The sequence below is a fragment of the Embleya sp. NPDC005575 genome (assembly GCF_040605455.1).
In the GTDB taxonomy this organism is placed as follows: domain Bacteria; phylum Actinomycetota; class Actinomycetes; order Streptomycetales; family Streptomycetaceae; genus Embleya.
In genome coordinates this window covers 1-56,461 of record NZ_JBEXCV010000011.1, presented here as the reverse complement: position 1 = coordinate 56,461, position 56,461 = coordinate 1, and the positions used below count along the sequence as shown (strand labels likewise).

The 56,461-nt window shown below is 70.6% G+C and carries 53 protein-coding genes and 4 pseudogenes (1 of these 57 cut by a window edge); 25 read left to right on the top strand and 32 right to left on the bottom strand.

The genetic code is table 11. From position 1 onward, the window contains the following. On the bottom strand, nt 1-417 hold the start of the coding sequence (locus tag ABZS54_RS06040) for a gamma-aminobutyraldehyde dehydrogenase (RefSeq protein ID WP_355531528.1). Its footprint begins 1,014 nt before the window's first position; 417 of the gene's 1,431 nt are visible here — the first part of the coding sequence; the start codon lies at nt 415-417; the stop codon falls past the left edge of the window. A 186-nt stretch (nt 418-603) separates the two neighbouring features. Here ABZS54_RS06040 and ABZS54_RS06035 point away from each other — a divergent pair, with 186 nt between their 5' ends. The 4 genes from ABZS54_RS06035 (at nt 604) to ABZS54_RS06020 (ending at nt 4,701) form a co-directional block, all read left to right on the top strand. Next, nucleotides 604-1,095 (top strand): Lrp/AsnC family transcriptional regulator, encoded by a 492-nt coding sequence (locus ABZS54_RS06035; RefSeq protein ID WP_355531526.1) that lies wholly within the window; start codon nt 604-606, stop codon nt 1,093-1,095. Beyond that, entirely contained in the window at nt 1,092-2,477 is a 1,386-nt protein-coding gene (locus ABZS54_RS06030) for an aspartate aminotransferase family protein (protein ID WP_355531524.1), read from the top strand. The genes ABZS54_RS06035 and ABZS54_RS06030 overlap by 4 nt, the downstream gene beginning before the upstream one ends. A 191-nt stretch (nt 2,478-2,668) precedes the next feature. Next, a complete protein-coding gene (locus ABZS54_RS06025) occupies nt 2,669-3,325 on the top strand; it encodes a pyridoxamine 5'-phosphate oxidase family protein (RefSeq protein ID WP_355531522.1) in 657 nt (218 codons plus the stop codon). Continuing rightward, nucleotides 3,322-4,701, top strand: coding sequence for an FAD-dependent oxidoreductase (locus ABZS54_RS06020; RefSeq protein ID WP_355531520.1), 1,380 nt, complete (start codon nt 3,322-3,324; stop codon nt 4,699-4,701). Before ABZS54_RS06025 ends, ABZS54_RS06020 begins: the two co-directional genes overlap by 4 nt. Before the next feature lie 98 nt (nt 4,702-4,799). On the opposite strand, the gene ABZS54_RS06015 is transcribed toward ABZS54_RS06020, so the two are convergent. Further along, a complete protein-coding gene (locus ABZS54_RS06015; RefSeq protein WP_355531518.1) occupies nt 4,800-5,600 on the bottom strand; it encodes a tyrosine-protein phosphatase in 801 nt (266 codons plus the stop codon). 180 nt (nt 5,601-5,780) lie between these two features. Here ABZS54_RS06015 and ABZS54_RS06010 point away from each other — a divergent pair, with 180 nt between their 5' ends. After that, nucleotides 5,781-6,533, top strand: coding sequence for an ATP-binding cassette domain-containing protein (locus tag ABZS54_RS06010; RefSeq protein ID WP_355531517.1), 753 nt, complete (start codon nt 5,781-5,783; stop codon nt 6,531-6,533). A 4-nt stretch (nt 6,534-6,537) separates the two neighbouring features. After that, nucleotides 6,538-7,800: a hypothetical protein gene (locus tag ABZS54_RS06005; protein ID WP_355531515.1), complete on the top strand. Its 1,263-nt coding sequence runs from the start codon at nt 6,538-6,540 to the stop codon at nt 7,798-7,800. A gap of 419 nt (nt 7,801-8,219) precedes the next feature. Here the strand turns inward: ABZS54_RS06005 and rlmN are convergent, their stop codons facing one another. From rlmN to rpsB, 6 genes are all read right to left on the bottom strand, one after another. Continuing rightward, nucleotides 8,220-9,326, bottom strand: a complete 1,107-nt coding sequence (gene rlmN / locus ABZS54_RS06000) for a 23S rRNA (adenine(2503)-C(2))-methyltransferase RlmN (protein WP_355531513.1) — start codon at nt 9,324-9,326, stop codon at nt 8,220-8,222. Between the two features lie 149 nt (nt 9,327-9,475). Further along, on the bottom strand, nt 9,476-10,738 hold the full coding sequence (locus tag ABZS54_RS05995) for a phosphatidate cytidylyltransferase (protein ID WP_355531511.1): 1,263 nt from the start codon (nt 10,736-10,738) through the stop codon (nt 9,476-9,478). Then, the gene (frr, locus tag ABZS54_RS05990; RefSeq protein ID WP_020553146.1) at nt 10,738-11,295 is read right to left on the bottom strand and encodes a ribosome recycling factor; all 558 of its coding nucleotides are present in this window, start codon (nt 11,293-11,295) and stop codon (nt 10,738-10,740) included. The genes ABZS54_RS05995 and frr overlap by 1 nt, the downstream gene beginning before the upstream one ends. A gap of 32 nt (nt 11,296-11,327) precedes the next feature. Then, nucleotides 11,328-12,116 carry a UMP kinase gene (gene pyrH / locus ABZS54_RS05985; protein ID WP_355531509.1) on the bottom strand — a complete coding sequence of 263 codons (789 nt, stop codon included), beginning with the start codon at nt 12,114-12,116 and terminating at the stop codon, nt 11,328-11,330. A gap of 102 nt (nt 12,117-12,218) precedes the next feature. Then, nucleotides 12,219-13,052: a translation elongation factor Ts gene (gene tsf / locus ABZS54_RS05980; protein ID WP_355531507.1), complete on the bottom strand. Its 834-nt coding sequence runs from the start codon at nt 13,050-13,052 to the stop codon at nt 12,219-12,221. A 205-nt stretch (nt 13,053-13,257) separates the two neighbouring features. Next, on the bottom strand, nt 13,258-14,229 hold the full coding sequence (gene rpsB / locus ABZS54_RS05975) for a 30S ribosomal protein S2 (RefSeq protein ID WP_355531505.1): 972 nt from the start codon (nt 14,227-14,229) through the stop codon (nt 13,258-13,260). Between rpsB and ABZS54_RS05970 the strand changes: the two are divergent. Next, nucleotides 14,228-15,082 (top strand): annotated as a pseudogene (locus ABZS54_RS05970) (M23 family metallopeptidase); the annotation flags it as partial. The gene rpsB and the pseudogene ABZS54_RS05970 sit on opposite strands and share 2 nt — an antisense overlap. 83 nt (nt 15,083-15,165) lie before the next feature. Here ABZS54_RS05970 and ABZS54_RS05965 read toward each other — a convergent pair. Both ABZS54_RS05965 and dusB read right to left on the bottom strand, forming a co-directional pair. Then, nucleotides 15,166-15,747 (bottom strand): helix-turn-helix domain-containing protein, encoded by a 582-nt coding sequence (locus ABZS54_RS05965; protein WP_355531504.1) that lies wholly within the window; start codon nt 15,745-15,747, stop codon nt 15,166-15,168. Nucleotides 15,748-15,854: 107 nt separating this feature from the next. Beyond that, the gene (gene dusB, locus ABZS54_RS05960; RefSeq protein ID WP_355531502.1) at nt 15,855-17,051 is read right to left on the bottom strand and encodes a tRNA dihydrouridine synthase DusB; all 1,197 of its coding nucleotides are present in this window, start codon (nt 17,049-17,051) and stop codon (nt 15,855-15,857) included. Nucleotides 17,052-17,168: 117 nt separating this feature from the next. Between dusB and ABZS54_RS05955 the strand changes: the two genes are divergently transcribed. Next, nucleotides 17,169-17,831, top strand: a complete 663-nt coding sequence (locus ABZS54_RS05955) for an NADAR family protein (RefSeq protein ID WP_355531500.1) — start codon at nt 17,169-17,171, stop codon at nt 17,829-17,831. A gap of 15 nt (nt 17,832-17,846) precedes the next feature. Next, nucleotides 17,847-18,845 carry a hypothetical protein gene (locus ABZS54_RS05950; RefSeq protein WP_355531498.1) on the top strand — a complete coding sequence of 333 codons (999 nt, stop codon included), beginning with the start codon at nt 17,847-17,849 and terminating at the stop codon, nt 18,843-18,845. Between the two features lie 97 nt (nt 18,846-18,942). On the opposite strand, the gene ABZS54_RS05945 is transcribed toward ABZS54_RS05950, so the two are convergent. Beyond that, nucleotides 18,943-20,325, bottom strand: a complete 1,383-nt coding sequence (locus ABZS54_RS05945) for a glycine--tRNA ligase (RefSeq protein ID WP_020553155.1) — start codon at nt 20,323-20,325, stop codon at nt 18,943-18,945. 163 nt (nt 20,326-20,488) lie between these two features. Between ABZS54_RS05945 and ABZS54_RS05940 the strand changes: the two genes are divergently transcribed. From ABZS54_RS05940 to ABZS54_RS05925, 4 genes are all read left to right on the top strand, one after another. Continuing rightward, the gene (locus ABZS54_RS05940; protein ID WP_355531496.1) at nt 20,489-21,451 is read left to right on the top strand and encodes a metal ABC transporter substrate-binding protein; all 963 of its coding nucleotides are present in this window, start codon (nt 20,489-20,491) and stop codon (nt 21,449-21,451) included. Beyond that, nucleotides 21,448-22,224, top strand: coding sequence for an ATP-binding cassette domain-containing protein (locus ABZS54_RS05935; RefSeq protein ID WP_355531494.1), 777 nt, complete (start codon nt 21,448-21,450; stop codon nt 22,222-22,224). Before ABZS54_RS05940 ends, ABZS54_RS05935 begins: the two co-directional genes overlap by 4 nt. Then, nucleotides 22,221-23,132 (top strand): metal ABC transporter permease, encoded by a 912-nt coding sequence (locus ABZS54_RS05930; protein WP_355531492.1) that lies wholly within the window; start codon nt 22,221-22,223, stop codon nt 23,130-23,132. The genes ABZS54_RS05935 and ABZS54_RS05930 overlap by 4 nt, the downstream gene beginning before the upstream one ends. A 69-nt stretch (nt 23,133-23,201) precedes the next feature. Further along, nucleotides 23,202-23,621, top strand: a complete 420-nt coding sequence (locus ABZS54_RS05925; protein WP_020553159.1) for a Fur family transcriptional regulator — start codon at nt 23,202-23,204, stop codon at nt 23,619-23,621. Nucleotides 23,622-23,636: 15 nt separating this feature from the next. On the opposite strand, the gene ABZS54_RS05920 is transcribed toward ABZS54_RS05925, so the two are convergent. From ABZS54_RS05920 to leuA, 8 genes and pseudogenes are all read right to left on the bottom strand, one after another. After that, nucleotides 23,637-24,125 (bottom strand): hypothetical protein, encoded by a 489-nt coding sequence (locus ABZS54_RS05920; RefSeq protein WP_355531490.1) that lies wholly within the window; start codon nt 24,123-24,125, stop codon nt 23,637-23,639. Between the two features lie 209 nt (nt 24,126-24,334). Next, nucleotides 24,335-25,123 carry a TIGR03943 family protein gene (locus ABZS54_RS05915; RefSeq protein WP_355531488.1) on the bottom strand — a complete coding sequence of 263 codons (789 nt, stop codon included), beginning with the start codon at nt 25,121-25,123 and terminating at the stop codon, nt 24,335-24,337. Beyond that, the gene (locus tag ABZS54_RS05910; RefSeq protein WP_355531486.1) at nt 25,120-26,205 is read right to left on the bottom strand and encodes a permease; all 1,086 of its coding nucleotides are present in this window, start codon (nt 26,203-26,205) and stop codon (nt 25,120-25,122) included. The genes ABZS54_RS05915 and ABZS54_RS05910 overlap by 4 nt, the downstream gene beginning before the upstream one ends. A 154-nt stretch (nt 26,206-26,359) precedes the next feature. After that, nucleotides 26,360-27,271, bottom strand: coding sequence for an isoprenyl transferase (locus ABZS54_RS05905; protein ID WP_355531484.1), 912 nt, complete (start codon nt 27,269-27,271; stop codon nt 26,360-26,362). After that, nucleotides 27,268-28,020 (bottom strand): DNA repair protein RecO, encoded by a 753-nt coding sequence (recO, locus tag ABZS54_RS05900; protein WP_355531482.1) that lies wholly within the window; start codon nt 28,018-28,020, stop codon nt 27,268-27,270. Before recO ends, ABZS54_RS05905 begins: the two co-directional genes overlap by 4 nt. 100 nt (nt 28,021-28,120) lie before the next feature. After that, entirely contained in the window at nt 28,121-28,729 is a 609-nt protein-coding gene (locus ABZS54_RS05895) for a TerB family tellurite resistance protein (protein ID WP_355531480.1), read from the bottom strand. Between the two features lie 159 nt (nt 28,730-28,888). Beyond that, nucleotides 28,889-28,993: pseudogene (locus ABZS54_RS05890) on the bottom strand (taurine dioxygenase); the annotation flags it as partial. Nucleotides 28,994-29,231: 238 nt separating this feature from the next. After that, nucleotides 29,232-30,989, bottom strand: a complete 1,758-nt coding sequence (gene leuA, locus ABZS54_RS05885) for a 2-isopropylmalate synthase (protein ID WP_355531478.1) — start codon at nt 30,987-30,989, stop codon at nt 29,232-29,234. A gap of 310 nt (nt 30,990-31,299) precedes the next feature. Here leuA and ABZS54_RS05880 point away from each other — a divergent pair, with 310 nt between their 5' ends. Next, on the top strand, nt 31,300-32,055 hold the full coding sequence (locus ABZS54_RS05880; protein ID WP_355531476.1) for a hypothetical protein: 756 nt from the start codon (nt 31,300-31,302) through the stop codon (nt 32,053-32,055). A gap of 15 nt (nt 32,056-32,070) precedes the next feature. On the opposite strand, the gene era is transcribed toward ABZS54_RS05880, so the two are convergent. The 11 genes from era to hrcA all read right to left on the bottom strand — a co-directional run bounded on the left by era (nt 32,071) and on the right by hrcA (nt 42,203). Further along, nucleotides 32,071-33,021 carry a GTPase Era gene (era, locus tag ABZS54_RS05875; protein ID WP_079026692.1) on the bottom strand — a complete coding sequence of 317 codons (951 nt, stop codon included), beginning with the start codon at nt 33,019-33,021 and terminating at the stop codon, nt 32,071-32,073. Nucleotides 33,022-33,102: 81 nt separating this feature from the next. After that, entirely contained in the window at nt 33,103-33,477 is a 375-nt protein-coding gene (locus ABZS54_RS05870; RefSeq protein ID WP_355531473.1) for a cytidine deaminase, read from the bottom strand. A gap of 98 nt (nt 33,478-33,575) precedes the next feature. After that, nucleotides 33,576-34,904 (bottom strand): hemolysin family protein, encoded by a 1,329-nt coding sequence (locus ABZS54_RS05865; RefSeq protein WP_355531471.1) that lies wholly within the window; start codon nt 34,902-34,904, stop codon nt 33,576-33,578. 51 nt (nt 34,905-34,955) lie between these two features. Then, nucleotides 34,956-35,429, bottom strand: coding sequence for an rRNA maturation RNase YbeY (gene ybeY / locus ABZS54_RS05860; RefSeq protein WP_355531469.1), 474 nt, complete (start codon nt 35,427-35,429; stop codon nt 34,956-34,958). Between the two features lie 5 nt (nt 35,430-35,434). Beyond that, a complete protein-coding gene (locus ABZS54_RS05855; RefSeq protein WP_355531591.1) occupies nt 35,435-36,484 on the bottom strand; it encodes a PhoH family protein in 1,050 nt (349 codons plus the stop codon). Between the two features lie 214 nt (nt 36,485-36,698). Next, the gene (locus tag ABZS54_RS05850) at nt 36,699-37,610 is read right to left on the bottom strand and encodes a ribonuclease Z (RefSeq protein WP_355531467.1); all 912 of its coding nucleotides are present in this window, start codon (nt 37,608-37,610) and stop codon (nt 36,699-36,701) included. Between the two features lie 7 nt (nt 37,611-37,617). Then, nucleotides 37,618-37,980, bottom strand: coding sequence for a histidine triad nucleotide-binding protein (locus ABZS54_RS05845; RefSeq protein WP_355531465.1), 363 nt, complete (start codon nt 37,978-37,980; stop codon nt 37,618-37,620). 73 nt (nt 37,981-38,053) lie between these two features. Beyond that, nucleotides 38,054-38,794: a 16S rRNA (uracil(1498)-N(3))-methyltransferase gene (locus tag ABZS54_RS05840; RefSeq protein WP_355531463.1), complete on the bottom strand. Its 741-nt coding sequence runs from the start codon at nt 38,792-38,794 to the stop codon at nt 38,054-38,056. After that, the gene (locus tag ABZS54_RS05835; RefSeq protein ID WP_355531461.1) at nt 38,791-39,858 is read right to left on the bottom strand and encodes a nitronate monooxygenase; all 1,068 of its coding nucleotides are present in this window, start codon (nt 39,856-39,858) and stop codon (nt 38,791-38,793) included. Before ABZS54_RS05835 ends, ABZS54_RS05840 begins: the two co-directional genes overlap by 4 nt. A 195-nt stretch (nt 39,859-40,053) precedes the next feature. After that, a complete protein-coding gene (dnaJ, locus tag ABZS54_RS05830) occupies nt 40,054-41,184 on the bottom strand; it encodes a molecular chaperone DnaJ (RefSeq protein WP_355531459.1) in 1,131 nt (376 codons plus the stop codon). 2 nt (nt 41,185-41,186) lie between these two features. Then, nucleotides 41,187-42,203, bottom strand: coding sequence for a heat-inducible transcriptional repressor HrcA (gene hrcA / locus ABZS54_RS05825; RefSeq protein WP_026218791.1), 1,017 nt, complete (start codon nt 42,201-42,203; stop codon nt 41,187-41,189). Between the two features lie 150 nt (nt 42,204-42,353). Here hrcA and ABZS54_RS05820 point away from each other — a divergent pair, with 150 nt between their 5' ends. From ABZS54_RS05820 to ABZS54_RS05785, 8 genes are all read left to right on the top strand, one after another. Then, nucleotides 42,354-43,109 (top strand): MBL fold metallo-hydrolase, encoded by a 756-nt coding sequence (locus ABZS54_RS05820; protein WP_355531457.1) that lies wholly within the window; start codon nt 42,354-42,356, stop codon nt 43,107-43,109. Nucleotides 43,110-43,138: 29 nt separating this feature from the next. After that, complete coding sequence (locus ABZS54_RS05815; RefSeq protein ID WP_355531455.1) at nt 43,139-43,969, top strand: DUF3097 domain-containing protein; 831 nt, start codon at nt 43,139-43,141, stop codon at nt 43,967-43,969. Nucleotides 43,970-44,025: 56 nt separating this feature from the next. Further along, on the top strand, nt 44,026-44,118 hold the full coding sequence (locus ABZS54_RS05810) for a putative leader peptide (RefSeq protein ID WP_355531453.1): 93 nt from the start codon (nt 44,026-44,028) through the stop codon (nt 44,116-44,118). A 248-nt stretch (nt 44,119-44,366) separates the two neighbouring features. Continuing rightward, nucleotides 44,367-45,953 (top strand): ABC transporter substrate-binding protein, encoded by a 1,587-nt coding sequence (locus ABZS54_RS05805; RefSeq protein WP_355531451.1) that lies wholly within the window; start codon nt 44,367-44,369, stop codon nt 45,951-45,953. A 3-nt stretch (nt 45,954-45,956) separates the two neighbouring features. Continuing rightward, on the top strand, nt 45,957-46,901 hold the full coding sequence (locus ABZS54_RS05800; protein ID WP_355531449.1) for an ABC transporter permease: 945 nt from the start codon (nt 45,957-45,959) through the stop codon (nt 46,899-46,901). After that, nucleotides 46,898-47,770 carry an ABC transporter permease gene (locus tag ABZS54_RS05795; protein ID WP_355531447.1) on the top strand — a complete coding sequence of 291 codons (873 nt, stop codon included), beginning with the start codon at nt 46,898-46,900 and terminating at the stop codon, nt 47,768-47,770. Before ABZS54_RS05800 ends, ABZS54_RS05795 begins: the two co-directional genes overlap by 4 nt. After that, nucleotides 47,767-49,590: an ABC transporter ATP-binding protein gene (locus ABZS54_RS05790; RefSeq protein ID WP_355531445.1), complete on the top strand. Its 1,824-nt coding sequence runs from the start codon at nt 47,767-47,769 to the stop codon at nt 49,588-49,590. The genes ABZS54_RS05795 and ABZS54_RS05790 overlap by 4 nt, the downstream gene beginning before the upstream one ends. Before the next feature lie 132 nt (nt 49,591-49,722). Further along, nucleotides 49,723-50,928, top strand: coding sequence for a WD40 repeat domain-containing protein (locus tag ABZS54_RS05785; RefSeq protein WP_355531443.1), 1,206 nt, complete (start codon nt 49,723-49,725; stop codon nt 50,926-50,928). Between the two features lie 63 nt (nt 50,929-50,991). Here the strand turns inward: ABZS54_RS05785 and ABZS54_RS05780 are convergent. After that, nucleotides 50,992-51,156 (bottom strand): annotated as a pseudogene (locus ABZS54_RS05780) (Uma2 family endonuclease); the annotation flags it as partial. Nucleotides 51,157-51,276: 120 nt separating this feature from the next. Further along, nucleotides 51,277-52,170, bottom strand: a complete 894-nt coding sequence (locus ABZS54_RS05775) for a phenylalanine 4-monooxygenase (protein ID WP_355531441.1) — start codon at nt 52,168-52,170, stop codon at nt 51,277-51,279. A 315-nt stretch (nt 52,171-52,485) separates the two neighbouring features. Between ABZS54_RS05775 and ABZS54_RS05770 the strand changes: the two genes are divergently transcribed. The 3 genes and pseudogenes from ABZS54_RS05770 to ABZS54_RS05760 all read left to right on the top strand — a co-directional run. Next, the gene (locus tag ABZS54_RS05770) at nt 52,486-54,513 is read left to right on the top strand and encodes a dynamin family protein (protein ID WP_355531439.1); all 2,028 of its coding nucleotides are present in this window, start codon (nt 52,486-52,488) and stop codon (nt 54,511-54,513) included. Continuing rightward, entirely contained in the window at nt 54,510-55,628 is a 1,119-nt protein-coding gene (locus ABZS54_RS05765; RefSeq protein WP_355531437.1) for a hypothetical protein, read from the top strand. The genes ABZS54_RS05770 and ABZS54_RS05765 overlap by 4 nt, the downstream gene beginning before the upstream one ends. Before the next feature lie 43 nt (nt 55,629-55,671). After that, nucleotides 55,672-56,461: pseudogene (locus tag ABZS54_RS05760) on the top strand (hypothetical protein); the annotation flags it as partial.

The window sequence follows — 56,461 nt, the reverse complement described above, 5'->3', positions numbered from 1 at the left end:
CACCATGGAGGTGTGCCCCGCCATGTACTCGCCGGCCGACTTGCCTTCGAGCATGCGCGCGGCGCCCGCGAAGAAGCGGATCTGGTCCACCATCGGCGGGATTTCCTCGGACGCGGTGAGCGCGCGGGGCTTGCCGGTATTGAGACACTCGGCGTCGATCAGCTCGTCGGCGCGCTTCTCCACCGCGTCGGCGATCCGCAGCAGCGCGAGCTGCCGCTCCGCGGGCGTCGTCTCGCTCCAGGTCTCGAACGCCGTGGCCGCCGCACGCATCGCCGCGTCGACGTCCCGCTCGCGGGAGAGCGGGGACGTCGCATAGACCTCGCCCGTGGCGGGGTCGACGATGTCGAGCGTGCCGCCGTCCGCGGCGTCGGTGAACGTGCCGTCGATGTAGTTGCGCAGAGTACGCAGGTCGCTCATGTCCCAAGTCTCCTTCGAAAACGGGGCGGCGTCGGCAGGACGGCGAGGGGGTCGATCCCGGCCTGGGCCGCGGTTCCCAGCCTAGCCGGATTGCTGTCGGTATCCGCATCCCCATCACACACCAACAACTGAATCAGTTGTCTCGTTGAGCAAAGTCAACGGATTCCCTTGCGAAAGGCCCATCTGATGAGGCAGAGTGACTACGTGGCCGGTCGAGACAGAAACCCGAACGCTTCGGCCGACGCCGTGTCGAAGGCGATCATCGAGCAGCTCCAAGAGGACGGACGCCGCTCGTACGCCGCGATCGGCAAGGCGGTCGGTCTCTCGGAGGCCGCCGTACGTCAACGCGTACAGCGCCTGCTCGACCAAGGCGTGATGCAGATCGTCGCGGTGACCGATCCGCTGACGGTCGGCTTCCATCGCCAGGCCATGGTCGGGGTTCGTGTCGAAGGAGACATCGATCCCGTAGCGGACATACTGGCCACAATGAAGGAAGTGGACTACGTCGTCATCACGGCCGGCTCCTTCGATCTCATCGTGGAACTCGTATGCGAGAACGACGACCACTTGCTCGACATCATCAACAAGAGGATTCGAGCGATTCCGGGCGTACGGAGCACCGAGAGCTTCGTCTACCTGAAGCTTCGGAAGCAGACCTACCAGTGGGGTACTCGATGACACAGCAGTACGACAACGCGGCCCTCTCCAAGAGCGCCTACGACCACCTGTGGATGCACTTCACCCGCATGTCGTCGTACGAGAACGCTCCCGTGCCGACCATCGTGCGCGGTGAAGGCAGCTACATCTGGGACACCAACGGGCGCAAGTACATCGACGGCCTCGCCGGCCTGTTCGTCGTACAGGCCGGTCACGGCCGCACCGAGCTGGCCGAGGTGGCCCGCAAGCAGGCCGAGCAGCTCGCCTTCTTCCCGGTGTGGAGTTACGCCCACCCCAAGGCCATCGAGCTGGCCGAGCGCCTGGCGAACTACGCCCCGGGCGACCTGAACAAGGTCTTCTTCACCACCGGTGGCGGCGAGGCCGTCGAGTCCGCGTGGAAGCTGGCGAAGCACTACTTCAAGCTGACCGGCAAGCCGACCAAGCACAAGGTCATCTCCCGGGCCATCGCCTACCACGGCACCCCGCAGGGCGCGCTGTCGATCACCGGTCTGCCGGACTACAAGGCGCCGTACGAGCCGCTGGTGCCGAGCACCTTCCGGGTGCCGAACACCAACCAGTACCGCAAGCCGGAGTTCCTGGCCGACTCCTCGCCCGAGGGCTTCGGCCGCTGGGCCGCCGACCAGATCGAGGTGGCGATCCTCAACGAGGGCCCCGACACCGTCGCGGCGGTCTTCCTGGAGCCGGTGCAAAACGCCGGCGGCTGCTTCCCGCCGCCGCCCGGGTACTTCCAGCGCGTGCGCGAGATCTGTGACCAGTACGACGTGCTGCTCGTCTCGGACGAGGTCATCTGCGCGTTCGGCCGGCTCGGCACGATGTTCGCGTGCGACAAGTTCGACTACGTGCCGGACATCATCACCTGCGCCAAGGGCATGACCTCGGGCTACTCGCCGATCGGCGCGATGCTCGTCTCGGACCGCATCGCCGAGCCGTTCTACAACGGCAGCGACAACGTCTTCATGCACGGCTACACCTTCGGCGGGCACCCGGTGTCCTCCGCCGTGGCGCTGGCCAACCTCGACATCTTCGAGCGCGAGGGCCTGAACCAGCACGTACTGGACAACGAGTCCAAGTTCCTGGCCACGCTGCAGAAGCTCCAGGACCTGCCGATCGTCGGCGACGTGCGCGGCAACGGGTACTTCTACGGCATCGAGATGGTCAAGGACAAGAGCACCAAGGAGACGTTCAACGAGGACGAGGCCGAGCGCCTGCTCCGCGGCTTCCTCTCCACCGCGCTCTACGACAACGGTCTGTACTGCCGCGCCGACGACCGCGGCGACCCGGTCATCCAGCTCTCCCCGCCGCTGGTCGCGGACCAGGGTGTATTCGACGAGATCGAGCAGATCCTGCGCGGAGTGCTGACCGAGGCTTGGACCAAGCTGTAGATCGAGCAGTGAACACCGGCTATTCGACGAACCCTCAGTGAGTCTGCCGCCGTCGCGCACACGCCAGTGCGCGACGGCGGCAGACTCATATCCGGGGCGAAATCCCCCGAAGAGCCGAGAAATACCGACATCACGACATCGACGAGCCCGCGCCACCATCCACGCCGCGCTCGGATCACCGAAGAGGCCCGATGAGCCACCCCACGCCAGGCTCCACTCCCCGCACCCGGATACGCCGCCTGCCCGACCACGCCGTGCCGGACCGAACCGCGTTGCACGCCGTGCTCGACGCCGGTCTGGTCGGACACCTCGCGATCACCGACGAGGACGGCCGGCCGTTCGTCCTCCCGGTCGCCTACGCCCGGGACGGCGAACGGGTGTTGATCCACGGCTCGACCGGCAGCCGGCTCTTCCGCGGCCTGGCCGCGGGCGCGCCGACCTGCCTGACCGTGACCCTGCTCGACGGCCTGGTGCTGGCCCGCTCGGCGTTCGAATCGTCCATGCACTACCGCAGCGCGATGGTGCTCGGCTCGTGCGTCGTGTTGCCCGAGGACGAGAAGGTCGCCGCGCTGGACCTGCTCACCGACCGGCTGCTGCCCGGCCGTCGGGACGAGTTGCGCCCGCACCGGGCCAAGGAACTCGCCGCGACGCTGGTGCTCGCACTGCCCCTGGACGAGACGTCGGTGAAGATCTCGGCGGGCCCGCCCGACGACGAGGACGAGGACCTGGACACCCCGATCTGGGCCGGCGTGGTGCCCATCACCGAGCACTTCGGCGAGCCCGTGACCGCCCCCGACCTGCGCTTCGATCTGCCCGCGCCCGACTACCTGAGGAAGTGGCGACGATGACCGCCGACTACCGCGACCTGTCGCTGTGGTTCGACACCCTCGGCGAGGACATCACGCCACGACCGGCGCCGGCGGGCGACCTGGACGTGGACGTGGCCATCGTCGGCGCCGGATACACCGGCCTGTGGACCGCCTACTACCTGGCCAAGGCGGACCCGTCGTTGCGGATCGTGGTCCTGGAGCGGGAGATCGCCGGATTCGGCGCCTCCGGCCGCAACGGCGGCTGGTGCTCGGCGCTGTTCCCCGCGTCGATCGCCAAGGTGGCCCGAAGCAGCACCCGCGAGCGGGCGATCGCCCAGCAGCGGGTGATGAACGCGACTGTGGACGAGGTCGGCCGGGTGGTCGCCGAGGAGGGCATCGACTGCGACTTCGCCAAGGGTGGCACCGTGGTCCTGGCCCGCACCCCGGTCCAGTTGACCCGGGCGCGCCAACTGGTCGCGGACGAACACGCGTGGGGCTTCGACGAATCCGACGCCCGGCTGCTGAACGCCGCCGAGGCGAGCGCGATGGTCGGCGCCACCGACGTGCTCGGCGGCACCTACACCCCGCACTGCGCGGTCATCCACCCCGCCAAGCTGGCCCGGGGCTTGGCCGCCGCGGTGACCCGCCTGGGCGTGACCATCCACGAGCACACCCCCGTCACCGCGATCCGGGACGGCGTCGCGATCACCCCGCACGGCCGGGTCCGGGCCGACGTGGTGGTTCGGGCCACCGAGGGTTACACCCCCGAGCTGGCCGGCTTCCATCGCGAACTGGCCCCGGTGTACTCGCTGATGATCGCCACCGAGCCGCTGCCGGAGTCGTTCTGGGCCGAGGTCGGCCTGGCCCGCCGGGAGAGCTTCAGCGACATGCGGCACCTGATCATCTACGGCCAGCGCACCGCCGACGACCGGCTGGCCTTCGGCGGGCGCGGTGCGCCGTACCACTTCGGCTCCAGGGTGCGGCCCGCGTTCGACAGGGACGAGAACGTCTTCGCCGAACTGCGCCGGGTGGTCGCCGAACTCTTCCCGGCGGTCGCCGACGCCACGATCACCCACACGTGGGGCGGACCGCTGGGCGTGGCCCGCGACTGGTACGCGAGCTGCGGCCTGGACCGTGCCCGCAGGCTCGCCTGGGCCGGCGGCTACGTCGGCGACGGCGTGGGCACCGCGAACCTCGCGGGCCGCACCCTCGCCGACCTGATCCGCGACGAGTACACCGAGCTGACCCGGCTGCCGTGGGTCCGACACCGCTCGCCCAAGTGGGAGCCGGAGCCGTTCCGCTGGATCGGCACCAACGTCGGCCTGCGGGTGATGGCCGGCGCGGACGCCGAGGAGCAGCGCACCGGGAAGGAGTCCCGACTCGCGCAGGCGTTCGGCCGATTCCTGGGCCACTGAGCCCGGGCCGCTCGGTCCCGGCCACCCGGCCGGGACGCTCGGTACCGGCCCCTCGGCCCGGGTCACCGAGCCGCCCGGTGACCCGGTGACCGACCGGGTCACCGCCCCCGGATGGTGCGGCGCCACGTCTCCAGGTGCTCCGGCGCCGCACCCGCCTTGAGCAGGAAGTCCGCCGCCGAGCCGTGCCGCTCGGCGAGCACGCGCAGGAACGTGTCGATGGAGGCGCGGGCCGCACCGCGCATCGCCGGGGCGACCGGATGGGCCGGATCGATCCGCGGCTGCCTGGGCAACCGGTCGATCCGCTCGAACATCTCCACCATGTGCACCTCGGTCTCGGTGTAGTCGGCGATGATCGCCTCCCGCTCCACCCCCGCGACCGACAACAGCAGCGCGACCAGGATGCCGGTGCGATCCTTGCCCGCCGTACAGTGCACCAGCGCCGGCACCCCGCCGTCACCGGCCAAGATCTCCAGCGAGCGTACGTACGACTCGCCGCCGCGCTCGGCCATCCGCATGTACAGCAGGCCCGCGCCGTACTCGTCCACACTGCCCAGATCGATGTCGTCGTCCAACCCCAGGCCCTGGGTCTGTCCCACCGAGATGTCGCCGACCGCGGCCCGGTCGGCAGCCAGCGCCGAGCGTCGGCCCAGCAGCGGCAGTCGGTGGCGGGTCACGCCGGGCCACTGCTCGAGCTGCAGTCCCTCGCCCTCGGAACGCAGGTCCAGCACGTGGCGTACGCGATAGACATGGGTCAGCCGGGCGACCCCCTCGGAGGTCAGCAGGTCCGGGGTCTCACAGCGCATGAGTACGCCCGTTCGAGTGACTCCCCCGTCGATCAGCGGTAGGTCGCCGACGTCGCGGGCATTGAGGAGATCCGGAAGATCGAGTCGGCGGTTCATGTGCACCCCGTTCGGAACGCGTTCGATACACCTGTTCGCCTCATCATGGTGCGCGCGAACTCCGGCCGCCGGCAGGGCTCCCCGAGTGAGGGGGTTTGTCATCCCTGCCGCAACCAGGCGCCACGATGCTCGTTTGAGGAGACGGGTGGCAAACGAACGTTTCTCTGCGGGAGGTGTGCCATGTCCCTGTCGTCCCGCGCGGCGAGACCCCATGAGCGGCGCGCCGTCGCCGCAGACGTACCGATCGCCCCGCCCGACAACGACATCCTGCGCGGTCGCGGGCTGACCCTGACCCAGGGTCGGGTCACCCTGCTGCGGGACGTCTCCGCGGCGGTCCGAGCCGAAGAGACCTTCGCGATCACCGGTCCCCCCGGCGCCGGCAAGTCGGCGCTGCTCGGGTGCCTGTCCGGTGTGGTCGCCCCCGACTGTGGCGAGGTGTGGTTCAACAGCGGCCCGATGCACGTGCTCGACGAGAAGGGCCGGACCGCGCTGCGGCGTCGGCACTTCGGACTCGTCGACGGCCGTACCCGGCTGCTGCCGGAGTTGACCGTCGCGGAGAACGTCGCACTGCCGCTGCTGCTCGACCGGGTCCGCCGGGCCGAGGCGTTCGCGATCGCCCGGCACTGGATGGAGCGGCTGGAGGTGAACGAGCACGCCGAATCCCGGCCGACCGACCTGGGCCCCGCGCTGCTGCGCCGGGCGGCGGTCGCCCGAGCGCTGGTCACCCGCCCGGCGGTGGTGTTCGCGGACGAACCGACGCATGGTCTGCCGACCGCCGACCTCGACCACCTGATGCGAATCCTGGTCTCCGCCGTGCGCTCGCACGGGATGACCCTGGTGCTGGCCACCGCCGTCCGGCGGGTGGCCGCGCACGCGGACCGCCGTCTGGCCCTGCGCGACGGTCGCCCCGACCCGCATGCGGACGGGTGGTAGGCCGGTGTCCCCGGCCGGCCGGAGCCTGTTGCGCGACGCGTGGCACGGCGCTTCCCGGGTCGACGCCGTGCGCGTGCTGGCCGGCGCGACGGTCGCGAGTACCGCCACGATCGTGCTGCTGTGCCTGCTGGCCTGGGCATTCCCGATCGAACATCGCGGGCCGGCACTGATCGGACCGGTGCTCGCGGCGCTGCCGGTGCTGGGCGCTGTGGCCGTGTTGGTCGCGATCGGCATCCGCCTGACGATCCCTGGCGGGGGCGACCGGCCGGGCGCCCCGTTCCCGGCCGACGAGGCGAACCGCCGGAGTCGGGACGTTGTCGTGTCCGAGGCCGCCGTCACGGCTCTGGCCGGCACTTTCGCCGGTGTGCAGGCGCATCTCGCGCTGCGCTCGCTCCCCGCTTCGCCGCCCCCCGCGGTCCGGCACCTGCTCGCGATCGGGGCCTCGGCACCTTGGCCGGCCGTGGTCGCGGTGCTCGCCGCGCTGCCCTCGGTGGCGGCGCTCGCCGCCTTCTACGCAACGGGTCGACCGTCGCCTCGGCTGCGACCGCGCATCCCGCCGTACCTCGGACCGCTGGTGATACTCGCCGGACTTCTCGGCCAGTACCTGATCGCCGACCCGGGACATACGGAGCGGTTGTCTCACGGTGCGGTGCCGGCGGCAGTGGTCGGCTACGGCGCGGTGCTGACGGGCGCGGCCCTCACCGTGCCGTGGCTGTTGACCTGGCTGGGCTCGGGCTGGGCCTCCCGGGCGGGTCGGGTATGGACACTGTGCGCGGCGCGCCGGATCGAGGCGAGCGCACGTGGCTTGGCGCTGCCGCTGGGCCTGGCCACGATCGCGCTGGCGGTGGTCACGACCAGCGTGCTCGCGGGTGACCGCACGCCGCCCGGGATGGCCGACGCTCCGCTGTTCCTCACCATGACGACGATGTCCTCGTGTGCGGCGGCGATGCTGTTCACGGCGGTCGTGGAACACGGCCCCGCGCGCCGCGAGACCTCGCACGCGTTGCACTCGATCGGCGCCGGTGAGCGACTGGATCGCCGAGCGGCCCTGGCAGTCCTGGTGGTGCCGGTGCTGGTGTGCGTGGCGATCTCGGTGGGGGTCGGCGCGCTGACGGCGTGGCCGGCACGCGGCGACGGGGATTCGTTTCCCACGGTGCCCGCGCACGCGGCCCTGTTGGGCTCGATGTGGACCCTCGGTCTGCTGGCGATCGCACTGATCGCGGCGGCCGTGGTGACCCTACGGGACGAACGGCCGCGCCGGGTCTGAAGCCGCGGCCGGCTCGATATTCGCGCCCGGGCCACGGTCCGGGCGCGATGCCCGACGGACACGGGGAACGCCCGATGCCCGTGCGATATGGGAAAACACTTCGAGCCCGGCGCGGCGTCCCCTTCCGCGACGGGCTCGAAGTGCTTATCGTCTCGGGGGCCACGCGACCCCGAGCCGTGCGCCGGATCGTGTCCCTTCGACCGGCGGCTTGGGCGTGCCACCGCCGGATCATTCGAACGGGGGGATCAAAGGATCCGACGGCTTGGCACTGAGATCAGTCTGCCCCGGGGCGCCTAAGGATCCGATAAGGATTCGTTACCCGTTCTATATCGCCGCGCCGCGCACCCGTGACCTGCCCGGGATGTCCCACTTGCGGCGGAGCCGGACCGGGGGACCGGGCCCGGTCCGGCAAACCGGCCCTAGACCTCCGCGGCGGCCAGCTGACCGCACGCGCCGTCGATGTCCCGGCCCCGGGTGTCCCGGACGGTGACCGGCACGCCGTGCTTGGTCAGCAGGCGGACGAACTCCTCCTGGCGTTCGGCCGTCGACGCGGTCCACTTCGACCCCGGGGTGGGGTTGAGCGGGATCAGGTTGACGTGCGCGTTGTGGTTCTTGAGCCGGCGTCCGAGCAGGTCGGCCCGCCAGCCGTGGTCGTTGATGTCCTTGATCAGCGCGTACTCGATGGACACCCGTCGGCCGGTGACACCCTCGTAGTGCCACGCGGCGTCCAGCACCTCGCGCACGTCCCAGCGCGTGTTGACCGGCACGAGCGTGTTGCGCAGGTCGTCGTCCGGCGCGTGCAGGGACAGCGCCAGGGTGACCGGGACGCGTTCGTCGGCGAGCTTGTACATCGCCGGGACCAGGCCGACCGTCGACATGGTCACCGAGCGGGCGGAGATGCCCAGCCCGTCCGGACCCGCGTCGGTCAGCCGACGCACGGCGCCGACCACCGCCTTGTAGTTGGCGAGCGGCTCGCCCATGCCCATGAAGACGATGTTGCTGACCCGGCCGGGGCCGCCGGGCACCTCGCCGCGGGCGAGCGCCCGCGCGCCGGCGAGCACCTGCTCGACGATCTCGCCGGTGGACAGGTTGCGGGTCAGGCCCGCCTGGCCGGTGGCGCAGAACGGGCAGTTCATTCCGCAGCCCGCCTGTGAGGACACGCACATGGTGACCCGGTCGGGGTAGCGCATCAGCACAGCTTCGACGAGGGTGCCGTCGAAGAGCTTCCACAACGACTTGCGGGTCGCACCGTCGTCGCACGAGATGTCCCGCACGGACGTCATCAGTGCGGGCAGTAGCGCCTCGGCGAGTTTGGCCCGCGACGCGGCGGGCATGTCGGTCCACTGCTCGGGATCGTTCGAGAGGTGACCGAAGTAGTGCTTGGACAGTTGGGCCGCACGAAACGGCTTCTCGCCCAACTCGGCCACGGCCTCGCGGCGCTCGGCGGGGGTGAGGTCGGCAAGGTGGCGCGGCGGCTTCGAACGACGCGGCGGCGCGGTGAAGGTGAGTTCTCCTGGTTTGGGCATGGCTCGTCCAGTGTCGCAGGTGTACGGGCGGGGCCGGACGGGGGCGTGTGCTCGGGCCTCGCGGACCCGACGGGGTCTGAAAACACGCCCCCGGCCCCGCTCTCGTACACACGTGGCCTGTCCGGTTGCTTTGCCGGATCAGGTCCGGGTCATACGAATGCGGCGAGCAGCAGCCACACCACGGGAGCGGCGGCCAGCAGCGAGTCGAGTCGGTCCATCAGGCCGCCGTGACCGGGCAGCAGGCTGCCCATGTCCTTGACCTTGAGGTCCCGCTTGATCATCGATTCGGCCAGGTCCCCGAGCGCGGACACCGCCGCGGCGGCGACGCCCACCAAGGCGCCCTGCCACCATGTGCCGTCGAGCATGGTCGTCACGCAGACCGCGCCCGCGACGGCGGCCAGGAACACACCACCGGCGAAGCCTTCCCAGCTCTTGCCGGGGCTGATCTTCGGCGCCATCTTGTGCGGACCGCCGGAGGTGACCCCGGCCGCGTAGGCACCCGTGTCCGCACAGACCACCAGGATGATGAAGGTCAACACCCGCTGCGGGCCGTCGTCGTCGGCGAGCATGAGGACCGCGAACCCGGCCAGGAACGGCAGGTAGAAGACGGTGAACACGCCTGCCGTCATGTCCCGCAGGAAGTCCTCGGGACCCTCGGTCATCCGCCAGATCATCACCGCGATCGCAGTGAGCGCGGTCGCGATCGCCAGCCCCTGCGCACCGCGCGCGTAGCCGGCGACGAGCATCGCCACCGAGCCGACCGCGAGCGGTACCAGCGGAATTCGGATGCCGCGCCCGACGGTGGCGCCCTGTGCGGTCCGACCGGACGCGTCGGCGACCGCCTCGGCCCGACCGAACGCACCGGCCAGCTCCCACAGTCCGACCAGGACCGCGAGCAGCACGACGCCGACGAACAGCACCGGCAGGGTCAGCAACGAGGCGACGATGACCCCGCCGAGCCCGGCCCCGACGCCGATCGCCTGTGGCAGGTTGCGGCCGGCCTTGCCGACCGGTTTGGCAGGCGGCTCCTCGGTCATCACGAGCCCCTCACGCCGGGGCTCGGGGAGAGCCACGTCCACACGAGCGGCCTCCTCGCGCGACGGACCCGAGCGGGGTTCCGGTTCGTCGCCCGAGTCGTGACCCGCAATCGGTGACAGCACCTGCGTGTGGTCATCCTGTGTCTGTACCCCGACGCCGGCGGGAAATCGCTGCTGCGCACGAGTGGCGCCGTCTCCATGGCCGCCGGACCGGGCCGCGTCGTAGTGGGCCTGATCGTGAGCCGTCGGTGCGCCCGAGACCTGCTCCGGCCACGCGCCGTACGACCCGTACGGGTCGTGGCCAGGCGGCAGATCGGGGTGCGCTCCCGCGGGCGGATCGGCCGGCGGCGTACCGCCCCAGGTCGAGTCGTCCATCAGACTTCGAGCAGCTCGGCTTCCTTGTGCTTCAGCAACTCGTCGATCTGCGCGACATACTTGTGGGTCGTGTCGTCGAGTTCCTTCTCGGCGCGACGCACCTCGTCCTCGCCGGTCTCGCCGTCCTTGACCAGCTTGTCGAGCGCTTCCTTCGCCTTGCGGCGGATCGCCCGCAACGAGATCTTCGCGTCCTCGCCCTTGCTCCGCGCCAGCTTGATGAACTCCTTGCGGCGTTCCTCGGTCAGCTGCGGGAAGACCACGCGGATGAGCTTGCCGTCGTCGGTGGGATTGACCCCGAGGTCCGAGTCGCGAATCGCCTTGACGATCGCGTTCGTCGAGCCGCGGTCGAACGGGGTCACGATGACCATGCGCGGCTCGGGCGTGGTGAACGACGCGAGCTGGTTCACCGGAGTGGGCGAGCCGTAGTAGTCCACGAGGATCTTGTTGAACATGGCCGGGGTGGCCCGGCCCGTGCGGATCGCCGCGAAGTCTTCCTTGGCGACCACGACGGCCTTCTCCATCTTTTCCTCGGCCTCGAGGAGAATCTCGTCGATCATGTCGGCTCCTGTCCCGGTCCTGTCGCCGTCGATCAGCCGTCGGTACGGCTGACCAGGGTGCCGATCTTCTCACCCCGCACGGCGCGGGCGATGTTGCCCTCGACGAGCAGGTTGAAGACGACGATCGGCAGTTCGTTGTCCATGCACAGGCTGATCGCGGTGGCGTCCGCGACCTTGAGCCCGCGGGCGAGCACCTCGGCGTGATCCAGACGATCGAACATGACTGCGTCCGGGTTGGACTTCGGGTCGCAGTCGTACACGCCGTCGACACCCTTGGCCATGAGCAACGCGACCGCGTCGATCTCGAGGGCACGCTGGGCGGCCGTGGTGTCGGTGGAGAAGTAGGGCATGCCCATGCCCGCCCCGAAGATGACCACGCGACCCTTTTCCAGGTGTCGCACGGCGCGGCGCGGGATGTACGGCTCGGCGACCTGGCCCATCGTGATGGCGGTCTGCACGCGGGTGTCGATGCCCTGCTTCTCCAGGAAGTCCTGGAGCGCGAGGCAGTTCATCACGGTGCCGAGCATGCCCATGTAGTCCGAGCGCGCGCGGTCCATGCCACGGATCTGCAACTCGGCGCCGCGGAAGAAGTTGCCGCCGCCGATGACGATGGCGACCTGCGTGCCGCGGCGGACCACGTCGGCGATCTGGAGCGCGATGGTCTGCACGGTGTCGGGGTCGACGCCCAGGGCCCCGCCGCCCGCGAACGCCTCGCCGGAGAGTTTGAGCAACACCCGGCGCGCGTAGGGGTTCGGCTCGTCGCCCCCGGCGGACGACGAGGAGGCCGCCTTCGTTTCGGTTTCCTGCACGGTTCCCTCCACGCCTTGCGGCCTCCTCGCCATACTGCTGTTCACTTCGTTCATGCCTACTGCATGCCCCGACTGCGTTCGTGTCTAAATCAGGGCGGTGGTGCGACGGGCGGATCAGACGCCGACGCGGAAGCGGGTGAAGCGCTTGACCTTGACGCCGGCCTCGCCCAGGACCTTGCCCACGGACTTCTTGCTGTCCTTGGCGAACGCCTGGTCGAGCAGCACGTTCTCCTTGAAGAAGCCGGTCACCCGGCCCTCGACGATCTTGGCGAGGGCAGCCTCGGGCTTGCCCTCCTCGCGCGCGGTGGCCTCGGCCACGCGACGCTCGTTCTCGACCGTCTCGGCCGGCACGTCCTCGCGGTTCAGCACGGTCGGCGAGAACGCGGCGATGTGCTGGGCGACGTCCTTGGCGACCTCGGCGTTGGCGCCGTCCAGCTCGATCAGCACGCCGATCTGCGCGGGCAGGTCGGGGCTGGTCTTGTGCAGGTACGCGGCGACGAAGCCGTCGGCGTACTGCGCGAAGCGGTCCAGCACGATCTTCTCGCCGAGCGTGACGTTGGCGTCGTCCACGTACTGCTGGACGGTCTTGCCGGCCTCGATCTCGCTCGCGAGCAGCGCGGCGATGTCGGCGGGCGCGGTCTTGGCGACGTGGGCGGCGATCGCCTCGGCGGCCTCGATGAACTTCGGGCTCTTTGCCACGAAGTCGGTTTCGCACTTGAGCTCGACCAGGACGCCGGACGCGTTGCCGTCGAGCAGCGCGACGACCGCACCATTGGAGGCCGAGCGGCCCTCGCGCTTGGTGACGCCCTTCTGGCCCTTGACGCGAAGGATCTCGACAGCCTTGTCGACGTCACCTTCGGCCTCTTCGAGGGCCTTCTTGCAGTCCATCATGCCTGCGGCGGTGAGCTCGCGGAGCTTCTTCACGTCCGCGGCGGAGAAGTTCGCCATGTCCTGATTCTCTCGTCTCTCGGGTCAGCGGCCCGGTTGCGCCGAGCGACTGCGGGTGAGGCTGTCGTCCCACCCGATGAAGGTCAAGGGGCTGTGCGGTATTCCGACACATACGGGGACGTACGCGGTACGCACGCACCGTGATCGGGTCCCGGCACAGGGCGAGGGGTACGCCGGCTGGGCCGTCGTACCCCTCGATCCAGGGTCAGACCTGCGGGTCGGCCTCGGCGGCAGGGGCCTCGGCGGCCGGCGCCTCGGTGGCCTCGGTGGCCTCGGTGGCCTCGGTGGCCTCGGTGGCCGGAGCAGCCTCGGTGGCCTCGGCCTCGACATCGGCCTCGGTGACCGAGCCGGACTCGACGACCTCTTCGGCGGCGGGGGCGGCCTCGGCCGGAGCGGCCTCTTCCTTCTTGCCGGCCTCGAGCAGCTCGCGCTCCCAGTCGGCGAGGGGCTCGCCGGCGGTGGCCTTGGTGTCGGCGGCGGCGCCACCGGCACGCGACATGAGACCGTCGGCGACCGCGTCGGCGATCACGCGGGTGAGCAGCGTGACCGAGCGGATCGCGTCGTCGTTGCCCGGGATCTTGTAGTCGACCTCGTCGGGGTCACAGTTGGTGTCGAGGATCGCGACGACCGGGATGTGCAGCTTCCGGGCCTCGCCGACGCCGATGTGCTCCTTCTTGGTGTCCACGATCCACACGGCCGAAGGCACGCGCTGCATGTCGCGGATGCCGCCGAGGGTCTTCGCCAGCTTGTCCTTCTCGCGCTTGAGGACGAGCAGTTCCTTCTTCGTCATGCCCGAGCCGGCCACGTCGTCGAAGTCGAGCTGCTCAAGCTCCTTCAGGCGCTGGAGGCGCTTGTAGACCGTCGAGAAGTTGGTCAGCATGCCGCCGAGCCAGCGCTGGTTGACGTAGGGCATGCCCACGCGCGTCGCCTGCTCGGCGATCGCTTCCTGCGCCTGCTTCTTGGTGCCGACGAAGAGGATCGTGCCACCGTGGGCGACGGTCTCCTTGACGAACTCGTAGGCGCGGTCGATGTACGACAGCGACTGGAGCAGGTCGATGATGTAGATGCCGTTGCGCTCCGTGAAGATGAAGCGCTTCATCTTCGGGTTCCAGCGGCGGGTCTGGTGACCGAAGTGGACGCCGCTTTCCAGCAGCTCCCGCATCGTGACGACGGCCATGGCCGTACGCTCCTTGGGTTCTCGTCCCGGCGATCGTGCCCGGGACTCTCGGTTGTGTCGTGACGACGGGTCGCCGCCACGCCTGACGCCCGCGACACCACGCCGAGGTCCTTGCGGATTCCCGGACCGAGAGGTGTCCCATCGAGTCCCGCTCTGTGGCGTCTCGCCATGCGGGACGTCAGCGGCTCGAAGGTGGGCGCGCGAAGTCGACCCGGAAGGCCGGGCCGCTCCGGGAAGTGTACGGGAACCGCGCACGGCCGAGCGACTCGCCTTCCGGCCGGCATTTTTTGGCCCTTGGCGTGGAAAAAGTCGTCCACACGCGATAGATGGCCATTTATCCACAACGGGGCCTGTGTCCACAGCCGGGCTCACGCCGGCCCGCGCCACGGTCGTGGGTGGTCAACCTGAGTGCATGAACGTATCGAAGCGGGGCCGACGGCCGATCGTGCCGGTTCTGTTGTTGCTCGCGGCCGCGTTGTCGATGGCCGGGCCGTCGGCCGCGCCCGGTGCGGTGCGCGCCGCCGCGCAGCCCCGACGATGGGTGTGGCCGCTGGACCCGCGCCCCGCGGTGCTGCGCGGGTTCGAGGCGCCGAAGACGGCGTGGTCACCGGGGCATCGCGGGGTGGATCTCGCGGCACGGGTGGGACAACCGGTGCGGGCGGCGGGCGCGGGAGTGGTGGTGTTCGCCGGGTCGGTGGCCGGACGGGGAGTGGTCAGCGTGCGGCACGGCGTCGTGCGCACGACGTATGAGCCGGTGCTCGCGTCGGTGTCGGCCGGGCGCGTGGTCGCGGCGGGCGAGCCGCTCGGGGAGCTGGCTGCGGGGCCGTTCCATCTGAGCGAGCCGTGCCTGCACTGGGGGTTGTTGGTGCCTGGGTATCGGAATCCGCTCACGTTGTTGCGCCGCGTGCGGGTGCGGTTGTACCCGAACGATCCCGGCTATCCGACCCGGGCGACGCCACCCAGTACCAGGGCCGGCGTGGCCGCCTCGACCGCGCCGGGGTCGGCGCCGCACTCGATCCGGCGGACCGCCGCGTCGACCATGCCCTGGACCAGCGTCGCCACCAGCATCGGGTCCCGGTGGCCCAGCGCGGCCAGTGCGTCCACCACCAGTTCGACGATGCGCCCGTGGGCGGCCCGGATGCGTTCGCGGGCGTTCGCGTCCAGTTCGCCGGTGGAGATCGCGACCACCACACGATGACGGCGATCACCGACCAGTTCCAACTGTCGGGCCACGTAGGCCGCGATCTTCTGCGCCGGATCCTCGGTCGCGCCCATCGCGTCCTCGACCTCGGCCACCCACGCGGGCAGGTCCACCGCACACAGTTCCTCGACCACGGCCGCGCGCGAGGCGAAGTACTCGTAGAGCGAGGAGCGGGCCAGCCCGGTGCGTTCGGCGAGCGCTGGGAAGGTCAGCGCGGCGAAACCGCCCTCGTCGAGCAGGCTCCGCGCGGCGTCGAGCAGCGCGGCGTGCTGCATCGCGCGGTGTTCGGCGACGGAGGACGCTCGAATCTTGGGCATCCCCTCACTGTACGACGTCACTGTGGGCGACATCGGGATGCTTGTGCGATTCGCCGCCGTGCGCCCGTCGCCATCCGCCCGACCGGTCGGGACCGCCCGGGTCGGGGTCAGCCGCCGGAGTGGTCCAGCTCCGCGTCGACCGGGGGCAGCGCACACTCGGGGTCGTCCAGCCAACCTTCGGGCAGGACCACCCGCTTGCCGCCGGCGGTGCGACCGCGCGGGCCGTCGGCGCAGATCGGCCACGGCTGGTCCAGGTCGAGCTGCCCGAACCAGTCGTCGAGTTCGGCCAGGCTGCTCGCGGTGGCCAGGCCGCGTCGGATGGTGCCGCCGACCGAGAAGCCCTTCAGGTACCACGCGACGTGCTTGCGCAGGTCGGTCACGCCGTGCGCCTCGTCGCCGATCCACTCGGCGAGCAGCACCGCGTGCCGGCGCATGATCGCGGTGGCCTCGCCCAGCGTCGGTCGGGCCCGGTCGGCGCTGCCCTCGAACGCGGACACCAGGTCGCGGAACAACCACGGGCGGCCCAGGCAGCCGCGGCCGACCACGACGCCGTCGCAGCCGGTCTCGCGCATCATCCGCAACGCGTCCTCGGCGTCCCAGATGTCGCCGTTGCCCAGCACCGGGATGTCGGTGACGACCTCCTTGAGCCGGGCGATGGCCGACCAGTCGGCGGTGCCGCCGTAGTGCTGCTCGGCGGTGCGGCCGTGCAGGGCGACCCACGTGACGCCCTCGTCCACGGCGATCCGGCCCGCGTCGAGGTAGGTCAGGTGGTCGTCGTCGATGCCCTTGCGCATCTTGATGGTGACCGGCACGCCGCGGGCGTTCTTGACCGCCGAGCGCAGGATGTCGCGCAGCAGGTTGCGTTTGTAGGGCAGTGCCGAGCCGCCGCCCTTGCGGGTGACCTTGGGCACCGGGCAGCCGAAGTTGAGGTCGATGTGGTCGGCCAGGTCCTCGTCCACGATCATCGCCACGGCGCGGCCGACGATGTCCGGGTCGACGCCGTAGAGCTGGATGCTGCGCGGGCGCTCGGTCTCGGCGAAACGGATCAGGCGCAGCGTCTTGGCGTCCCGCTCCACCAGTGCGCGGGTGGTGATCATCTCGCTGACGTACAACCCGGCGGGTCGTGCCGTGGTGGCCGCCTCGGCCTGTTCCTGGCACAACGTGCGAAACGGCGCGTTGGTGATACCGGCCATCGGGGCCAGCACCACCGGTGGCCGGATCTGCGCGCCGCCCGCGGCGCCCAGGCGCAGCGGCGCCCACGGGCTGCCGGTCGCGTCGGGGGTGGGTGCGTCGGCGGGTGCCATGGACGGTGCTCCAGGAGGGTGCGGGGACGGAACCGATCCATTGTCCCCCACCGGGAAAAGCGCCTTCCGGGAATAAGCGGATGCCTGGTGTCGCCCGGTCCTGACACCATCGCCGGCATGACCATGGATTCTCCGGACTCCCCGGATTCGCGGACGGCGACCGACGAGCCGGGTGGCGGGTTCGCCGCCGAGCCGCGCGACGTCGCGTCACTCATCCTGCGGGCCCGGCGGAAACCCCGGGTGAAGTACGCCTTCTTCTGGGGTCATCGGGAGCCGCGCGAGGGGGTCGACTCGGGTTGTCTGAGTCAGTGGTATCCATCGCCGTTCACGGTGGACGAAGTGACGTATCGCACGGCCGAGCACTGGATGATGGCGGGCAAGGCGCGGATGTTCGGCGACGCGGACGCGGAGCGGCGGGTGTTGGCCGCAGGTCACCCCAAGACCGCCAAGACGATCGGTCGGCAGGTACGCGGCTTCGACGAGCGGCGCTGGGTGGACGAGCGGTTCGAGTTGATCGTGCGCGGCAACGTGGCCAAGTTCGGGCAGCACCCGGCGATGGGCGCGTTCCTGCTGGGCACCGGGCAGCGGGTGCTGGTCGAGGCCAGTCCGCTGGACCGGATCTGGGGCATCGGGCTGGCCGCGGACGACGAGCGGGCCGGCGACCCCGAGCAGTGGCGCGGGTCGAACCTGCTGGGATTCGCGCTGATGGAGACCCGGGCTCGACTGGCCGCCTCGACCGACGGGGCCGGTGGTTCGGGACCTGCCGGGTCGGGCCGATGAACTAACCTCCGCACCATGAGTGCCTTCCCGCCCCCGCAGCCCCCGAACGGGCCCGGCTACGGCCACGGGCAACAGCCGTACGGACACCCGAACAACGGTCCGCAGCCCTACGGGCAACACCAGCCCTACGGGCAACCGGCCTACGGACAACAGCAGCAGCCGTACGGTCAGCCGTACCCGCAGCAGTACGGCCAGGGGTACGGCGCACCGCCGCCTCCGCCGCCGAGGCGGCCGAAGTGGCTGGTGCCGGCGGCCGCGGTGGTCGCGCTCGCGGTGGTCGGCGGCGGGGCGTTCTTCTTCGTGTCCCGAGACGACGGCGACGACAAGAAGCCGGCCGCGAACTCCTCGCCGAACCCGGCGAACAACGGCGGCTCGTTGCCCGACCCGCAGGGCTCGTCCGGCGCACCCGTCGACGAGCCGAAGGGGTTCCAGTCCGCGCCGCCGCCGAACACGACCGACATCGACGCGCTATCCACCGACAAGCTGGCCTTCACCACGGACTACTTCTTCAAGGAGACGGCCGAGTTCGACGGGCGCAGCGGCGCCAAGTACCGGCAGTTGGCCGCCGACGGCACCGCGGCTGCGGACTGCTCGAAGGCGGTCACCGCGACCGGCTCGGCGCTCGCCCAGAACGGCTGCGTGGGCGTGCTGCGCGGGTCCTACAAGGACTCCGCCGGCAAGTTCGTGGCGACCCTGTCGGTGATCTCGGTGCCGGACAAGCCCGCGGCACAGGCGCTGCGCAAGGCGCTGGATCCGATTCCGTTCGCGACGTCGCCGACCGGGTGGCTCAAGCCTCCCGCGTCGAGCGGGATCACCTTCAAGGACGGCTCCGAGCACATCGCGGTCTCCACCTCGACCGGGCACTACGTGCTGGTGATCGACATCGGCCGGGCCGACGGCGCACCGCTCAAGGGTCAGGGCGAGGAGGTCTCCAAGGCGGCGGGCACCGTCGTCGGCGACCTGAGCTTCCGGATGACCGACCGGATCGTGGCGGGCATCTTCAAGATGGGTTAGCCGCGCGGCGGCCGACGGCCGTCCGCGACGCACGTGAGGGGCGCCGTCCATGACGGCGCCCCTCACGCTGTGTACCCGGCCTACGGCCGGCTCCGGGTCAGCAGCCCGGCAGCCGCGCCGCGAGATAGCCCACGACCTGGTCGAGCGACACCCGCTCCTGCTGCATGGTGTCGCGTGAGCGCACGGTCACCGCGTCGTCCTCGAGCGTGTCGAAGTCGACGGTGATGCAGAACGGCGTGCCGATCTCGTCCTGGCGACGGTAGCGACGGCCGATCGCACCGGCGTCGTCGAAGTCGCAGTTCCAGTACTGGCGCAGGTCCGCGGCCAGCCCGCGGGCCTTGGGCGACAGGTCGGTGTTGCGCGACAGCGGCAGGATGGCCGCCTTGACCGGCGCCAGGCGCGGGTCAAGGCGCAGCACGGTGCGCTTTTCCAGCTTGCCCTTGGCGTTGGGCGCCTCGTCCTCGAAGTACGCGTCGAGCAGGAACGCGAGCATCGCCCGGTTCAGGCCCGCGGCGGGCTCGATGACGTACGGGAACCAGCGCTCGCCGGCGTCCTGGTCGAAGTACGACAGGTCGGTGCCGGACTTCTCCGAGTGGGTGCGCAGGTCGTAGTCCGTGCGGTTGGCGATGCCCTCCAACTCGGAGAACTCGGTGCCGCCGAAGTTGAAGCGGTACTCGATGTCGACCGTGCGCTTGGAGTAGTGCGACAACTTCTCCTTCGGGTGCTCGAAGAAGCGCATGTTGTCGGGGCTGAGGCCGAGACCGACGTACCAGTCCCAGCGCTGCTGCATCCAGTATTCCTGCCAGGTCTCGTCCTCACCCGGCTTGACGAAGAACTCCATCTCCATCTGCTCGAACTCGCGCGTGCGGAAGATGAAGTTGCCGGGGGTGATCTCGTTGCGGAAGCTCTTGCCGGTCTGGGCGATGCCGAACGGCGGCTTCTTGCGCGAGGTCTGCTCGACGGCCTTGTAGTTGACGAAGATGCCCTGGGCGGTCTCCGGGCGCAGGAACGCGCGGCCGGACTCGTCCTGGGTGGGGCCCAGGAAGGTCTGGAGCAGACCGTTGAACATCTTGGGCTCGGTGAAGGTGCCCTTGTTCCCACAGTTGGGACACGTGATGTCGGCGAGGCCGTTCTCCGGCAGCCGGCCGCGCTTGGCCTCGTACGCCTCTTCGAGGTGGTCGGCGCGGTAGCGCTTGTGGCACGAGGTGCACTCGGTCAGCGGGTCGACGAACGCCTCGACGTGACCGGACGCCTCCCACACCTCGCGGGCGAGGATGACCGAGGAGTCCAGACCGACGATGTCGTCACGCGAGGTGACCATCGTGCGCCACCACTGGCGCTTGATGTTCTCCTTGAGCTCCACGCCGAGGGGACCGTAGTCCCAGGCGGCCCGCTGGCCGCCGTAGATCTCACTACAGGGGTAAACGAAGCCTCGGCGCTTGCTCAGGCTGACGATGGTGTCGATCTTGTCGGCGGCCACAATGCTCTCTTCGGTGCGACGATGCGGGCAGTGACAGTGTCGGCACAGGCTACCGGCGAGCCGGTCACCCCCGTAAATCCTTATGCCCGCACCCGATCGCGCCACGGTTGGCCCAACCCGCTATTATTGACAACGATTGTCATTCTAGTTGAGAATCATTGTCATGAAGATACGCCGCACCGCCCCGGCTGCCCTGCTCGCGGCCACCGCCGCATCCGCGCTGTTGCTCTCCGGATGCGCCGGCACCGACGACGCGAAGGCGGATACCGGGGCGGGCGCGAAGCTGCGGGTGATCGCGGCCTTCTATCCGATGAAATTCATCGCCCAGCAGGTCGGCGGGCCGCACGTGAAGGTGACGAACCTGACCAAGGCCGGCGCCGAACCGCACGACCTGGAGCTGACCCCCAGGCAGGTCGGCGCGGTCTCGCAGGCCGATCTGGTGGTCTACCTCAAGGGCCTGCAGCCCGCCGTGGACAAGGCGATCTCGCAGAACAGGCCCAAGCACACGGTGGAGGCGGGCAAATTCGCGCCGCTGGAGGAACACGGCACCGAGGTGCACGGCGCCGAGGAGGACGGGCACGAGGGCCACGACCACGCGGACGCCGAGCACGGCGACCCGCACGTATGGCTGGACCCGACCCGACTCGCCGCGATCGCCGGCGGCGTGGGCGAATCGCTCGCCGCCGCGGATCCGGTCAACGCGGCGGACTACCGCGCCCGCGCCGCCGACCTGACCGCCCGCCTGAACACCCTCGACGGCGAGTTCACCGCCGGCCTGACCACGTGCGCCCGCAGGGACTTCGTGACCGCGCACGCCGCCTTCGGCTATCTCGCGGAGCGTTACCACCTGAACCAGATCTCGGTGAACGGCGTCAACCCGGAATCGGAGCCCTCCCCCGCCCGCCGGGCCGACATCCAAAAGCTCGCCCGCGAGCGCGGGGTGACCACGATCTTCTTCGAGACCCTGGCCGAGCCCAAGACCGCCCGGACGCTCGCCCAGGACCTGAACGTACAGACCGCCGTCCTGGATCCGCTGGAGGGCATAAAAGACGAGGCCGAGAACGATTACTTCTCGGTGATGCGCGCCAACCTGGACGCGCTGCGGAAGGGACTCGGCTGCTCATGACACGACTTCAGGCACCGGTCGCCCGGCTGATCGGCGGCACCGCGTCCCTGGGCGGCCGACCGGTACTGCGCGGGGTGGACCTGAGCGTGCACCCCGGCGAGGTGGTCGCCCTGCTCGGCGCCAACGGCTCGGGCAAGTCCACGCTGGTCCGCACCCTGGTCGGGCTGGTCCCGTTGACCGGCGGCACGATCGAACTGTTCGACACGCCGTTCGCCCGATTCCGCGACTGGTCCCGGATCGGCTACGTGCCGCAGCGCACCACCGCCGCCGCGGGCGTGCCGGCCAGCGTACGTGAAGTGGTCACCTCGGGCCTGCTCGACGGCCGCCGCCTGCTGGGCCCGGGTCGGCGCGGTCGGGCCGCCGTGGACGAGGCGCTGGCCGCGGTCGGCATGCTGGACCGCGCCCGCGACGGCATCGCGCACCTGTCCGGCGGCCAGCAGCAGCGGGTGCTGATCGGCCGCGCCCTGGCCCGCCGCCCCGACCTGCTGATCATGGACGAGCCGATGGCGGGCGTGGACCTGCGCAGCCAGGAAGTGCTCGCGGGCACCCTGCGCACCCAGCAGGAGCAGGGCCGGGCGGTCCTGCTCGTACTGCACGAACTCGGCCCGCTGGAGCCGCTGATCGACCGCGCGGTGGTCCTGCGCGAGGGCTGCGTGTGCCACGACGGCCCGCCGCCCAGGGCGGTCGGCCAACACGCGCTGCCGGGCCACGACCACGTACACCCGCACGACGATCACACCGCGCACCGCGCCGGAATGGGACTGCTCTCGTGACGATCCTGGACTTCCCCTTCATGCAGCGCGCGCTGCTCGCGGCCCTGCTCGTGGGCATGGCCGCGCCCGCCGTCGGCGTCTATCTGGTGCAGCGCCGGCAGGCGTTCATGGGCGACGGCATCGGACACGTCGCACTGACCGGCGTGGGCCTGGGCTTCCTGCTCAGCACCTCCCCCGTATGGACCGCGGTGCTCACCGCGTCCGTGGGCGCGGTGCTGATCGAGCTGATCCGCGAGCGCAACAGGGTCAGCGGCGACGTCGCGCTGTCGGTGCTCTTCTACGGCGGCATCGCGGGCGGCGTGATGCTGATCAACCTCGCCCCGGAGGGCTCCAACGCCAATCTCCAGTCGTACCTGTTCGGTTCGCTGACCTCGGTTTCGCCGGAGGACATCAGGATCATCACGGTCCTGGCCGTCGCGGTGCTCGCGGTCACCCTCGGGCTGCGCCGAGCACTGTTCACGGTGTGTCAGGACGAGGACTTCGCCCGAGTGACCGGACTGCCGGTGCGCGCGCTGAACCTGTTGCTCGCGGTCACCGCCGCGGTCACCGTGACGGTTGCCATGCGGGTGGTGGGGCTGCTCCTGGTCAGCGCGCTGATGGTGGTCCCGGTCGCGGTCGCCCAGCAGCTCTCGCGCACGTTCTCGATGACCGCCGCGCTCTCGATCGTGGTCGGTGTGCTGGTCTCGGTCTCCGGCACGGCGCTGACGTACTACGTCGACGCGCCGCCCGGGGCCACCATCGTGCTGCTCGCCATCGCGCTGTTCGTCCTGGTGGGCGTGCTCGCGACCCCGCTGAACCGGCGCCGGGCCCGGCGTGCGGAGGCCGCCGCGGCCGAGGCGGGTCCGGCTCGGGTCGACGACGTACATGTGGACGCGGAGGTACCCGGCGCCGGCACAATGGCGACCTAGACATGGACACACCGCGCCGGCACGAGAACACCGCGCCGTCCGGCCCGTAGTGATCGAGGAGGCACCCAGGTGACCACCGCCCACGGCGCAAGCCCGGTTCGGGGTCGGTCCACCCGGCAGCGGGCCGCCGTCTCCGCCCTCCTCGACGAGATCGAGGACTTCCGCAGCGCGCAGGACCTGCACGATCTGCTCAAGCAGCGCGGCGAGGCGGTCGGGCTGACCACCGTCTACCGCACGCTCCAGGCCCTGGCGGACGCGGACGAGGTGGACGTGCTGCGCACCCAGGACGGCGAGTCGGTCTACCGTCGGTGCAGCCGTGGGCACCACCACCACCTCGTCTGCCGCTCCTGTGGCCGCACCGTCGAGGTCGAGGGCCCGGCGGTCGAGCGGTGGGCGAACCGGATCGCCGCCGAGCACGGTTTCGGCGACGTCTCGCACGAGTTGGAGATCTTCGGCACCTGCGCGCAGTGCGCGAACGCGGCCGACTGAGCCGGGCCCGGTCGACTACCAGCCACCCCCGCCGGTCGTACCGGTCGTGCCGCCCCACGTCCCGCCCTCGGTGCACGTGCCGGTGGGCCGCACCGTGGCCGAGCCGACCCGATTCGGCTTCAGCACGTCGAGCTGCCCGGCCGCGATCGATCCGCCATAGAGGAACTCCGAGTAGGCGAACGTCTTGGTGATCGACTTCTTGCCCGCGGGCACGTCGATCTCCTCCTGCCTCATGCTGCCGGAGGATCCGCCGTAGCTGACGGTGATTCGCCCACCCTTGTGTTCGTCGGCGAAGGTGATCGTGGCGATGAAGGTCTCCATGAACGCGGTCTTGCACCGGACGCCGGCCAGCGTGCCCGGCGTGACGGTCAGGAACACGCCCTTGACCTCGAGATCGCCGTCGCCGGCCTTGCCGTCCTGGCCCGAGGTCTTCACCGGCTCGGTGCTCGTACCCTGCTTCCGGTCCGTGTCCGTGCCGCCCTTGTCCTTTTGACACGCGGTCACGCCCGACCCCAATACCCCCACGACAGCCGCCGCAACGATTGCACGACGCATTCCCCACCCCATGGTGATTCCCCCCGGTCGACCGGCGGATCGTCCTCCCCAGGCGACCCGTCCGCGAACTCACGGTAGGAGAAGGGATGTCGCGTCACCGCCGCGCTCGCAGGACGCGAACGCGGCGGTGACGGGACCGTGACATCGTCACGACGTGCCTATTCGTACGGCTCGCGCGGGGTCGGGATGTGATCGACCCCGGTCGCGGTCAGGGCCGGCATCGCGTCGTCCGCCTGGGTCTGGCCGTTGGGCAACCAGCGGCCGGTGACCGTCACCCACGAGTCGGTCGGGGGCGCCGCGACGCCGTGTACCTCGATCTTGCGGGCGAAGGCGTCGGCGGCACAGCAGCTGATCACCATCCGGGTGACGTACCACGTGCCGGGCGCCTTGCCGGGCGTGACGAAGCCGGTGAGCTGGACGTTGCGGTCCTTGAGCGGCGCGGTGGTGTCCCAGACCGAGCGGATCAGAAAGTCCGCCAGGGTCATCGGCAACGGATCCCCCGGCGGCAGTGCCGGGAAGCCCGCGTCGTTCGAGGCGGCGGCCGGCTTGGCCACCACGTTGTCCGAGCGTGAGGCGGTGTACGAACCGAGCGCGGGCGGCGCGATCAGGAACAGCGCGAGCACCGGCAGGCACAGCAGCCAGGCCGCGCGGGGGCCGGCCGAGTGGTCGTGCCCGTGGCCGCCCTCGTCCGCCGGTTCGGCGGGCCGCTCCTCGGCGGACCCGGTCGCGGGGGCGTGCGCGTGTCCCGCAGCCGGGTCCTCCGCCCGTCGCTGGATCCCGTCCCGCACCGCGGAGATCAGGCCGACCACGAGCAGGATCGCGCCCGCCGCGACCAGCGCGGGACGCAGCCCCTCCTTGACGTAGCGCAGGTACATGTCGGTCAGCGAGATCCGCAGCAGCGCGCCGCCGATCAGGATCAACAGCACCGCCTGGACGTCCCGCCTCACAACAACCACCATCCGACGCCGTAGCTCGCCACGATCGCGACCACGAACGTGGCCGAGGAGAACCGGGCCGCGAAGCCGCGCCCGAAGGTGCCCGACTGGAGCGCGATCAGCTTCACGTCCACCATCGGGCCGACCACCATGAAGGCCAGTTTCGCGGTCGGAGAGAACCCGAGCAGGCTCGCCGCCACGAACGCGTCCGCCTCGGAACAGACGGCGAGCACCACCGCGAGGAAGGCCAGCGCGAGCACCGCGAACCACGGCGAACCGGAGACCGCGTCGATCACGTGCTTGGGCACCGTGACGTTCAGCGTCGCGGCGGTGAGCGCGCCGATCACCAGGAAGCCGCCCGCGTGCAGGAAGTCGTGCTGGAGCGCGAGCCGGAAGTTCTCCCACTTGCCGCTGCCGCCGTGATCGTGCGGGCGGCGCATCACCTTGATCCACTCGGGCCGACCGAATCGTGCCCACAGCCAGCCCATCAGCACCGCCGTGCCGAGCGAGGCGACGAACCGGGCGAGCACCATCTCGGGCTGCCTGGGAAAGGCCACCGCGGTCGCGGTCAGCACGATCGGGTTGATCGCGGGCGAGGACAGCAGGAATGCCAACGCTGCGGCGGGCGCGACCCCGCGTGCCATCAACCCACTGGCCACCGGCACCGACGCGCACTCGCAGCCGGGCAGGATCGCCCCGGCCGCGCCCGCGACCGGCACCGCCAGGGACTGCCGCTTGGGCAGCACCTTGGTGAACACCGACGGCGGCACGAACGCGGTGATCGCCGCCGACAGCAGCGTGCCGAGCACCAGGAACGGCAGCGCCTGCACGGAGATCGCGACGAACACGGTGGCCCAGGTCTGCACCGCGGGCGCGCCAAGCCGATCCACGATCCACGGCTGCGCGAACAGCAGCCCGACCAGCGCGAGGACGAAGAATTCGAGTTGGCCCGGCCGCCACCGCTCGGCGGGTGGGCGACCGGGCGAAACGGGCCCGACGGTCGCGGACGACTCGGCGCTGCGCGGTGGCGGTGGCGCCGTCCGTGCGGCGGCAGCGGGGCGCGGCGGCGCGCTCTTTTCGAACATGATGGTCATGTTCGCATTGATCGTGAGGCTGCCGCCGGGCGCACACCCCGCTTTGCGAACCTTTCACCCACCGACCGTCGCCCACACGGGCGAGCGACCCCCAACCGACCGTCGCCGAACAGTGCCTGGCGACGCCCGTCGGGAGCCGGCCCGCCGGGGCCGATCAGGCTCCCGACGCGGGCGACGAACCCGAGGACACCGGCTCCGGCTCCGGTGTCGCGACCGCGTTCGGCAGCGCGCCGCCGTAGCGGCGATCGCGCGACGCGTACGTCTCGCACGCCTGCCACATGTGCCGCCGGTCGAAGTCCGGCCACAACACGTCGAGGAAGACCATCTCGGCGTACGCGGACTGCCACAGCAGGAAGTTGGACGTGCGCTGCTCACCGGAGGACCGGATGAACAGATCCACATCGGGCATGTCCGGCTCGTCCAGATACTTGGCGAACAACTTCTCGTCGACCTTCTTCGGGTCGAGTCGCCCCGCCTTGACGTCCTGCGCGATCAGCGCCGCGGCGTCCGCAATCTCGGCCCGGCCGCCGTAGTTGATGCACATCGCGAGAGTGAGGTTGGTGTTGTTCTTGGTCCGCTCCTCGGCGATCTCCAACTCCTTGATCACGCTCGCCCACAACCGGGGCCGCCGACCGCACCAGCGGATCCGCACGCCGAGCGCGTCCATCTCGTCGATCCGCCGGTGGATCGTGTCGATGTTGAAGCCCATCAGGAAGCGCACCTCCTCGGGTGAACGCTTCCAGTTCTCGGTGGAGAAGGCGTACGCGGAGACGTACTTGACGCCGATCTGCGCGGCGCCCTCGACCACGTCGAACAACGACGCCTCGCCCGCGGTGTGCCCGTCGGTGCGGGCCAGACCGCGCTCCTTGGCCCAGCGACCGTTGCCGTCCATCACCAGCGCCACGTGCCGGGGCACCAGGTCGGCCGGGATCTCCGGTGGCAGTGCGCCCTCGGCGTGCGGCTTCGGGTCGCGGTAGTGCCGCTGCTCGCGAGCGGCCCGGGCGGGCGCCGACTCGGCCCGCCGACGGCGGGGGAACAGGCCGAAGCGGCCACGCGACTGACTCACGATCTCTCCACCAATCTCAACGAGCGGATACCCCGCTCCAGGTGCCATTGCAGATACGCGGCCACCAGGCCGCTGCCCTCGCGCCGGTGCCGCGGCTCGCTCGCGTCGGCTCGGCCCCAGTCGCCGGTCAACAGCGCACCGAGCAGGGAAAGGGTCTCGGGTGAGGGTACGACGGATCCGGCCGGGCGGCAGTCGCCGCATACCGTCCCACCGCCCTGGACGGAGAAGAACCGGTTCGGTCCGTCCAGACCGCAGCGGGCGCAGTCGACGAAACTGGGCGCGTAGCCCGCCACCGCGAGCGAGCGGAGCAGGAACGCGTCCAGCACCAGGCCGGGCTCGTGGGTGCCCATCGCGAGGGTGCGCAGCGCGCCGATCAGCAGGAGGTACTGCTGGAGCGCCGGTTGCCCGCGCTCGTGGTCGGTGAGCCGCTCGGCGGTCTCCAGGATCGCCGTCCCGGAGGTGTACGCGGCATAGTCCAGTGCGAGCCGCCCCCCGTACGCGCCCAGGGTCTCCGCCTGGGTGATGATCGGCAGACCGCGGCCCGGGAATTCGCTGCCCCGGGTGAAGAGCTGGATGTCGACGTGCGCGAACGGCTCGACCCGGGCGCCGAACTTCGACTTCGTCTTGCGCACCCCGCGTGCGACGGCGCGCACGATCCCGTGGTCGCGGGTCAGGAGGGTGATGATCCGGTCGGCCTCACCCAACTTCTGGGCGCGCAGGACGACACCCTCGTCACGGAGGAGGCTCATGCTCCCATTGTGCCGCGCTCGGCCGACGCGCCGGGTCCGTGCGCACGGCTGCGGCCGGCGGCTCGCGGCTCAAGGCTCGCGGCTCAAGGTTCGCGGCTGCTCAAGGGCCTGCGAGCACGTGATCGACGCGGGCCCGGCCCAGCCCGAGGCGGTCGCCTGCGTGGTAGAGGATCACCCGGTGCGCCGGGTCGTACGCCCCGCCGGCCAGGGCGACCCGGGCCGCGACACCGACCAGGTGCTCGCGCCCGGCGACCGCGAGGTGCGGCGCGATCTCGGCGAGCGCCCACGCGGTGTCCTGCGCGAGGTGCGCGCCGACGTCGGCGGCGAGCGTGCACGCGTCGTAGCCGGGCATGCCCGCGGCCCGGACCGTCTGCACCGCCGCTGCGCGCACCGCCTCCGCCGCGTGCGGCTCGTCGTCCACCGCCGCCACGACGGCCACCACGAGGGCACGTACCGCCTCACGCAGCAGCAGCGTCAGCGCCCGGGCGGTCGGTGTCTCCAGCGCCGAGACGTCGTGCCGCGTGCAGCACACCGCGCACTCGATGCCGGAGCCGGCCCGCCCGAGCGGGATCAGCGCGACGCCGAAGACCACGAGTCGGCGTCGCCCACCACCCTTGCGAAAGCGTCGATCACCCCCGCACGCCGGACAGTGGAACTCGCCATCCCCGATCGCCGATCGGATGGTCCGGATGCCCACGACGAAGAACATGGTGCAGCCCCCTGCGTCCCGCGCGACGGAATGCAGTATTTCCGTCTGCTCCGATGCTGCCACGATTTTCACGAAGCGTCATCGAAAGCGGACAGATGGTTACTTTTGTTCGCGCGAGCGGCGAACAACTCGGGACCGACCGGCTCGGCGAGCGGGACAACCACGGATCTCGGCTCCGATCAGGTCGCCCTGCGGGACGAGCTCGAACAGGGTGTAGGGCGCCGACTCGACGCCCTCGGGCAGTCGGCGGAGCACGCGCGGCCCCGGCATCAGGCGACGGTCGGCGATCCGGCTGCGAGTCGGCGCTGTGGGCTGTGTCATGGCAGTGCCCTCCCGAAAAAGATCAGGGCGGGCACTTTAACTCAACTGAGTTAAAGTGGGAACGGAGTCGGGTCGCGCGAGTCGGGTTCGACAAAAGCGGGTTCGACCAAAGCGGCATGCCGAAAGGGGGAACGGCGGCCCCCGGCCGAGCCGGGAACCGCCGTTCGTCAAACCTTCTCGATCACCCGCGCGCGGCGCGGTTGACCGCGCTCACGACCGCCTTCAGCGACGCGCGCACGATGTTCTCGTCCACGCCCACGCCCCACAGCACGCGGCCGTCGACCGCGCACTCGACGTAGGCCGCGGCGCGCGCGTCCTCGCCGCCGCTCATCGCGTGCTCGCTGTAGTCCAGCACCCGCGCGTCGAAGCCCAGCTCGCTCAGGGCGCGCACGAACGCGTCGATCGGGCCGTTGCCGATCGCCTCCAGCGCCTGCACGACCCCGTCCACGCCCATCTCGACGGTCAGCACGTCCTTGCCGTTCTCACCGGACACCGTGCGGTGGCCGTGCAGTTCCAGACGCCCCCACGGGGCGTCCGGGGTAGGCAGGTACTCGTCCTGGAAGGTGGCCCAGATCTGAGCCGGCGTCACCTCGCCGCCCTCGGCGTCGGTCTTGGTCTGGATGATCCGGGAGAACTCGATCTGCGCGCGGCGCGGCAGGTCCATCTTGTGGTCGGCCTTGAGCACGTACGCGACGCCGCCCTTGCCGGACTGGCTGTTGACCCGGATCACCGCTTCGTAGGTGCGGCCTACGTCCTTGGGGTCGATCGGCAGGTACGGCACCGCCCAGTCCAGTTCCTCGACCGGCTTGCCCGCCTCGGCCGCGTCCCGCTCCAGCACCTCCAGGCCCTTCTTGATCGCGTCCTGGTGCGAGCCGGAGAACGCGGTGTACACCAGGTCGCCCGCGTACGGGTGGCGCGGGTGCACCGGCAGCTGCGTGCAGTACTCGACCGTACGCCGGATCTCGTCGATCTCGGAGAAGTCGATCATCGGGTCGACGCCCTGACTGAACAGGTTCATCCCCAGGGTGACCAGGTCCACATTGCCGGTGCGCTCGCCGTGCCCGAACAGGCAACCCTCGACCCGGTCGGCACCGGCCATCACGGCCAGCTCGGTCGCCGCCACCGCGGCGCCGCGGTCGTTGTGCGGGTGCACCGACAGCGCGATGAACTCGCGGCGGGTCAGGTTGCGGCTCATCCACTCGATCTGGTCCGCGTACACGTTCGGCGTCGAGCGCTCGATGGTCGCCGGCAGGTTGAGCACGATCTCGCGACCGGCCTCGGGCTGCCACACGTCCATCACCGCCTCACAGACCTCCAGGGCGAAGTCCGGCTCGGTGTCGATGAAGATCTCGGGCGAGTACTCGTAGCCGAACGCGGTCTCGTCACCCAGGTGCTTGTCCGCGAAGCGCATCACGTGCTCGGTGCCGGACACCGCGATCGACCTGCACCGGTCGCGGTCGACGTTGAAGACGACCCGGCGGAAGGTGGGCGCGGTCGCGTTGTACAGGTGGACCGTGGCCTTGGGCGCACCGATCAGCGACTCGACGGTGCGCTCGATCAGTTCCTCGCGGGCCTGGGTCAGCACCGAGATGGTGACGTCCTCCGGTACCGCGCCCTCTTCGATGATCGAGCGGATGAAGTCGAAGTCGGTCTGCGACGCGGCCGGGAAACCGACCTCGATCTCCTTGTAGCCCATCCGCACCAGCAGGTCGAACATGGTCCGCTTGCGGACCGGGCTCATCGGGTCGATCAGCGCCTGGTTGCCGTCCCGCAGGTCGGTGGACAGCCAGCGCGGTGCGACCGTGATCGTCTTCGACGGCCAGGTGCGGTCCGGCAGGTCGACGCCCTGGAACGGCTTGTACTTGTGGATCGGCATTCCGGAGGGCTGCTGCGTCACGGACGAGGCGGTGATCGGCGTGGGGCGATTCGCAAAAGGCATGCGGCTGGTCTCCTGTACGCGAGGAACGGGCTGCAACGGCAGGTTGGCCGGCGACGGGAGGAAACGACATCCCGGAGGCTCCGACGTGCGGACATGCCTCTATCCCCGCGACGGGGGAGCCGGTCTGACCTCTGTCAGAGGGATGAGCCCCCGGCGCGGCGGCTAAGGAGAAGCAGCCACTGACGCATGATTTCGCAACCATACCCGACCGGTCGCAACGGGCGGGCCGGCATCCGACATACGAACAGAAGCGATCTTTTGGGCCGAGCCCCTCGCCCGCCGGCCGGGTTTCCTCCTACGCTCACTGACCATGAGCTACGACAATCAGGGCCCATACGGACCACAGCCGGGTCAGGGCCAGCCCGGTGGATACCCCCAGCAGGGCGGGCCGGGCTACGGACAGCCGCAACAGGGCGGCCACGGGCAGCAGCAGCCGCCCCAGCAGTACGGACAGCAGCCCCCGCAGTACGGCCAACAGCAGCCGGCCGGGTACGGGCAGCAGCCCAGCCCGTACGGTCAGCAGCCCGGATACGGGCAGCAGCCCGGTGGATATCCGCCGCCCACGCCGAGCGGAGGCGGCATGGGCGGCGGCGGGTTGGCGCCGTTCGCACCGGGGGCGATCGCCGGCGTGGTCGGGGCGGTGATCGTAGCGATCGGCTCGTGCCTGGCCTGGATCGGCGCCGAAGGCGAGGGCGACACGATCAAGGGCCTCGATGGCGACGGCAAGTGGACCCTCGCGGCCGGCATCGTCGCCGTTGTCTTGTTCGGGGCCGGCGTCTTCGCGCGCAAGGCGCTCGTCGCCGCCGGAGCCGGGGTCCCAGCGCTGGTCGCTCTCGGCTTTGCCGTCTGGAACATCGCGGACAAGGTGCGTCTACCGATGGCGAAGGACGACGTGCCGAGCGACAAGAAGGACGAGTACAAAGCCTTGCTCGACTCGCACGGGGTTACCCTCCAGGCCGAGGCCGGCCTGTGGATGGTGCTCGCCGGTGCCGTGATCGCCATCGCCGCAGCCGCGTTCGTGCTGATTGCGAACAACCGGCGGCCCAGCGGCCCCTACGGCCGCTGACCCACCCGCTCCACCTCAGAACCCGAGCTTGCGCAGCTGCTTGGGGTCGCGCTGCCAGTCCTTGGCCACCTTCACGTGAAGGTCCAGGTAAACGGGCGTCCCAAGCAGCGCCTCGATGTGCTTGCGGGCGCGCGTGCCCACATCCTTGAGCCGCGCGCCCTTGTGCCCGATCACGATCGCCTTCTGGCTCGGTCGTTCCACGTAGAGGTTCGCGTGCACGTCGAGCAGCGGCTTGTCCGCGGGACGGTCCTCGCGCGGGATCATCTCCTCGATGACCACCGCGAGCGAGTGCGGAAGCTCGTCCCGGACACCCTCCAGCGCGGCCTCGCGGATCAGCTCGGCGGCCATCACCATCTCCGGCTCGTCGGTGAGCTCGCCATCCGGGTACAGCGGCGGGCCCGCCGGCAGCAGCGGCACGAGCAGGTCGGCGACCAGGGTCACCTGGCTGTCGCCGACGGCGGAGACCGGGATGATCTCGGCCCACTCGATGCCGACGTCCTCGCCCATCTTCTGCACCGCGAGCAGCTGCTGGACCAGCGTCTGCTGGTCCACCAGGTCGGTCTTGGTCACGATCGCGACCTTGGGCGTGCGCTTGGCCTCGGCCAGTTCGGCCGCGATGAACCGGTCGCCGGGGCCGACCTTCTGGTCGGCCGGGATACAGAAGCCGATCACGTCGACCTCCGCCCAGGTGGCCCGGACCAGGTCGTTCAACCGCTGGCCGAGCAGCGTGCGCGGCTTGTGCAGGCCGGGGGTGTCCACCAGGACGAGCTGGCCGTCGGGCCGGTGAACGATGCCGCGCACCGTGTGGCGGGTGGTCTGGGGGCGGCCCGACGTGATCGCCACCTTCGTGCCCACCAGCGCGTTCGTCAGGGTGGACTTGCCGGCGTTGGGGCGGCCCACGAAGCACGCGAAGCCCGAGCGGTGGACGGGCGCGGAGGGGTTAGGGCGATCACTCATGGGTGACATTGTCGCTCAAGAAGCGAGCGTTCCTTGCGTCGCGGGTGCGGCCGCCGTCCGAAACCGTGCTCGGGCGGTGCGGACCGGGTCTCAAACGGTCGCGACGGCGCGCACGACCGCGTCCGGGCCGGCCGACAGGATCGGCGTACCGGCACCGCCGAGATCGCGCACCGCGGCCCGGTCGGCCTCGGTCACCGCGGCCTCGGTCGTCGCAGCCGCGGCCCCGACGATCGCCGCCGCCTCCAGACCGCGTGCGCCGCCCGCGACCGCCATCGCGACGGCCGTGCGCAGCGCCGACAACTCCAGCGAGGGCAGCGCGACCGTGGACGCCGTGTAGGTGCGTCCGGTCTCGTCGCGCACGGCGGCACCCTCACTCGCCCCGTTGCGGGCCCGGGTGGCCCGGGCCAGGGTGACCAGCTTGGCGTCCTCGGGGTCGACGACGAACTCGGGCGTCTCGGCGCTCACGGGGGCTCTCCTGTTCGGCGCGGTACGGGGTGCCGGCACACCCTAACTCCCCGACGTGCCGGGCCCGCACCCGAGGCGGCGGCCCAACCGAGGGCCCGTCAGCGATGGCGGTCGGCTCCGGAACGCGCGTCCGCGGCGGGCGACGGGTCGTCGCGGCCCTCTTCGACCCGGCCGACCACGATCGTGCCGACCCGGTTGCGCCGGCCCGACGGGCTCTCCGCGATCAGCCGCAGGCCCTCGACCACGGCCGTCGCGCCCGGGATGGGCACTCGGCCGAGCGCCTTGGCGAGCAGACCGCCGACGGTCTCCACGTCCTCGTCGTCGAGTTCGAGGCCGAACAGCTCGCCCAACTCGTCCACGGGCAGCCTGGCGGTGACCCGGAAGGCGCCGTCGGGCAGTTGCTCCACCGGCGCGGTCTCGGTGTCGTACTCGTCGGTGATCTCGCCGACGATCTCCTCCAGGATGTCCTCGATGGTGACCAGCCCGGCGGTGCCGCCGTACTCGTCGACCACCACGACCATGTGTGTGCGATCGGCCTGCATCTCGCGCAGCAGGTCGTCGGCCGGCTTGCTGTCCGGCACGAAGGTCGCGGCGCGCATGATCGAGTCGACGCTCTCCTTGGCCCAGCCGGGATCGCCCATCGTGCTGCGCCGGGCCAGGTCCTTGAGGAAGACGATGCCCACCACGTCGTCCTCGTTCTCGCCGATCACCGGGATCCGCGAGTAACCGCTGCGCAGCGCCAGCGACATCGCCTGGCGCAGCGTCTTGTGCCGTTCGATGAAGACCATGTCCGGGCGGGGCACCATCACCTCGCGCACGATGGTGTCGCCCAGTTGCAGCACCGAGTGCAACATCTCGCGCTCGTCGTCCTCGATCAGCGAGTCCTTCTCGGCCAGGTCCACGAACGCGCGCAGTTCGGCCTCGGAGGCGAACGGCCCCTCCCGAAAGCCCTTGCCGGGCGTGAGCGCATTGCCCACCAGGATCAGCAGCTTCGGCAGCGGCCCGAGCACACGGGCGAGTCCGAACAGCACGGGTGCACCGATGGTGGCCACACTGACCGGGTGCTGGCGGCCGACGGTGCGCGGGGACACCCCGACGGCGACGTAGGACACCACGACCATGATGCCGATGGTGACCAGCACCGCCTGCCAGGTCTCGGCGAAGTCCTCCATACACACGACGGTGACCAGGACGGCCGCCGACACCTCGCAGGCGACCCGCACCAGCAGGGCCAGGTTGAGATATCGGGCGGGGTCCTGGACCACCGTCGACAGGCGCTTGGCGCCCCGGCGTCCCTCGCGGACCAGTTCCTCGGCGCGGACCCGCGAGATCCGCGCGAGAGCGGTCTCCAGACAGGCGAAGAGGCCGGCCACGACGACCAAAACGATCGCACCGACCACGAGTTGCAGCACGCTGTCAGCGGGCACTGCCGCCCCAAGGCCGGTTCCGGCTCGGGGCGGATGTATCCGGTGGCGGGATCATCCGCGGTCTCCCGCGGCGCGACGGGCCTCCCGCCAGGATTCCAGCAACTCCTTCTGGAGCGCGAACATCTCGCGCTCCTCGTCCGGCTCGGCGTGGTCGTAGCCGAGCAGGTGCAACACGCCGTGCACGGTGAGCAGGTGCAGTTCGTCGTCCATGGAGTGGCCGGCCGCCGCGCCTTGGCGCTGCGCCACGGTCGGACACAGCACGACGTCGCCGAGCAGCCCCTGCGGGGGGTCCTCGTCGGCCTTGCCGGGACGCAGTTCGTCCATCGGGAAGGACATCACGTCGGTCGGACCGGGCAGGTCCATCCATTGGATGTGCAGTTGTTCCATCGCGGGTTCGTCCACGATGACCACGGACAGTTCCGCCAGTGGATGGATGCGCATACGGTCCAGCGACCACCGGGCGACGTCCACGATCGCGTGTTCGTCCACCCCCGTGCCGGACTCGTTGGCGATGTCGATGGACATGGCCTTCAGTTCACTTCCCGTTCCACTGTTTGCATGTTCACGGTGTGCTTGCCCCGACCGTTCTTCTCGGCCGGCCGCCGCCCGCGCGACCTGGGCACGTCACCGTTGCCGGTGTTGCCGTTCGCGTGAGCGTCGGCGTCGACTTGGATGTCGTAGCGCGCGTACGCGTCCACGATCCGGCCGACGAGCTTGTGTCGGACCACATCCTCGCTGGTGAGGCTGCAAAACGCGATGTCGTCCACGCCACGCAGGATCTCCTGCACCACCCGCAGCCCCGACTGGGTGCCGCCGGGCAGGTCGACCTGGGTCGTGTCGCCGGTGACCACCATGCGCGAGCCGAAGCCCAACCGGGTCAGGAACATCTTCATCTGCTCGGCCGAGGTGTTCTGCGCCTCGTCGAGAATGATGAACGCGTCATTCAACGTACGGCCGCGCATATATGCGAGTGGGGCCACCTCGATGGTGCCGGCGGCCATCAGGCGCGGGATCGAGTCGGGGTCGATCATGTCGTGCAGCGCGTCGTAGAGCGGGCGCAGGTACGGGTCGATCTTCTCGTAGAGCGTGCCGGGCAGGAAGCCGAGCCGCTCGCCCGCCTCGACCGCCGGACGGGTCAGGATGATCCGGGTGACCTGCTTGGACTGCAGGGCTTGGACCGCCTTGGCCATCGCCAGGTAGGTCTTGCCGGTGCCCGCCGGGCCGAGGCCGAACACGATGGTGTGTTCGTCGATCGCGTCCACGTAGCTCTTCTGGTTGAGCGTCTTGGGACGGATCGTGCGGCCGCGGTTGGACAGGATGTTGAGGGTCATCACCTCGGCGGGCCCGTGCCCGTCGTTGGAGCGGACCATCGCCACCGAGCGCTCGACCGCCTCCTCGTTGAGCGGCTGGCCGGTGCGCACGATCACCAGGAGTTCGTCGAACAGCCTGCGAACCAAGGCCACGTCGGCCTCGGTGCCGGAGACGGTGACCTCGTTGCCTCGGACGTGGATGTCGGCGTCGGGGAACCCCTGCTCGACCACTCGCAGGAACGAGTCGCCGGAACCGAGGAGCGCCACCATGGGGTGCTTGGCGGGGATCGTGATCTTCGCCTGGGCCTGCGCGGTCGGAGTGTCGTGCGTGCTCGCGCGCGCGGTGTTCTCGGGACTCGCGCCTCGCGCGTTCGTCGTGGGAGCCATGGGCGGCCTTGGCGGCCTGATCACGCCTCATTTCCGTGCTCGGGAAGTGGTTCGATATCGCTCAATGGTAACTCTCCGGACCCGGCGGACCCGGGGATTATTCCGGCACCTGCCGCCGTCCGGGGACCTGGATCCGATCCAGGTCGTGCGCCGCGAGGGTGTCCGGGAAAACCTCCCGAGCCTGCTCCAGGAGCGGTGCCACGTCGGTGTAGCGCTGCGAGAAGTGGGTCAGCACCAGCCGGCGCGCTCCCGCCTCGGCGGCGATCCCGGCCGCCTCGCGCGCGGTGAGGTGGCCGACCTCACGGGCGAGGGCGGCGTCGGCGTCGGCGAACGTGGACTCGCACACGAGCAGGTCCACGTCGCGCGCGAGCTCGACCGCGCCCGGACACATCCGGGTGTCCATCACGAACGCGAACTTCTGCCCGGGTCGAGGTGTGCTGACCTGTTCGAGGGTGACCTCGCCGACGCGGCCCTCGCGCTGGATCCGACCCACGTCGGGGCCGCATATGCCGTGTGCGGCGAGCCGCTCGGGCACCATCCGACGGCCGTCCGGCTCGACCACGCGGTAGCCGTACGACTCGACCGGGTGGGAGAGCCGGCGCGCCTCCAGCGTGAACGGCCCGGCGGGCAGTTCGACGTGCTCTCCCGCCAGCGGGTGCTCGATCAGCTCGGCGGTCTCGTGGAAGGCGGTCGCGTGGTGCAGTCGGTCGAACCACCGCTGTCCGCTCGCCGGGTAGTGCGCGGTCACCGGGTGCGGGACCCGGTCCAGCGACATCCGTTGGATCACGCCGGGGAGGCCGAGGCAGTGGTCACCGTGGAAGTGCGTGACGCAGATCCTGGTGATGTCGTGCGCGGCCACCCCGGCGTGCAACATCTGCCGCTGGGTGCCCTCCCCGGGGTCGAACAGCAACCCTTCGCCGTCCCAACGCAGCAGGTAGCCGTTGTGGTTGCGCTGCCGCGTCGGGGCCTGGCTCGCGGTGCCGAGGACGACGAATTCCCTGGTGGACACTCGACGACTAACCGGGAGGCCAGCTCAGCCCGCGACCGCCGAGCAGGTGCGCGTGCACGTGGAACACGGTCTGGCCGGCGCCGGCGCCGGTGTTGAAAACTATCCGGTAGCCCGCCTCGGAAAGGTCCTCCGCGGCCGCGACAACCGCCGCCTCGGCGAGCAGGACACCTGCCAGTTCGGGCGCCTCGGCGCCCAAGTCGCCCGCGTTGGCGTAGTGCGCGCGAGGGATGACCAGGACGTGCGTGGGCGCCTGCGGGTTGATGTCCCGGAAGGCCACCACGTCCTTGGTCTCGTGGACGATCGTGGCCGGGACGTCGCCGGCGAGGATCTTGCAGAACAGGCAGTCGGCCTGGGGTTCCCCCGCAGCCATGGGTGCCTCCATCGGGTCCGAGTCGATCACGGGCAATCGCCCCCGATCGTAGTCAGGTGTACCGCCCGACGCGTCAGCTCCAGCGGCCGGATCGGGCCAGCAGGACGGACGCGGCCGAGACGCCGGCCGTGGAGGTGCGCAGCACGGTCGGTCCCAGGCGGTACGCGCACGCGCCGGCGGCGGCGAACGCGGCCAGTTCGTCCGGCGACACCCCGCCTTCGGGGCCGACCACCAGGACCAGGTCGCCCTCGGTCGGCGTGGCGGCGGTCGCGATCGGCGCGTCGGCCGACTCGTGCAGGACGCCCGCGAACGCGGCGTCGCCGAGCAGTGCGGCGACCTGACGTGTACTCATCTGCTCGGTGACCTCGGGCAGGTGCAGCCGGCGGGCCTGCTTGCCCGCCTCGCGGGCGGTCGAGCGCCACTTGGCCAGCGCCTTCGCACCGCGCTCGCCCTTCCACTGGGTGATGCAGCGGGCGGCGGCCCAGGGCACGATCACGTCGACGCCGACCTCGGTCATCGTCTCCACGGCGAGTTCGCCGCGGTCGCCCTTGGGCAGTGCCTGGACCACCACGATCCGGGGTGCGGGGGCGGGTTCCTCGGTGCGCGAGTCGACGTCGACGTAGAGCGTGTCCTTGCCCTCGGTGCGGTTGACCGTGCCGTGCACGGCCAGTCCGGCGCCGTCGGCCAGGACGATCGGCTCACCGGCGACGAGGCGGCGCACCGTGACGGCGTGCCGGCCCTCGGCGCCGTCCAGGACGACCTGGCTGCCGTGCCGGATGGCCTCGCCGGGGACGAGGAAGACGGGGGCGCTCAAGCACTTGCCTTTCGGGCGGCGGCCATCTCGTCGACGAGCCGGCTGATCACCTCGGCGGCGGGCTCCTCACGGGCGAGGCGCCAACCCTGACCGGCCCACAGGGCCAAGCCGTCGGCCTGGCCCCGCGCGGCGGCGGCCTTGCGGATCGGCGAGACCAGGTAATGGACGTAGGGGTAGACCCCGGGGGCCTCGGCCTCGTGGCGGGCCACGAAGCCGTTGCGCAGTCCCCTGGCCCAGCGGCCGGAGAACGCGCGGGTGAGCACGCTGCGGTCGAAGGCGGGATCGGCGAGCGCGGCCTTGTGCGCGGCGGGCGCGATGCCTTCCGGGCAGCGCAGGAAGGCGGTGCCCAGTTGGGCTGCGCTCGCGCCGGCGAGCCGCACCGCCTCGATCTGCCGGCCGGTCATCAGGCCGCCGGCGGCGATCAGCGGCAGTTCGGTCTCGGCGGCGATCAGCGTGAGCAAGGTGAGCAGGCCGTACGGGGCGGGGGCGTCGGGGTTGGCGAAGCCGCCCTGGTGGCCGCCGGCCTCGGCGCCCTGCACGCACAGCGCGTGGACCCCGGCGTCGGCGGCGACGCGGGCCTCCTCGGGCGTGGTGACGGTGGCCACGGTCAGCGTGCCGGCGGCCCGCAGCGCGGTGATCGCGTCGGGGTCGGGCAGGCCGAAGGTGAAGCTCACCACCGGGACCGGGTGGGCGAGCAGCAGCGCGAGCTTGGCGTCCCATTCGTCGCGTTCGGAGCCGGGCACGGGCGTGCCCACGAGCCCGCCGTAGTGCGCGGCGGCCCGAGCCAGCGAGGTCGCGTAGCGGCGGGTGAGTTCGTCCTGGGCCCGGGTGGGCGCGGGGTGCGGCATGAAGGCGTTGACCCCGAACGGCGCGTCGCCGATCAGCGCGCGCAGCTCGTCGATCTCGGCGGCCAGCGCGTCGGCCGAGCGATACCCCGCGGCCAGGAAGCCGAGCCCGCCCGCGCGCGTGACCGCCGCCGCGAGGGCGGGGCCGGCCGCACCGGCCATCGGCGCCTGCACGATCGGCAGCGCGGTCAGCCGGGTGGGGTCGGTGGTCGTCGACATCATGCTCCCCGTTTGCTCGAAGACGGCTCGGCTCGCGTCACCCGACCAAGCCTAGGACGTGTCTTCGGCCCGAACTCGCGTCACAGGTCCGCGGTGGATTCGTCCCCGAGCGCCGGACGGGCTGAGATCAGCCCGTCCGGCGCTCGGGGACAGCACGACGCACCCACCGAACACTCGCGCGCGCCGCGCATGGGTTCAGCGGCCGTTGAACGCGTCCTTGAGCCGGGAGAACAGGCCCTGCTGGCCAGGCGTGAACTGGCCGGAGGGCCGTTCCTCGCCGCGCAGCTTGGCGAGCCGCCGCAGCAGCTCCTCCTGCTCGGCGTCGAGCTTGTTCGGCGTCTGCACCTCGACGTGCACGATCAGGTCGCCCCGGCCGCCGCCGCGCAGGTGGGTGATGCCGCGTCCGTGCAGCGGGATCGACTGGCCCGACTGGGTGCCCGGGCGGATGTCGATCTCCTCGGTGCCGTCCAGCGTCTGCAACGGCACCTTGGTGCCCAGCGACGCCGCCGTCATCGGGATGGTGACCGTGCAGTGCAGGTCGTCGCCGCGCCGCTGGAAGGTGGTGTGCGGGACCTCGACGATCTCCACGTACAGGTCACCGGCCGGGCCGCTGCCGGGGCCGACCTCGCCCTCGCCCGCGAGCTGGATCCGGGTGCCGCTGTCCACGCCCGCCGGGATCTTGACGGTGAGCGTGCGCCGCGCGCGGATCCGGCCGTCGCCCGCGCACTCGGGACACGGGTGCGGGACCACAGTGCCGAAGCCCTGACACTGCGGACACGGCCGCGACGTCATGACCTGGCCCAGGAAGGACTTGGTGACCTGGCTGACCTCGCCGCGCCCGCGACACATGTCGCAGGTCTGCGCCGAGGTCCCGGGGGCGGCGCCCTCGCCGTTGCACGTGTTGCACGTGACGGCGGTGTCCACCTGGATCTCCCGGGTGGTGCCGAACGCGGCCTCTTCGAGGGTGATCTCGATCCGGATCATCGCGTCCTGGCCGCGGCGTGTGCGCGAGCGCGGTCCGCGCTGGCTGGCCTGGCCGAAGAACGCGTCCATGATGTCGCTGAAGCCGAAGCCGGCCTGGCCGAAGCCACCGCCCGCGCCGCCCCCGGAGGACAGCGGGTCGCCGCCGAGGTCGTACATCTGTCGCTTCTGCGGGTCCGAGAGGACCTCGTAGGCGTTGTTGATCTCCTTGAACCGGTCTTGCGTCTTCGGGTCCGGATTGACGTCCGGGTGCAGCTCCCGAGCGAGCCGGCGGAAGGCCTTCTTGATTTCCTCCGGGGTGGCGTCCCGCCGCACCCCGAGGACCTCGTAGTAATCGGTAGCCAACTCTACGACTCCGCGAGGATCTGTCCGACGTACCGTGCCACGGCGCGCACCGCTCCCATCGTTCCGGGGTAGTCCATTCGGGTCGGCCCGAGCACCCCGAGCTTCGCCAGCGTTTCCTGCCCACTGCCGTATCCGACGGCGACCACCGAGGTCGCGGCCAGTCCTTCGTGCATGTTCTCGTGTCCGATCCGCACGACCATCCCCGGGTCGGTCGCCTCGCCCAACAGGCGCAGCAGCACGACGTGTTCCTCGAGTGCTTCGAGGACCGGGCGGATCGTGTTCGGGAAGTCCATGCCGAAACGGGTCAGGTTGGCCGTCCCGGCCAGGACGACCTTTTCTTCCTTGTGCTCGACCAGGGTGTCGAGCAGGGTGGCCAGGATGCCCGCCACGATCGGCCGTTCCTCGGCAGTGAACGGCTCGGCGAGATCCTGGACCAACAACGGCACATCGGCGAACCGCTTGCCGGTGATGCGGCTGTTCAGTCGGGCGCGGACGTCGGCGAGCAGGTTCTCGCCGACCGGGCCCGGCGTGTCCATCACCCGCTGCTCGACCCGACCCGTGCTGGTGATCAGCACGAGCATCACGCGTGTGGGCGCGAGGGTGAGCAACTCGACGTGCCGGATCGTCGAGCGGGTCAGCGAGGGGTACTGCACGACGGCGACCTGATGGGTCAGCTGCGCCAGCAGCCGCACCGTCCGGCCCACCACGTCGTCCAGGTCCACCGCGCCGGCCAGGAACGTCTGGATCGCCCGGCGCTCGGCGCCCGACAGCGGTTTGACGCCCGCGAGCCGGTCGACGAACAGCCGGTAGCCCTTGTCCGTGGGCACGCGGCCGGCGCTGGTGTGGGGCTGCGTGATGTAGCCCTCCTCCTCCAGCGCGGCCATGTCGTTGCGAATGGTGGCCGGGGAGACCCCGAGGTTGTGTCGGTCCGCGAGCGCCTTGGAGCCCACCGGCTCCTGGGTCGCCACATAGTCCTGCACGATGGCACGCAGCACGTCCTGCTTGCGATCGTCGAGCATGGTGCGCACCTCCCTGACCCGTTCTTCCGCCCGTTGCCGTGTCCCGTCGGCGGCGGTTCGTCCCACTGGTTGGCACTCCGTCCCGCCGAGTGCCAGTGTACGGGTCACCCGATCCGGACCGTACCCCTGCGTCCGTGCCAAGGTTGACGCATGCTACGCGCCGAACAGCCGAAACACGCCACCTGGGAGCCGATCGCACCGGGCGTCCTGCGCCGCCGGCTGCCCGGCTTGGAACTGAATGTGGCGGTCGTCACGGGCCGCGACGGGATCCTGCTCGTGGACACCGGTTCCCACGACCACGAAGCCGCCGACCTGCTCGCCTCACTGGCCCGCGAGCTGCCCTCGCACGGATTGCCCGACCGGGTGGTCGCGGTGGTGAACACGCACGGTCACTTCGACCACTGCTACGGCAACGCCGAGGTGCTGCGTGCCTTCCCCGACGCGGAGATCTGGGGCCACGCGGATCTGCCGGACTATCTCGCGCGGTACGCCGACGCCGGTCGCGCGAGCGGCATCTCGCACGGCTTCGACCCGGAGCTGATGAACGCCGCGCGGATCGTGCCGCCGACCCGTCGGGTGGTCCGCGAGCAGCCGGTGACCGTGGACCTGGGCGGGCGCGAGGTGGTGCTGTACGCGCCGGGTCGCGGACACACCGACCACGACGTGGTCGTGCACGTGCCCGACTGCGGTGTGCTGATCGCGGGCGACATGGTGGAGGAGAGCGGGCCGCCGGTGTTCGGCTCGGACGCCTTCGCCGCCGAGTGGAGCGATTCGCTGGCCCGGGTGCGGGCACTGGACGCGAGTGTCTGGCTGCCCGGTCACGGCGCGGTGGTGGACGAGGAGTTCGTGATCCGGCAGCACCACTGGCTGGCCGAGGTCGCCGCCGGGCGCGTCGTACCGGACTGACGTACCGTCACCCGGCTAGCGTCACCTCCATGCGCAGCTATGGACCCGAGTCGCTGATCCCGGGATGGAAGAAGGACAAGCCCGTCCCCGAGGTCGAGGCCGAACGCGATCTGGTGGTGGAGGAGGTGTCCACCGGCTTCTGCGGCGCGGTGGTCCGGGTGGAGAAAACCCCCGAGGGGTTCACCGTCACGCTGGAGGATCGGCACGGCCGGCTCCGGGTCTTCCCGCTGGATCCGCGCGGGTTCTCCATCGACGGCGAGGTCGTCACCCTGGTCCGCCCGCGTACGCCGGGACCCGCGCGCACGCCCGGGCGGACCGCGTCGGGTTCGGTGGCGGTCCGAGGCGCTCGGGCCAGGGTGGCGCGGGCCGGCCGGATCTATGTGGAGGGTCGACACGACGCCGAATTGGTCGAGCGGGTGTGGGGCGACGACCTGCGGATCGAGGGCGTGGTCGTGGAGTATCTGGAAGGCGTCGACGATCTTCCCGCGGTGGTGCGCGAGTTCGCGCCGGGCCCGGGTCGGCGGCTGGGCGTGCTGGTGGACCACTTGGTGCCCGGCGCGAAGGAGAGCCGGATCGCGGCGCAGGTGACCGGCGATCACGTGCTCGTGGTGGGACACCCCTATATCGACGTGTGGCAGGCGGTCCGGCCGGCGTCGCTGGGCATCGCGGCGTGGCCGGACGTACCGCGCGAAGTGCCGTGGAAGGAAGGGGTCTGCGCGGCGCTCGGCTGGCCGGTGGACCCGCCGAACGCGTGGCGTCGGATCCTCGCGGCGGTGGATTCCTACCGCGACCTGGAGCCTGCGCTGCTGGGAAAGGTGGAGGAACTGATCGATTTCGTGACAGCGCCGTCCGAGATGTGAGACGCGGGTGGGTTGTTCGTTGACCACCGCCGCAGCCGGCTGCAACTCTCCATTTCGTGAACCACCGTGACGTCAGCCTCGTGACGCGCCGCCACGTCGACCTTCGTCGACAGGCGAGCGCGATCTGTGCCGTCCGGCCCGTCCGCTGACCGGAGTTCCACACTCCCGGTAGGACCACCCCCGAACCGCGCGTGACCCACACGATCGGTGCGCCCGTGCGCGCCTGATCCCGCTCCGCGCCGCGCTCACCCTTTCGACCGACCACCGTCGCACCCGACCGTGTACGGCCGACCCTGCCCGGGTCCGCCTGCGGTCTCTCTCGCCACGTCCCCATGCCGCTCGCGTGCGATCCGGTCGCGATTCGGCATGCGCGCACGCCTGCCTTCCAGGAGCCCGAATGTCTGTTTCACCCGCCTTCGCCGACACGTTGAGCCGCCGCCGGCTCGTCCAGGGAATCGGCGCGGGTGCCGCCCTGCTCGGCCTCGCCGGATGCCGCTCGGCAGTGGATCAGGACAAGGCGGTGCCGGCCGGGGCCCAGGACAGACCCAGGCGCGGCGGCACGCTCAAGGTCGCCACCCTCGCCGACCTGACTCCCGCCCTGCTGTTCACCCAGGGTTCGATCTTCAGCATCCATCGGCTGGTCTTCAACACCCTGACCCACTACGCCCCCGGCGGGCTCGATCCACAACCCGAATTGGCCACCGCCTGGCAGATCGCGCCCGACGGCAAGGCGATCACGCTGACCCTGCGCGAGGACGTCACCTTCCACAACGGTCGCCCGTTCACCGCCGAGGACGTGGTGTTCGCGGTGCGGAACCTGCAGAACCCGCAGCGCAGCGCCCAGTTGCGGGCCACCGCGCTGGCGATCACCGGCTTCGACATCGCCTCGCCGCATCGCATCACGCTCGAACTCGCCCATCCCGTGGCGAACATCTTCGACCTGTTCGAGTTCATGGTGATCTCCGCCAAGGAATCGGTCGAGGACGCGGTGCTCGGCAGGAACGTGGTCGGCACCGGCCCGTTCGTGTGGAAGAACTGGACCCCGGGCACCTCGCTGGTCCTGGAACGCAACGCCAAGTACTGGGTGCCCGAACGGCCCTACCTGGACGCGGTGGAGATCCGGGTGGTCCCGCAGCCGGACGCGCTGATCGCCACGCTGCGCAGCGGTCAGAGCCACCTCGCCGCCGGCCTCGGCGGGCGCGACATCGTGCCGCTGCGCGACGACAAGGCGTTCAATCTGCATGAATACGACCAGGGTTCGGGCAACATCTACCTCGGCGTGAACACCTCGCTCGCGCCGTTGGACGACAAGCGGGTGCGCCAGGCGTTGTCCTTCGCGGTCAACCGGGACCGGATCGTCAAGCAGGCCCTGGGCGGCTACGGGCTGCCCTCCGCCGCGCCGTGGCCCAAGACCTCGCCGGTGTACAGCGACGCGGACGCGAATCGGTACCCGTACGACCCGGCCAGGGCCAAGGCGCTGCTGGCCGAGGCGGGCCACGGCGGCGGTCTTGACCTGCCGCTGGCGTTTTTGAGCACCGCCCCGGCGGTGGCCCAGATGGTGCAGTTCGACCTGGCCCAGGTCGGCGTCAAGACCACGCTCGAACCGCTGGATCCGGCCAAGTTCCAGGCCCAGTTGATCGCACAGACGATGCCGGCCCTGTGGACCGGCAGCCACGGCTTCGCGTCCAACCAGCCCGCCACGCTCGCGGTCAGCGCGTACCCGTTCAACGAGGCCAAGAACACCTCGAAGTTCACCGACCCGCAGTACACCGAGATCGTGCAACGGGCCTGGAACCAGACCGACGCGCGCTCGGCCGCGGCCAAGGCCGCCTACGCCGAACTGAGTCAGGTGCTGCTGGACCGGCAGTTCATCATCGACCTCGCTGTGCTGACCAACGTGCAGCCGGCCACCGCGAACCTGCGTGACGTCCGGCAGAACCGCTACAACGCGACCGTCCTCGACGACGCGTATCTGGCGGGCTGAGCGATGACCGGTTATCTGCTGCGCCGACTGCCCTCGGCGCTGCTCGTCCTGGTGCTCGCCTCGTTCGCGATCTTCGCCATCCTGCGGCTGATCCCGGGCGACCCGGCGACCACGCTCGCGGGCTCCGACCCCTCTCCCGACACGATCGCCGCGATCCGCGTCGACCTCGGGCTCGACCGGCCGTTCCTGGCCCAGTACTTCTCCTGGATCGGCGACCTGCTCTCCGGCGACCCGGGCCGGTCGTACCTGATCGGCGGGCAGATCACCGACCTGATCGGCGATCGGTTCGGCAACACGCTCGCCCTCGCGGTCGGCGCCCTGGTGCTGATGCTGGTGCTCGGCCCGATCCTGGGCGTGCTCGGCGCCACCGCCCGAGGCCGCATCCCGCGCGCACTGCTGGGCGCGGTCAACTCGGTGTCGCTGACCGTGCCGGTGTTCGTCACCGGGGTGCTGCTGGTGCTGCTGTTCGCGGTGACCTGGCGGTTGCTGCCGCCGGGCGGACACGAGTCGATCGTGGCCGACCCGGTGATCGGATTGCAGTACCTGGTGCTGCCCGCGCTGTGCCTGGCGCTGCCCGGCTCCGCGGTGATCGCCCGCTACATCAAGGACGGTGTGCTCCAGGCGCTCGGCGAGGACTACGTGCGCACCGCCCGCTCGCTGGGTGTCTCCCACCGGCGGATCCTGTGGCGACACGCCCTGCCGAACGCGCTGCCGCCGGTGCTGACCGTGCTCGGCATGCAGGTCGGCGCGCTGCTGGGCGGCGCGGTCGTGGTGGAGGCGCTGTTCGCCTGGCCGGGCCTGGGCCAGCTCGCCGAACAGGGCGTCGCCCGGCGCGACTACCCGGTGGTGCAAACGCTGTTGCTGCTGCTCGTCGGGGTGTACGTGCTCGTCCAGTTGCTGACCGACATCGCCTACGCGCTGCTCGACCCGAGGGTGAGGCTGGGATGACCGCCGTAGTGATCGCCGACGGGGCGGTGCCGGTGGTCGCCGCGCCCGCGAAGCGGCCTCGGAACCCCTATATACAGGGCCTGATCACACCGCGCGGCATCGTCGGACTGGGCGTGGTCGCCCTGGTGGTCCTGCTCGGTCTGGCCGCGCCCCTGTTGACCTCGTACGCACCCACGTTCCAGACCTCGGACGCACTGCTGGGACCGAGCGGGGACCATCCGCTGGGCACCGACGAGATCGGCCGCGACCTGTGGTCGCGGGTGCTGTTCGGGATCCGCACCGACCTGATCGTGGTGGTGAGCGCGGTACCGCTGGGCGCGCTCGCGGGCTGTCTGCTCGCGCTGGTGTCGGTGACGTCGCGGTGGGCCGACGTGCTCGTCCAGCGCCTGTTCGACGTGGTGCTCGCATTCCCCGGGCTGATCCTGGGCCTGACCGTGACCGCCATCCTGGGCGCCGGCAAGACCACGGTGATCGTGGTGATCGCGGTGGTCGAGGCGCCCGGGTTCGGCCGCATGTTGCGCGGCGCGATCCTGTCCCACCGCGAGCGCGAATACGCGTTGGCGGCCCGGGTCGGCGGCGCCGGGCGGGTTCGCCTGCTGGTCCGGCACATTTTGCCCAACGCGGCCGACCCCCTGGTCGTGCAGATCGCGGTATCGCTGTCGATCGCGGTGATCGTCGAGGGCGCGATGAGCTTCATCGGGATCGGCGTGCGCCCGCCGGAGCCCTCGCTCGGCTCGATCGTCAGCAGCTCGGTGATGCACCTCCAGGACCATCCGATCTACGCCATCGGCCCGCTCGTCGCGATCAGCGCGTTCGTGCTGGGTCTGAACCTGCTCGCGGAAGCACTCAACAAGGGGGTCCGGCGATGACCGTCACGATCGACAAACCCGCCGAAATCCGCGCCGCCACCCCACTGCTGGCGGCACACGACCTGCGGGTGGAGTTCGACTCGGCCCGCGGGCCGGTGCACGCGGTGCGCGGCGTGGATCTGGACCTGGCCGCCGGCGAAATGCTCGGCATCGTCGGCGAGTCCGGCTCGGGCAAGTCGACGACCGCGCTCGCGCTCGCCCGGATGTTGCCGCAGACGGGCCGGATCACGGGCGGATCGGTGCTGCTGGACTGCGACACCGACCTGGTCGCGGCGTCCGAGGCGGCGCTCACCGGGGTGCGCGGACGGCGGATCGGCATGGTCTTCCAGGACCCGATGACGTCGCTGAACCCGCTGCTGACGGTGCGCCGACAACTGGACGAGGCGCTGCGCGCGCACGGGTTCGGCGACCGCAGGGCGCGTCACGCCCGCTCGGTCGAGTTGTCGGAGCTGGTCGGCATCCCGGGCGCGCGGTTGCGCGGCTACCCGCACCAGTTCTCCGGCGGCATGCGTCAGCGGGTGATGATCGCGCTGGCCCTGGCCAACCGGCCCGACGTGCTGATCGCGGACGAGCCGACCACCGCGCTGGATCCGACCGTGCAGGCGCAGATCCTGGAGTTGCTGGACACGCTGCGCCGCGAACTGGGCACCGCCGTGCTGCTGATCACGCACAACATGGGCGTGGTCGCCGAGCGCTGCGACCGGGTCGCGGTGATGTACGGCGGCCGAGTGGTCGAACAGGGGCCGGTCGCCGAGGTGCTCACCGCGCCCCGACACCCGTACACTGCCGGGCTGTTGCGTGCGGTGCCGCGCCTGGACACCCCCTCGGGCACCCGGCTCGCGGGCATCCCCGGCACACCACCGGACCTGGCCCTGCCGGTGCTCGGCTGCGCGTTCGCGGACCGGTGCGCGGCGGCCGTCGACCGGTGCCGAACCGAGCAGCCGGACCTGGTCCCGGTCACCGACGCCGTGCGGACCGCGTGCTGGGTGCCGCCGACCGAGGCGCCGGCTCACGCGCCCGAACCGATCGCGCGCAGGGCGCCGGATCCGACCTCGCCGGTACTCGAAGTGAGCGGCGTGTCCAAGACGTTCCGTTCCCGGGGGCGGCCGGCGGTGGCGGCGCTGACGGACGTGGACCTGGTTCTGTATCCGGGCGAGACGCTCGGCATCGTCGGCGAGTCGGGCTCGGGCAAGTCCACCCTGGCCCGGGCGATCGTCGGCATCCACAAACCCGATCGCGGCGTGATCCGGGTGGCCGGCAAGGGCCGGCTCGCCCGCGAGGTGCAGATGGTCTTCCAGGACCCGTATGCCTCGCTCAACCCCAGGATGACGGTCGGCGACATCGTCGCCGACCCGCTGCACGCCCAACACATCGGCACACCGTTGGAACGCCGGGCGCGGGTCCTGGAGCTGCTGGAGCGCGTCGGTCTGGATCCGGCCGTCGCCTCCCGCTTTCCCCGCGACTTCTCCGGTGGGCAGCGGCAACGAATCGGTATCGCCCGGGCGTTGGCACCCGCGCCCTCGGTGCTGATCTGCGACGAGGCGGTATCCGCGCTGGACGTCTCGGTGCAGGCCCAGGTGGTCAACCTGCTCGCCGAACTCCAGGCCGAACTGGGCCTGGCACTGCTGTTCATCGCACACGACCTCGCCGTGGTGCGCTCGATCAGCCACCGGATCGTGGTGCTGCGCGAGGGCCGTGTGGTGGAGACCGGTCCGGCCGACGATCTGGTCGCGCATCCGCAGGACCCCTATACGAAGGCCCTGCTCGCCGCCGTCCCCTCCCCCGTTCCGGCCGCCGTGCGTGCGGCCGAGTCAGCCTGAAGGAACGTCACATGTCCGTCCCCGACGCGCGACACCGGAATCCGTACGAGGACTTCCGCCGGCCGGCCGGTGTGCCGACCACTCCCGCTCCGGGACCGGCCGGCACACCGCCGCACTGGCTATCGTGCACGGATGCGACACGAGCAGATCACCCTCACCCTGCCGGATTCCGTGGGACCCAAGTATCGGAAGTTCGCCGTGGCCGGCGCCGAGTTCGTCCGGGCCGCGTGGTCGGGGAACGGGGCCGTTCGGGAGACGCGAAAGGAGTTCGCGGATCCGGCCGCCGCGGAGGTCGCGCTGCGCCGGGAGGTGGTCAAGGCGCTGCGATCCGGGTTCGTCCGGCTGGGCGGGGCCGAGGATCAGGTGGTGCTGGAGTTCATGCCACCGGGCAAGACCTCGTCGCGCGCGATGGACCTGCATCCGGACGGGCACACCGTGCTGATCGCCTACGACGGCGCGATCCGCCTGGTGGACGTGGCCACCGGGATCCGGCGCACGGTGCACGCGGTGCCGACGGCCGAGCGGCTGACCGGCATCGACAGCGTGCTGTTCGACGCGACCGGGTCGGCCGTGGTCTACACGGTCGGCGGCGCCACGCGGCGGCTCGACCTGACCACACTGCGCGAGGAACAACTGGCCTGTTACCGGCAGTTCGAGGACGCGCTGTTCAACCCGCACACCGTGCAGCCGTCCTGGGACGCGGCCCGCCAACGGCTCGTGGTCTTCGACGCCGGCGACCGGGTTCGTGTCCTGGACGCGGCCGGTACGCAGGTGTGTGAGGTGTCCACGGGGTCGCCGGCCACCGAGTGCCGGGGCGCCGCGCTGTCTCCCTCGGGCCGGTTGTTGGCGGTGTGGCGGGTCAGTCGCGGACTGGTCTACGGGCACCGGGACGCGACCGACGATCCGACCAACGAGGTCGAGGTGTGGGACGTGGAGACCGGCCGCCCGACCGCGCGGGTGCCGCTCGAGTGGGAGACCGGCGGCCTCGGCTTCGATCCGAGCGAGACCCTGCTTCTGGTCAACCGGGGTCGGGTGCACGGGCCGTTCGCGCTCTCGATCGACACCGGCGAGCCGGCCTGGCACTTCACCAACCCGCACCACCCGAACGGCTGGGCCCCGTGTTACGCGTGGGCCTATTCACCGGACGGCCGACGAATCGCGGTGGGCGGCCACCGCACGGGCGCGCTGCACGTGTACGACGCGAACCTGCGCCAGGCGGCCGGCGAGCCGCTCCCCGGCCACGACGACCAACGCATCCGCCGCCTGGCCTTCTCCGCCGACGGCACCCTCTTGGCCACGGGCGGGGACTTCGGCCGGGTGTTCGTCCGGCGGGTGTGAGGCACCCGGCCGAAGTGCCGTCAAGCGTCGGACGAATCCGGTCGTGTCCAAGGTCGTCGAGGACGGGGCGGGCAGATCAATCTGCTTGCCGAAGGGGCCGGTGTAGCTCTCCGGGTAGTCGTCGCCCTTGGGCGACGAGAAGAGCGTCACCTTGCCCTGCTCTCGATCCACCAACAAATACAGCGGGATGGCACTGCGGGCATAGGCGCGCCGCTTTTGTTCACGGTCGATGTCGACGCGCTGCGAGAGTAACCTCCGGGACCAAGGCGAGTAGAGAGCCACTCGGGCGGGAGACCGGGTGTTCGGCGTCCGATCACCCGCCCGAGTGAACGACTACGGAGGAGGGACCTACGGGGTCTTCGCCGAGGCCGTCAGGGCGGCGATCGAGTCGTCGGTGCACGTGGTCCAGAAGGCGCCGACGACGTCCTCCAGATGGGTCATCGAGCGGGCCGCGTACAGGATGTCCTGGTAGTGGGTGATGTCGTACTGCATCGTGCCCATGGCCACCAGGTCCAGGTCGCGGATGTCGACCGTGCGGAACTCGCGGATCTCGCCGTAGGACGACAGGATGCCCGCGCCGTAGGCCTTGAGCGCGCCGGCCTCGTGCATGACGCCGAATTCCAGGGTGAACCAGAAGACCTTCGAGACGAATTCCAAGGCCTCGCGACTCTCCACCCGACGGGCCGCCTCACCGGCCACCCGGTACAACGCGGCGAACCGGTCCGAGGCGAGCATGTTGGCGTGCCCGATCACCTCGTGGACGACATCCGGCTCGGGCGTGTACAGCGGCACGCTGTGGTGACGGATGTACTGCGTGGAGTGGAAGTACGAGTCGGCCAGCGATCCGTAGAAGTCGCGCAGCGGGACCAGGCCGGCCGCCGGCAGGTAACGGAAGCCGGTGAGCGGTTCCAGCGCGCCGCTGACCTCCTCCAACTGGGGGATCCGGTCGCTCGGCAGTTTCAGCCGCGCGGTGCCCTCCAGGTAGTCCGAGACCGCGTACTCCGCGTGCGAGACGGACAACTCGTGCGAGACGAGGCGCCAGACCTCGTGCTCCTCATCGGTGTACTCGACCTCCGGGATCGGATCGCCGCGCCGGTGGTCCAGGGCCAGCTCCGCGATCCGATTCCGGCGCTCGCGGTACACCGCGTCCGCGAACCCCGGGTGGCTGCGGGACAGCTCGACCTCGACTCCGCCATCGGCCCTACGGGTGACCGGGGCCAGATACTGGGCCTCCTCGAACATGCCATCTCCTGATCGCATCGGAATCGACTCGCCGGACGAGCCGAGGCACCCACACGCAACCAGTATGCGCCGAATACATACCATTCGAACCGATCAGGTCGGATGGGACGACGGCGTGGATCAGGTGCGAGGGGTCGCCTCGGCGCCTATATCGCACCATTCCGACGGCCGTCTCACAAGAGCCACAGCGGTTGCACCGATCGGCCCGGCCGGCATGCGAATGCACCGAGACGGGATTCGCGCCCGCGTGACAGGATCGCCCGTACATCGGGGAGGGCACCGTCGGGAGGGGGCGCGGTGGTGGATTCTCGCGGCATGGCCGGGGATCGTTCGAAACGACGCGATGTGGTCGAGGCGCTCACCGAGACGTCCGACCACCTCGACTTCGCACTCGCCATGGTCCGCCGCATCGTCGGCGACCAGGAGCGACTGACACAGCTGACCGAACGCATCCGCGAGATCGAGACGCGACTGCGCGACGACCGGTACTACCTCGCCGTGATCGGCGAATTCTCGGCCGGCAAGAGCACGTTCATCAACGCACTCCTGACCGAGGACCTGCTGCCCACCTCGGCGCTGCCCACCACGGGCGCCGCGACCAGGATCACATACGGTGACGAGTTCGCCGTCGAGGTGCGCTTCAACGGCGACGGGATCCGCTACGTCTACCCCTCCGGGCGGTACACCGGCGCGGCCAGTCCGCTCGGCCGGATGCTCGCGCATCTCGCCCCGCACGCGGCCGTTCCCGACGACACGGCCGGCATTTTGCGGCTGCTCACCGCCGACGACACGATCGCGCCGCTCGTACAGAGCCTGGAGGTCCGCCACCCCGCCGACGCACTGCGCGACGGGTTGGTGATCATCGACACACCCGGTACCAACGCCCGGGTCGGACACACCGAGATCACTCGCACGGTGATGCGCGACATGGCCGACGTCGCGGCGGTGCTCACCGCGTCCACGTCGCCCTCGCCGGTATCGCTGGCCGAGTTCCTGACCGACGCGCTCGACCCCGGGCAACTGCGCCGCTGCATCGTCCTGGTCACCAAGATGGACCACATCGACGAGGACGAACGGGAGGACCTGCTCGCGCACGTACGGCAGCGGTTCGCCCGGATGCTGGGCGTGGCCGACCCGGTGGTCGAGCCGGTCGCCGCCGAACCGGTGGTCCGGCTCGCCTCCGGACGCCCGTTGCGCGGACCGGAACAGGCCTACTGGGCCGAGGAGTTCCCGCGCACTCTGGCCCGACTCCGGGACCTGATGCAGCGTCAACGCATCGTCGCGGTATCCGACCACCTGCTGCGACTGCTGGAGGACCTGCTCGACGAACTGCGCCGCGAGGTGACCTTCGCCGAGCAGCGACTGGACGCCGAGGAGGCCGAACTCGCGGGCGCCCGGATCGCCGACATGGCCGCATTCGTCCGAGCCCAACACGGCGAGACCGCGCGTCTGCTGGGCGCCGGCGCCCAGCGCGCCCAACAGGCGGTCGGCGGCATGGCCCCGCAGTGGTGGCGCTACACCCAGGCCGAGATCGACCACGCGCTGGACGGCGCGGAGACTCCGGACGAACTGCGCGCGGTGATCGCGGTCCGCGCGCCCGAACTGATCCGGCAGGGCCTGCCCCGGATCGGCGACATCGTGCAGCAGGCCGTCACCGGCGCGCTGGCCACCGCCGCCGAGAGCGCACGGGCGGCTGCGGACACCGCGTTCGAAGCGGCGTACCGCAAGCTCGGCGCGATCCACCGCCCGACCGGCCCGGACCGGGTCACCGTGCTGACCGGGCATCAACTCGCGGACGCGGCGATGCGCGCCTATCAGGACTCGGTCACCGGGGTCACCCAACAGATCCGCGCCGTGCGACTCGACCCGACCACCCCGCGAACCCCCGGCGCGCGCATCGGTGGTGCGCTGGACCAGTGGTTCGGCGGCGCCAGAAACGGCGACCCGGGGGCACCCTCCGGCCGGGCCGGCTTCGGCGGATTCATGGCCAAAGTTGCCGATTCACTCTCATCCACTGACATGACGGCTCTGCGGAACCGCGCACGCGCCGAAATGCATCAGACACTGCGAACCGTCGCCGACGGTTTGTCCCGACAGATCGACGAAGCCGTCGGCACGGCCACGACGCACTATTCGCTGGACGTCTCACAACACGTGGACCGCTACCGGGCCAGGTACGAGGCGACGGTCGCCGAACTGGTGGCCGAGCATCACCGCCGTGAGGATATCCTCGCGGCTCGCAGAAGCCTGTTGCAGGACGCGGACAGGCAGACGGAACGGCGCCGCGACACGGTGAACAACCAGCGCGAGCGCCTCACACGCCGGGGGGAATTCGGCAGATGAGCGACTACACGCACGACGACGACCTGTTCGCGATGGTCTCCGACGACACCATCGACACGCTGGACACCGCCGACGGGGGCACTGTCGGGGCGGCACCACTGTGGGAGACCGACGCGGGCGGCGAGAGCAATGGCGGTACCTACCCCAACTCCACTCTGCCGTACACGGACCCGAACTTCGATCCGCTCAACGACCCGAACTACGACCCGTTCCACGCGGACAGCGACGGCGACGGCAGGATCGACGCGTACGACCCGCACATGTTCGACCCCAACGACAACAACGAGCCCGTCGCCACGCCCAGTCAGCAGTGGTACGACGACCAGGTCGCGAACGACCCGTACGGCGATCCTTACGGCGACCCGTACGCGGACCCCTACGGCGACCCGTACGGCACGGACCCGTACGCCGAGCCGCAGGGCAACGACCCGTACGCGGACCCGGCGAGCTACCCGGGCACGGGCAACACCGAGCCCGGCGTCCCCGCCGCGTGGGGCGCGGTCCCCGACGATCAGGGCAACTGGGAGTACCACGCGCCGGACAACTGGACGCCGGCGCAGTTCGACGGCTTCGGGGACCCGGTCGGCGACGCGCAGTACTGGCAGCAGCAGGTCAGCCCGACCAGCTGCGCGGTGGTCTCCCAGGGGATGATCCTGGAGAAGCTCACCGGCGTGCCGCTGGACGAGAACGCGCTGATGACCGAGGCCCAGCAGGCCGGCATCTACGACCCCGAGAACGGCACCAGAACCGACGACATCGGCAAGCTGCTCGAGATGCACGGTGTGGACACCGACATGGTGCCGGGCGCCGACATGCGGCAGATGCTCGACGCGCTGGAGAAGGGCGACCAGGTCATCGTCGCGCTGGACGCGCAGGAGATCTGGTCCCCGATGCACGACCCGGCCACCGGTGCGCCGATGGAGCAGGACCCCACGATGGGACACGCCGTGTGGGTCACCGGCATCGACACCCAGCCCGACGGCTCGGTCTATGTCCTGCTCAACGACCCGGGTGCGCCGTTCGGCCAGACCGAGCCGATTCCGCTGGCGGACTTCGTCAACGCGTGGCAGGACCGGGACACCACGATGATCGTCGCCCACCCGACGCACGCCTGATCGTTCGACACCACAACGGATTCGATGGGAGTAGGGACAACACATGTCGTTCGATCGTGAACACGTGCTGCGCCAGGCCGCACAGGTACAGCCGCGGCGACGCCCGGGCGTCGCCGGCCTGTTGAGCGGAATCCACCGCAGCGACGAGCTGCGCGGCTGGGTCACCATGGAGTCGGTGGCGCTGCCGCCGGTGCCCGAACGGACCGCGAACGGCTGGACATTGTGGAGCCTGATCGGGGTCGGCAAGGCCACCCCGGGCCGCCGCGAACTGCCGATCAACCCCGTGTGGGGCGCGGTCCAGTGGGCCTGGCCGTCCGAGGACGTGCTGCGGCACGTGAAGCTGACCGAGCTGCCCGAGGTCGCCAAGTCGATCGAGAGCACGAGCGGTGACGAGGCCGCCTGGTCGCTGTCCATGCAGCCGGAGGCGCTGGCCGAGCGGGCCCGCTTCTTCCAGTCGCTCGGCCGCTTCCTGGCCGACCCCGAAGCGGACGCGAAGGGCGGCCCGAAGATCCTCGCCGGGCTCTACGCGCGGGTGATGCCCAGTGGTGCGGTGGCCGCCTACCACCGCCTCGTGCCGAGCACGGCCTCGTGGCTGCGCGCCGGTGCGCCGCGTGAGGCGGCTTCGCGCCGCGACTCGGGCGACTCGCCCACCGGCCGACCCGGCCCGTCGGGGCAGACGGCGGACCGGAGGCAGGCCCCGGCTCCGGGTCCGCACCCGGCGGGCGACGTTTCGGCTGTTCCGGGGCCGAACCCGGGTTGGGCGGGTCGCCTCGCGGGCGGCCCGTCCGGCGCGGGTGGGTCGCCGGCACCGGCCTCGCCGCCGCCCGCCGTGC

Excerpts from the sequence above, each read along its gene's own strand:
- ABZS54_RS06035 (WP_355531526.1), top strand. The coding sequence starts at position 604 with ATGAGGCAGAGTGACTACGTGGCCGGTCGAGACAGAAACCCGAACGCT.
- ABZS54_RS06030 (WP_355531524.1), top strand. The coding sequence starts at position 1,092 with ATGACACAGCAGTACGACAACGCGGCCCTCTCCAAGAGCGCCTACGAC.
- ABZS54_RS06025 (WP_355531522.1), top strand. The coding sequence starts at position 2,669 with ATGAGCCACCCCACGCCAGGCTCCACTCCCCGCACCCGGATACGCCGC.
- ABZS54_RS06020 (WP_355531520.1), top strand. The coding sequence starts at position 3,322 with ATGACCGCCGACTACCGCGACCTGTCGCTGTGGTTCGACACCCTCGGC.
- ABZS54_RS06015 (WP_355531518.1), bottom strand. The coding sequence starts at position 5,600 with ATGAACCGCCGACTCGATCTTCCGGATCTCCTCAATGCCCGCGACGTC.
- ABZS54_RS06010 (WP_355531517.1), top strand. The coding sequence starts at position 5,781 with ATGTCCCTGTCGTCCCGCGCGGCGAGACCCCATGAGCGGCGCGCCGTC.
- rlmN (WP_355531513.1), bottom strand. The coding sequence starts at position 9,326 with ATGCCCAAACCAGGAGAACTCACCTTCACCGCGCCGCCGCGTCGTTCG.
- ABZS54_RS05995 (WP_355531511.1), bottom strand. The coding sequence starts at position 10,738 with ATGGACGACTCGACCTGGGGCGGTACGCCGCCGGCCGATCCGCCCGCG.
- frr (WP_020553146.1), bottom strand. The coding sequence starts at position 11,295 with ATGATCGACGAGATTCTCCTCGAGGCCGAGGAAAAGATGGAGAAGGCC.
- tsf (WP_355531507.1), bottom strand. The coding sequence starts at position 13,052 with ATGGCGAACTTCTCCGCCGCGGACGTGAAGAAGCTCCGCGAGCTCACC.
- rpsB (WP_355531505.1), bottom strand. The coding sequence starts at position 14,229 with ATGGCCGTCGTCACGATGCGGGAGCTGCTGGAAAGCGGCGTCCACTTC.
- ABZS54_RS05965 (WP_355531504.1), bottom strand. The coding sequence starts at position 15,747 with ATGCCCAAGATTCGAGCGTCCTCCGTCGCCGAACACCGCGCGATGCAG.
- dusB (WP_355531502.1), bottom strand. The coding sequence starts at position 17,051 with ATGGCACCCGCCGACGCACCCACCCCCGACGCGACCGGCAGCCCGTGG.
- ABZS54_RS05955 (WP_355531500.1), top strand. The coding sequence starts at position 17,169 with ATGACCATGGATTCTCCGGACTCCCCGGATTCGCGGACGGCGACCGAC.
- ABZS54_RS05950 (WP_355531498.1), top strand. The coding sequence starts at position 17,847 with ATGAGTGCCTTCCCGCCCCCGCAGCCCCCGAACGGGCCCGGCTACGGC.
- ABZS54_RS05940 (WP_355531496.1), top strand. The coding sequence starts at position 20,489 with ATGAAGATACGCCGCACCGCCCCGGCTGCCCTGCTCGCGGCCACCGCC.
- ABZS54_RS05935 (WP_355531494.1), top strand. The coding sequence starts at position 21,448 with ATGACACGACTTCAGGCACCGGTCGCCCGGCTGATCGGCGGCACCGCG.
- ABZS54_RS05910 (WP_355531486.1), bottom strand. The coding sequence starts at position 26,205 with ATGACCATCATGTTCGAAAAGAGCGCGCCGCCGCGCCCCGCTGCCGCC.
- recO (WP_355531482.1), bottom strand. The coding sequence starts at position 28,020 with ATGAGCCTCCTCCGTGACGAGGGTGTCGTCCTGCGCGCCCAGAAGTTG.
- ABZS54_RS05895 (WP_355531480.1), bottom strand. The coding sequence starts at position 28,729 with ATGTTCTTCGTCGTGGGCATCCGGACCATCCGATCGGCGATCGGGGAT.
- leuA (WP_355531478.1), bottom strand. The coding sequence starts at position 30,989 with ATGCCTTTTGCGAATCGCCCCACGCCGATCACCGCCTCGTCCGTGACG.
- ABZS54_RS05880 (WP_355531476.1), top strand. The coding sequence starts at position 31,300 with ATGAGCTACGACAATCAGGGCCCATACGGACCACAGCCGGGTCAGGGC.
- era (WP_079026692.1), bottom strand. The coding sequence starts at position 33,021 with ATGTCACCCATGAGTGATCGCCCTAACCCCTCCGCGCCCGTCCACCGC.
- ybeY (WP_355531469.1), bottom strand. The coding sequence starts at position 35,429 with ATGTCCATCGACATCGCCAACGAGTCCGGCACGGGGGTGGACGAACAC.
- ABZS54_RS05855 (WP_355531591.1), bottom strand. The coding sequence starts at position 36,484 with ATGGTGGCGCTCCTCGGTTCCGGCGACTCGTTCCTGCGAGTGGTCGAG.
- ABZS54_RS05845 (WP_355531465.1), bottom strand. The coding sequence starts at position 37,980 with ATGGCTGCGGGGGAACCCCAGGCCGACTGCCTGTTCTGCAAGATCCTC.
- ABZS54_RS05835 (WP_355531461.1), bottom strand. The coding sequence starts at position 39,858 with ATGTCGACGACCACCGACCCCACCCGGCTGACCGCGCTGCCGATCGTG.
- hrcA (WP_026218791.1), bottom strand. The coding sequence starts at position 42,203 with ATGCTCGACGATCGCAAGCAGGACGTGCTGCGTGCCATCGTGCAGGAC.
- ABZS54_RS05820 (WP_355531457.1), top strand. The coding sequence starts at position 42,354 with ATGCTACGCGCCGAACAGCCGAAACACGCCACCTGGGAGCCGATCGCA.
- ABZS54_RS05815 (WP_355531455.1), top strand. The coding sequence starts at position 43,139 with ATGCGCAGCTATGGACCCGAGTCGCTGATCCCGGGATGGAAGAAGGAC.
- ABZS54_RS05805 (WP_355531451.1), top strand. The coding sequence starts at position 44,367 with ATGTCTGTTTCACCCGCCTTCGCCGACACGTTGAGCCGCCGCCGGCTC.
- ABZS54_RS05800 (WP_355531449.1), top strand. The coding sequence starts at position 45,957 with ATGACCGGTTATCTGCTGCGCCGACTGCCCTCGGCGCTGCTCGTCCTG.
- ABZS54_RS05795 (WP_355531447.1), top strand. The coding sequence starts at position 46,898 with ATGACCGCCGTAGTGATCGCCGACGGGGCGGTGCCGGTGGTCGCCGCG.
- ABZS54_RS05790 (WP_355531445.1), top strand. The coding sequence starts at position 47,767 with ATGACCGTCACGATCGACAAACCCGCCGAAATCCGCGCCGCCACCCCA.
- ABZS54_RS05785 (WP_355531443.1), top strand. The coding sequence starts at position 49,723 with ATGCGACACGAGCAGATCACCCTCACCCTGCCGGATTCCGTGGGACCC.
- ABZS54_RS05775 (WP_355531441.1), bottom strand. The coding sequence starts at position 52,170 with ATGTTCGAGGAGGCCCAGTATCTGGCCCCGGTCACCCGTAGGGCCGAT.
- ABZS54_RS05770 (WP_355531439.1), top strand. The coding sequence starts at position 52,486 with ATGGCCGGGGATCGTTCGAAACGACGCGATGTGGTCGAGGCGCTCACC.
- ABZS54_RS05765 (WP_355531437.1), top strand. The coding sequence starts at position 54,510 with ATGAGCGACTACACGCACGACGACGACCTGTTCGCGATGGTCTCCGAC.